The organism is Georgenia yuyongxinii (assembly GCF_006352065.1).
Taxonomy (GTDB): domain Bacteria; phylum Actinomycetota; class Actinomycetes; order Actinomycetales; family Actinomycetaceae; genus Georgenia; species Georgenia yuyongxinii.
The window spans coordinates 3,601,401-3,658,445 of sequence record NZ_CP040915.1; the positions used below are offsets into that span (position 1 = coordinate 3,601,401).

Genomic DNA, 57,045 nt, shown 5'->3' on the forward strand with positions numbered 1-57,045 from the left:
TCCACCAGCACCGACCGGTTGCCCGAGTGCCAGTCCAGAGCGACCAGGCCGTGCGCGCCCACCGGCTGCGCGGCCGCCTTCTCGGTCAACAGCTCGTGCACGGAGATCCCACGCTTCTGGGCCTCGTCCACGTACTGCGGTGGCACCGCATTGTCGACGAACCACCCGAAGATGTCCCCGACACCGGACTGGCCGGCCTCGTACCCCCACACGCCCTCGACGATGCCGCCGTGGACCACCCCGCACATGCCCTGGACCTCCGCCAGGGTCTCGCCGTTCATCACGTGGCAGGTGGACGTGCCCATGATGGCGACCATCTGCCCGGGGTCGACGGCGTCCGCGGCCGGCACGGTCACGTGGGCGTCGACGTTGCCCACCGCCACCGCGATGCCCTCCGGCAGGCCCGTCCATGCCGCGGCCTGGGCGCTCAGCCCGCCCGCGCGCTGCCCCAGCTGGCCGATCTCGTGCTCGAGCTTGTCGCGGACGAACCCGGCGAAGTGCGGGTTGAGCTCGGCCAGGAAGTCCTCGGCCGGGTACGCCCCGTCCTGATAGATCCCCTTGTACCCCGCCGTGCACGCGTTGCGCACGTACGTGCCGGTCAGCTGCCAGACGATCCAGTCCGCCGCCTCGACCCAGTGCGCCATCGCGTCGTAGACCTCGGGGTCCTCCTCGAGCAGCTGCAGGCCCTTGGCGAACTCCCACTCCGAGGAGATCAGGCCGCCATAACGCTTGATCCACGACTCCCCGCGGCGGTGCGCGAGCTCGTTGATACGGTCCGCCTGCGGCTGCGCCGCGTGGTGCTTCCACAGCTTGACGTACGCGTGCGGCCGGTCGGCGAACCGGTCCAGCTCGCACAACGGCGTGCCGTTGGCGTCGACCGGCACCATCGTGCACGCCGTGAAATCCGTGCCGAGACCGACCACGTCGGCCGGGTCCACCCCCGCCGCCGCGAGCGCCGCCGGCACCGCCGTTCGCAGCACCTCGACGTAGTCCGCCGGCGCCTGCAAGGCCCAGTCCGGTGGCAGGGCCCGTCCGTCCGCGGCGGTGAGCCGACGGTCCATGACCGCGTGCGGGTACTCGTGCACCGCGCTGCCCAGCTCCTCGCCGGTCGCCGCACGGACCACCACTGCGCGGCCCGAGAGGGTCCCGTAGTCCACCCCCACCACGCAGGCGGTGCTGAGATCCACCATCGAAGCCCCCTTGCCTCGACCGCACTGCTCCGCGCGGCCATCTGGTGCGCCCTAATGTGAGCGCTAACATCGCTGCCAATGTTAACGCTCACATCTCGCGTGTCAAGCGGGCCCGGCGTACCGATATCGGGTCGAGATACGGGCTAAAGCGGCACAATTCCGCCGAAAGTGGGACGGCAGGGCGGGGTCAGGCGGGCGCGCTCGAGGGCGGCGGGCCGGACGACGCGCGGATCACCAGCTCCGGGGGGATAAGCGTGGTGCTCGGGCGTCCGCCGTCGAGCGCGCCGAGCACCACCTCGAGGCACCGCCGGCCGACTGCGGCGAACGGCTGGCGCACCGTCGTCAGGGGCGGGGTGAAGTACTCGGAGCCGGCGATGTCGTCGAACCCGACCACGGAGACGTCCTCGGGCACGCGGACGCCGGCCTCGTAGAACGCCCGGAGCATGCCGAGCGCCATCTGGTCGTTGGCCGCGAAGACGGCGTGGGGGACGCGACGCTCCCGCACGAACCGGTGCGCGAGGTCGTAGCCCTGGATCCCGTCCCAGCCGCCCGCGACGAGCGGGGAGACCTCCAGGCCGGCCTGCTCCATCTCGCGGCGCCACCCGGCCACGCGGGCACGGGCGTCGAACCAGTCGTTCGGTCCGCTGACGTGCACGATCTCGGTGTGGCCGAGGTCGATGAGGTGGCGCGTGGCCAGGCGAGCCCCGAGCTCCTGGTCGACCGCCACGACGTGGAGCGAGGAGGTCGAGCGCAGCCCGGCAGCGACCATGACCACCGGTAGTTCGCCCGCCAGCCTCTCCGCCGCGGCGGCCACCTGGCTCCGGGCGGCGACGACGACGATGCCGTCGACCCCCAGGCTCAGGAAGTGGTCTAGAGCGGCCTGGATCGTTGCCGCGCGTGCGTCCCGGATGACCGTCACCGTCGTGGCGTAACCGGCCTCGCGGGCGGCCTCCTCGATGGCGACCGTGGTGTTGGTGGGCCCGAACCGCGCCTCGCCGGGATTGACGACGCCGATGAGTCGGGTCCGCCTCGTGACCAGTGCCCGGGCCGCGGTGTTGCGGCGGTAGCCGAGCGCGCCGATCGCCGCGAGCACCCGCTCCCGGGTGTCCGGCCGGACCGTCTCGGGGTTGTTGAGCACGCGGGACACCGTCTGGTGCGACACCCCGGCCCGCACGGCCACGTCCGCCATGGAGGGCGACTGCCGCCTCGCTCGAACGCCCGGGGGCTTGTCCATGTCGCTCCTGCCGGACGTCGGATCGGTCGTGCCAGGGTATCGGCGGCTCGAGGGGCTCTCGTCCGGGTCAGTCCGTTCGCAGCCCGGTCACGACGCCAGGCTCAGTCCGTGCCCGCTGCCGGCACCGGCCCCAGGAGAACGTTCGCCCACGCGCCGTGGACGGACTCGTCGTCGCTGGGGTGGAAGATCCCGGCGAGCACGTCCCGGTACAGGCGCGAGAGCTCCTTGTCGTTGGAGTAGGACGACCCCCCGGAGGCGCGCACGCACTTGGTCACCACGTCGAGCGCCACCTCGCTGGCGCGGGACTTCACCGCGGAGAGCTGCGGCATCCACAGCGCACCGCGGTCCACCTGCTCGTCGACGTCGCGGGCGGCCTGCGCGATCTGGGGGTAGATGCCGTCCAGCTGGATGGCCGCGTCGGCCAGCCGCCACCGGATGTCGGGGTCGTTGGCGTACGGCGCGCCGCCGTTCTTCAGCGAGGTGCGCTTGTGGACGGTCGCGACGGCGACGTCGATTGCCCGCTTCGCCACACCGGTGTAGACCGCGGCGAGAAGGATCTCGAAATTCGCGAAGATCCCGAAGATGAACGGGTCCGTCGTGGGCCCGGGCGGGATGCGCCGCACGATCCGGTCGGCGGCCGCGTGGGCGCCGTCGAGCCGGGTGGAGAAGGACTGGGAGGCGCGCATGCCCATCACGTCCCACTCCCCCACCGTCTCCACGCCGCCGCCGTCGCGGTTGAGGAAGCCCCACACGTTGAGCGGGCCGTCCGGGCCGGTGGAGTCCTCGCCGAAGGTGCCCAGGCGCGTCCACACCGGGGCGAGGGAGGTGAAGATCTTCAGGCCGTGGAAGGAGTAGCCGCCCTCGCCGTCGGGCCGTGCCTCGGTGACCGAGCCGAAGAGGACCAGGTCGTTGCCCGCCTCCGAGACGCCGAAGGCGAAGATCTCCCCGGCGGCCGCCTCGTGGAGGATGAAGTCGCAGGAGTCGTCGCCGCGGTCGTGGACGGACTTGGCGACGCCGACCCACACGTGGTGCATGTTGACCGCGAGCGCGGTCGCGGGCGCCGCGCCGGCCAGGCGCATCTGCTCGCGGGTCATCTCCTCAAGGCTCAGCCCGGCGCCGCCGAGCTCCGCGGGGACCATGGCGGTGAGGTAACCGGCGGCCTGGAGGTCGGCGAGGTCCTCGTGCGGGAAGGCGTTCTCGGCGTCGTAGCGCGCCGCGCGCGCACGGATGCGGTTCAGCAGTTCCTCGGTGAGTATCTGGCGCTCGGTCATGGGTGGTGGGTCCTTCCGGTCGGTTCTGGTTTCGACCTTATGCCCCGGGTCCGCGTCGGGGGCTTGCCGGGTGGCGGCAGCGGGCTGGTCGTGAGCGTCGCCGGCGGTGGGTTCCGGGCGGCACCGGCGGTGGGTTCCGGGCGGCGCCGGCGGCCATGTCACCGGTGCCCCCTACCGTGGGGACCATGAGCCCGACCGCCACGAAGACCGCCCGGCCCCCCAAGCCCGCCTTCCGCTGCAGCGACTGCGGCTGGACGACGGCGAAGTGGGTCGGCCGGTGCGGAGAGTGCCAGGCGTGGGGCACAGTCGAGGAGGGCGCCGGCGCGTCAGCCGGGGCCCGGGTGCCGGCCGCGCTCGCGCCGTCCGCTCCCGCCCGACCGATCTCCGACGTCGACGTGGAGGCTGCCCGGGCCCGCAGCACCGGCGTCAGCGAGCTCGACCGGGTGCTCGGTGGTGGGATCGTGCCGGGCGCCGTCGTCCTGCTCGCCGGCGAGCCGGGCGTGGGCAAGTCGACCCTGCTGCTCGACGTCGCGGCGAAGGCGGCGGCCGTGTCCGCCAGCCCGTCCGACGGGGGCCCGGGCGGGCCCGTGCTGTACGTCACCGGTGAGGAGTCCGCCGGCCAGGTGCGGCTGCGCGCCGAGCGCATCGGGGCCCTCACCCCGCACCTGCTGCTCGCCGCCGAGACCGATCTGGCAACGCTGCTGGGGCACGTGGACAACACTGGTCCCTCGCTGCTCGTGGTGGACTCGGTGCAGACGATCGCCGACTCCACCGTCGACGGTGCCGCAGGCGGCACCAGCCAGGTCCGCGCGGTCGCCTCCGCACTCATCCACGTGGCCAAGGCCCGCGACATCCCCGTGCTGCTGGTCGGGCACGTCACGAAGGACGGCTCCATCGCCGGGCCACGTGTGCTCGAGCACCTGGTGGACGTCGTCTGCCAGTTCGAGGGGGATCGCCACTCCCGGCTGCGGATGGTCAGGGCCGTGAAGAACCGGTACGGACCGACGGACGAGGTGGGCTGCTTCGACCTGTCCGACACCGGGATCACCGGCCTCGCGGACCCCTCGGGGCTGTTCCTGTCCGGGCAGCGCTCGGCCGTGCCCGGCACCTGCGTCACCGTGACACTGGAGGGGCGCCGTCCGATGCCCACGGAGATCCAGGCCCTCGTGGCGCCGTCGCCGCTCGGGTCGCCGCGGCGCACCACCTCGGGGCTGGACTCCTCCCGGGTGTCCATGACGCTCGCGGTCCTGCAGTCCCGGCTGGGGGTCTCGCTGGCCAACGCGGACGTGTACGTCTCCACTGTCGGCGGGGCGCGGGCGGTGGAGCCGGCGGTCGACCTCGCCGTCGCCCTGGCCGTGCTGTCCTCCGGAGAGGGCAAGGTGATCGACCAGGGCGTCGTCGCGATGGGCGAGGTGGGCCTGACGGGAGAGGTCCGCAGCACCGTTGGGGTCCAGCGGCGCCTGGCAGAGGCCGCCCGGCTGGGATTCACGCACGCCCTCGTGCCCGCCCACGGGGCGGCGGACCTCAAGCCCGTGCCCGGCCTCATCGTCCGGCCGGTGAGCAACCTCCACGAGGCTGCCCTGGCGGCGTGGCGCGTCGGCGAGCCCGGCTCACCGGCCGAGCGTGGCAGCGTGTCACAGGTGACCGGCCGGGAGGTGTGACCAGATCGATACCCCCAGACGCTCCTCGAACGCCCGCTCAACCCCCGCGTCGGCCCAGGCGCCCATAAGATGACCGAGTTGGACCGCTTTCCACAGTCAGCATGTGAGGTGCCGTGCCCGAGTTCCCCCCCGACGGCAAGCTCCGCGCCATGCTCCACGCGGTAGCACCAGGCACCGAGCTACGGGACGGGCTCGAGCGCATCCTGCGTGGGCGCACCGGGGCCATCGTGGTGTTGGGCTACGACGAGGTGGTCGAGGCGATGTGCTCAGGCGGGTTCGAGCTCGACGTGGAGTTCTCCGCCACCCGGCTGCGAGAGCTGGCCAAGATGGACGGCGCGGTCGTCGTGGACTTCGCGAACCGCCGGATCCGCCGCGCCAACGCACAGCTCCTGCCGGACGCGTCCATCGAGACGTCCGAGTCGGGCATGCGGCACCGCACCGCCGAGCGGGCGGCGAAACAGGCCGGCTACCCGGTCATCTCGGTGAGCCAGTCGATGCGCACGGTCGCGCTGTACGTGGACCACAACCGGCACGTGATCGAGGATTCCGACGTCATCCTGTCGCGGGCGAACCAGGCCCTGGCCACGCTCGAGCGCTACAAGGCGCGCCTGGACGAGGTCTCCGGCACGCTCTCGGCGCTGGAGATCGAGGACCTCGTCACCGTCCGGGACGTCGTCACGGTGATCCAGCGCCTGGAGATGGTCTCGCGGATCTCCGCCGAGGTGGACGGCTACGTCATCGAGCTCGGCACCGACGGCCGACTGCTGTCCCTCCAGCTCGAGGAGCTCGTGCTGGGGATCGATCCCGACCGCACCCTGGTGGTCCGCGACTACCTCGGCGACCGCGTCCACACCGAACCGCGGGCGGTCCTGGAGTCCCTGTCGCGTCTGAGCTCCGCCGAGCTGATCGACATGCCCACCATCGCTCGTGCGCTCGGCATCGGCGGACCCGACGGCGAGGCGCTCGACTCCGCGCTCGCGCCTCGCGGGTACCGGGTGCTCGCAAAGATTCCCCGACTGCCCGCCAGCACCGCCGAGGCGATCGTGGGCCACTGCGGCAACCTCCAGGCGATGCTGGCCGCGACGACGGAGGACCTGCAGGCCGTGGAGGGCGTCGGGCCGCACCGCGCCCGAGTGGTGCGCGAAGGCCTCTCCCGACTCGCCGAGTCCTCGATCCTCGAACGCTTCGCCTGACGGTCGGCACCTTCGCCGCGCCCGCCAGGTGTCGTCAGCCCCGCGCGAAGGTCGCGGTGACGCCCCCGAGCAGCGCCCCGTCCATCGTGGCCTCGACCCGATAGGTGCCGGCCCCGGACGAACCCTGACCGCCGGCGCAGCCCGGCGCCGAGCGTGCACCGCTCCAGGTCAGCGTGGTCTCGGCGCGGTCCCCGGCGTCGAGCAGCAGGCGCCGCTCCGCCGGCTCGGCCGCGCAGTCCCCTGAGGACCACACCCGGTCCGAGCCCGAGGTCACCGTGAGCACGAGCGCAGCCCGGCCGGCGTCGACGAGGCAGGCCACCTCGCCGTCGTTGACCATTCCGACGGCGAAGGTCACCGGCTGCCCCGAACCGCCCACGCTGGGGGTCAGCTCGACCTCGAGGTCCCGCGGCGCGCACTCCGTGGGGTCCACCGGGCCGGTGCTCGTCTCGGGAGCCGGCTCGACCGGGGCGGCGTTCGCCGCCCCACGCAGCGCGCCGATTCCCGCGACGACGCCCCACACGACGAGCGCGAGCACGGCCAGCACCACGAGCAGGGCGACGATCCTGCGTCGAACGATGGTGGCCCTGCTGGGCCGACGGCGCGGCGCGGGGCGACGCCCGCGCGCGCCGGCCGTCCCAGGTCGCGCCGGGCGGGCACCGGCCGTCCCGGGTCCCGCCGGCCGCTCGGCATCACGTCGCGTCGTTCCCACGAGCCCGACCGTAACGCCGAGTCCCCGCCCCGCCGTGGCACCCACGCCGGGCACACTGGAGTCGATGCGCCCCGACCTGCCCACCATCCGCTCCGCCGTCCTGGCGTGGTTCGAGACGAACGCCCGCGACCTGCCCTGGCGCCGTCCGGGCACCAGCGCCTGGGCCGTCCTCGTCAGCGAGATCATGCTGCAGCAGACCCCGGTGGCCCGGGTGGAGCCGGTGTGGCGAGCGTGGCTGACGCGCTGGCCCGCACCCGCTGATCTCGCCGTCGCACGCCCCGCCGACGTGCTGCGCGCCTGGGACCGGCTGGGGTACCCGCGCCGCGCGCTGCGCCTGCAGGAGTGCGCCCGGGTGATCACGGCCGAGCACGACGGCGTGGTCCCCGACACCGAGGCGGGACTGCTCGCCCTGCCCGGGATCGGCCAGTACACCGCGGCCGCGGTCGCGGCGTTCGCGCACGGGCGCAACGCCGTCGTCCTCGACACCAACGTGCGCCGCGTGCTAACCCGGGCCATGGAAGGCCGCGCCCTGCCGCCGCCCACACTCGGGCGCGCCGAGCGCGAGCGTGCCGCGAGCCATCTGCCGACCGACCCCGCCACCTCGGTGCGCTGGAACGTCGGCCTCATGGAGCTCGGCGCGCTCGTGTGCACGGCCCGCTCGCCGCGGTGCACGGAGTGCCCGCTGCGGGAGCAGTGCGCGTGGCTCCGCGCGGGGCGACCCGCGGACGAGCACGCAGCCCGACGGCGCACACAGGCCTGGCACGGCACCGACCGGCAGGTCCGGGGCCGGATCATGGCCCACCTGCGGGCCCACCCGCCCGAGGAGTGGGCGGCGACGGCGGAGCTGCTCACCGCGGGAGCCGACGGCGCGGACCCGCGTGCGCTGCCGGACCCGGGGCAGCCGGCCCGCGCGCTCGCCTCGCTCGTCGCGGACGGGCTGGTCGCCGCGGGCACGGGGGTGCAGGCCGGCTGGTACCGGCTGCCGTGATCGGGGCCGCGGGCCCCGGCGTTAACCTGCCCAGGTGAGCCTCCCCGACCCCGCCTCGCCCACCGGCCGCGCCGTCCGCGCCCTGCGCACCACGCTCCTGGCCTGCGCCGGGGCGTGCTTCGCGCTGGGCGTCATGGGGGTGGCGGTCGCGCTGCTCACCGAGGACGCGTCGGCGCTGTGGCCGGGGGCCACGCTGCTGGGAGCCGGGCAGCTCGCGATGCTCGTGGCGGCCGCCGTGGCGGGTCTCGGGCTGCGCGCGGTGCTGCGCGGCGCCGAACCGCGCCCGGTCACCATCCGGGTCCGTCGTCACCTCGCCACGGTCCGGACCGTGCTCGCCGTCGTGCTGACGCTGGGCGTCGTCGCGTGGATCTTCGTGCGGCCCAGCGCCGTGGTCGCGGTCGTCGCGAGCGGTCTGGTCAGTGCGCAGGCGGCGGTGCTGCTGCACCTGCTCAAGCGCTGACGCAGCCGGCGCCGTCCGGCGCCGTCCGCCGCCGTCCGCCGCCGGGGCCACCGGCGACGGCGTCAGAGCTCTAGCAGCATCCGTGTGTTGCCGAGAGTGTTGGGCTTCGCCCGAGCCAGGTCGAGGAACTCGGCCACGCCGTCGTCGTGGGAGCGGAGCATCTCGGCGTAGACGTCCATGCCCACGGGGGTGCCGGCGATCCGCTCGAAGCCGTGGCCGGTGAAGAAGTCCACCTCGAAGGTGAGGCAGAAGAGCCGGCGCAGGCCGAGGGCGCGGGCCCGGTCGATGAGCGTGTCCAGCAGGCGGTGCCCCAGCCCGCGTCCCTGGTACACGGGGTCGACGGCGAGGGTGCGGATCTCGGCGATGTCGTCCCACAGCACGTGCAGCGCACCGCAGGCCACGATCTTGCCGGGCGCCTCGGGCAGCTCGGCGACGACGAACTCCTGGACCGCCTCGAAGTAGGTGATGAGCTCCTTGGCGATGAGCACCCGGGTGGCGGTGAACGGCTGGACGAGGTCGTAGATGCCGCGCACGTCGGCCGGCAGTGCCTGCCGCACCACCGGCTCACCGGCGCGGACGGCGGGCGGCTCGGGGCTGGTCACGCGAGGATACTGGCACGCCCCGGCGCACCCAGGCGCGCCCGTTCCATCAGCGCCCGGGCGGTGGCCTCGTCGATCACCAGGTCGGTGACCGCGCCGGCACGCAGGGCGCCCAGCAGCGGCGCGACCTTCGCCGCGCCGGCCGCCACGCACACGCGCCGGGCCATCCGCGCGAGCTCTCGGGGGTTGGGGCCGGTCGCGCGGGCGTTGAGCTCGATGTCCGCCCACGAGCCGTCCTCGCGCAGCAGCACGGTGCACACGTCACCGACGACGCCCTCGGCGCGCAGGCTGGCGAGGTCGTCGGTGCTGAGATACCCCGCGGCGTAGACGTGCGAGGCGAGCGGCCCGGTCATCGCGCCCGCACCGAACAGCGCGATGTCCGCCGTCGCCTGGACCGTGAGCACCCGGCGGATCGACCGCTCGCGCCACATCGCCTGCTTGGTCCCGGCGAAGTCGAAGAACGCCGGCACGGGGAAGTGGTGCACCCGGGCGTCGAACGCCTCGGCCGCGGCGGAGATGATCGAGCCCGCGTACGGGATGCCGGAGGTGACGGGGTTCGCGGCGCCGTTGAGCTGGACGACGGCGCTGCCCGGCACCGGCCGCGGGACCAGGTGCTCGACGACCGCGGAGATGGTGGTCCCCCAGGCCAGGCCGAGGACGACGCCGGGCTGCATCCAGCCCGAGACCAGCCGGCCGGCCACCTGCGCCACCTGCTCGAGGCGCTGGACGTCGGTGGCGCCCTCCCGGACGGGCACCACGTGGGCGCGCACCCCGAACTGCCGGTGCAGGCCGCGGGAGACGGCGTCGGCCGCCGCGGCCCGCGGCTGGATGCTGATGTGCACGAGCCCGGTCTCACGGGCGCGCTTGATCAGCCGAGACACCGTGGAGCGGGAGACGCCCAGGCGCCGGGCGATCGCGTCCATGGTCTCGTCCTGCAGGTAGTACATCGCCGCAGCCACGTAGACCGCGTCCTCACGACCGCTCACCCCACCGCCCCTTGCGTGCACATCCGTTCAACCCCGTTGCGCACTTGTGCGCGCAGCACCAGCATATGGACGAACCACGCCCTCGCCGTCACCGACGACGCACCGGGTGGCGAAGCTGCAGAGAAGAGGATGACGTGAGGAACACCGCACTGACCCGCGACTCCCGCACCCGGGCCCTGGCAGCGATGAGCGACGCCGAGGGCCTGGACGTCCTCGTCGTCGGCGGCGGCGTGACCGGCGCCGGCATCGCCCTCGACGCGGCCACCCGGGGGCTGCGCACCGGCATCGTGGAGGCGCAGGACTGGGCCGGCGGCACGTCGCAGTGGTCGAGCAAGCTCGTCCACGGCGGCCTGCGCTACCTCTACCAGCTCGACTTCAAGCTCGTCCTGGAGGCCCTCACCGAGCGTGGCCGGCTCCTGGGCACCACCGCCCCGCACCTGGTCAAGGCCCAGCCGTTCCTGTGGCCCCTGAAGACGCCCGTGATCGAGCGCGCCTACAGCGCGGTCGGCGTGGGCATGTACGACGCGCTGGCCCTGCTGGGCTCACGCGGGCACGCAGGAGTCCCCGTCCAGCGGCACTACACCAAGAAGGGCGCCAAGGGTCTCTTTCCCGACATCAAGGACGACTACCTCATCGGGGCCATCCGCTTCTACGACGCCCGGGTCGACGACGCCCGGCTCGTGATCGACCTGGTGCGCACCGCCGTCGGCCACGGCGCCCTGGCGGCCTCCCGCACCCAGGTGACCGACCTGACCAAGGACCCCACCGGGCGCGTCACCGGCGCCCAGGTCACGGACCTGGAGACCGGCGAGTCGCGCCACATCAAGGCCCGGCAGGTCATCGCCGCCACCGGGGTGTGGACCGAGGACACCGAGGCGCTCGGCGGCAGCGAGGGCGGGCTGCAGGTGCTGGCCTCCAAGGGCGTGCACATCGTGGTCCCCAAGGACCGCATCCAGGGCGGCACAGGGCTGTTCCTGCGCACCGAGAAGTCGGTGCTGTTCATCATCCCGTGGGACCGGTACTGGGTGATCGGCACCACCGACACCGCCTGGCACGAGGCCCGCCAGCACCCGGTGGCCACCAGCGCGGACATCGACTACATCCTCGAGCACGCCAACGCCGTCCTGGCCAGGCCGCTGACCCGCGAGGACATCATCGGCACCTACGCGGGGCTGCGCCCGCTGCTCCAGCCGGGCACCAAGGGCGCCGACGAGTCGAAGTCCACCAAGGTCTCCCGTGAGCACACGGTCACCGAGGCCGCACCCGGGCTCATCGTCATCGCCGGCGGGAAGCTGACCACCTACCGGGTCATGGCCGAGGACGCCGTCGACTTCGCGCTCGGTGAGGCACGCGCCAAGACGGTCCCCTCCGTCACCGCCGTCACCCCGCTGGTAGGTGCCGAGGGGTACAAGGCCACCGTGCGCCGTCGGGGCCGGATCGCCCGCGAGCGCGGGTGGACCGCCGAGCGGGTGGAGCACCTCCTGAACCGGTACGGCTCGGAGATCGCGCTGCTGCTGGAGATGATCGACGCCGACCCCGCGCTGGGTAGCCCGCTCGAGCACGCCCCCGCCTACGTGGGTGCCGAGGTCGCGTTCGCCGTCACCCACGAGGGTGCCCTGCACGTCGAGGACATCCTCACCCGCCGTGTCCGCCTCGACTACGAGCTGCGCGACCGGGGTGCCTCCGCCGCCGCGGAGGTCGCCGCGATCGCCGCCCCGCTGCTGGGCTGGGACGACGCGACGCGCGACGCCGAGGTGGAGTCCTACCGGCAGCGGTCCGCCGCCGTGCGCGCCGCCGAGGAGGAGAGCAACGACGCCGCCGCGGAGGAGGTGCGACAGCGGGTGCCGGACCTGCGCCCGCTCGTCCCGCTCGGCTCGCACTGACCACAACCCACCCGGACGGCCGCCCCGGCAGCCGTCCGGCCGATCCCCGCCCCTACTAGCCCCGAGCCATCGCAGCAACGACACGCAACACTCTGGGCAAAACCCCAGACGAATCGTCCCGCGGCGAGCATCATGTCCGGTACCCGGACACCCGGCCCGGACGTCCACCCACGCGCCGGCGACGGCGCACGAACTGGCTCGACGACGACGCCAGAAAGTGAGTGCACCTTGGAAGCATCAATGATGGACATCTTCTTCTCGGAGGTCATGGGCACCGCCATGCTGACCCTGCTGGGTTGCGGCGTGGTGGCCAACGTGGTCCTGCCTCGGACGAAGGGGTTCAACAGCGGCTGGATCGTCATCACGTTCGGGTGGGGACTTGCCGTCTTCGCCGGTGTGTACGTCGCCTTCCGCACGGGCGCGCACCTCAACCCGGCCGTGACCCTCGGCCTGTGGGCCAACGGGAGCGACTTCTTCGCGGGCAACGACGACTACGCCGCCATCCCGGCCAACTTCTCCAACGCCGTCGTCTACATCGCCGGTGAGCTCGTCGGCGCGTTCCTCGGCGCGATCCTCGCCTGGGCCGCCCACAGGCAGCACTTCCAGGAGGACGCCGACCCGGGCACCAAGCTCGCAGTCTTCTCCACCGGCCCGGCGATCCGCAGCTACGGCTGGAACTTCATCACCGAGGTCATCGGCACCTTCGTCCTGGTCTTCGTCATCCTCATGTTCGGCCCCACGCCCACGGAGATCGGCCCGCTCGCCGTCGCCCTCCTGGTGGTCGGCATCGGCCTGAGCCTCGGTGGCCCCACCGGGTACGCGATCAACCCCGCGCGTGACCTCGGCCCGCGCATCGCCCACGCCGTCCTGCCCATCCGGGGCAAGGGCTCCAGCGACTGGGGGTACTCCTGGGTCCCGATCCTCGGCCCCATCGTCGGTGGCGTGCTTGCCGGCCTGATGGCCGCCGCCGTCCTGTAAGCCCTCGTGGCCGGTACGCCCGCCGGGACGGGCGTGCCGGCCACCCCTCCACCGGGTCTGCGCCGTCGGCGCCCCGATTCACACTGACGTGAAAGGAACACCATGGCTGACCAGAAATACGTCCTCGCGATCGACCAGGGCACCACGAGCTCCCGCGCGATCGTCTTCGACCACGCCGGCCAGATCGTCCAGACGGGGCAGAAGGAGCACGAGCAGATCTTCCCCCAGGCCGGCTGGGTCGAGCACGACCCGGCGGAGATCTGGACGAACGTGCGCGAGGTCGTCGGGCTGGCGCTGACCCGCGCGAACCTGACGTACCGAGACATCGCCGCCGTCGGCATCACCAACCAGCGCGAGACCACGGTCGTGTGGGACAAGACCACCGGCGAGCCGATCTACAACGCCATCGTCTGGCAGGACACCCGCACCGCGAAGATCGTCGACGAGCTCGGCGGCTCCGAGGGGCAGGACAAGTACAAGGCGAAGGTCGGTCTGCCGCTGGCGACGTACTTCTCCGGGCCGAAGATCAAGTGGGTCCTGGACAACGTCGACGGCGCCCGCGCCAAGGCCGAGGCCGGCGACCTGCTCTTCGGGAACACCGACTCCTGGGTGCTGTGGAACATGACCGGCGGGCCCGACGGCGGGGTGCACGCGACCGACGTCACCAACGCCTCGCGCACCATGCTCATGGACCTGGCCACGCTGAGCTGGGACGAGGACATCGCCAAGGACATGGGCATCCCGATGTCCATGCTGCCCGAGATCCGCTCCTCCTCCGAGGTCTACGGCAAGGGCCGCGAGGGCGGCTTCGTCCCCGGCGTCCCGATCGCCGGCATCCTCGGCGACCAGCAGGCCGCCACGTTCGGACAGGCGTGCTTCGAGGTCGGCATGGCCAAGAACACCTACGGCACGGGCAACTTCATGCTGCTCAACACCGGCACCGAGCCGGTGGCCTCCAAGAGCGGCCTGCTGACCACCGTGTGCTACAAGATCGGCGACGCCCCCGCCCACTACGCCCTTGAAGGCTCCATCGCCGTCACCGGGTCGCTCGTGCAGTGGCTGCGGGACAACCTCGGCCTCATCAAGAGCGCCCCCGAGATCGAGGAGCTGGCCAAGACGGTGGACGACAACGGCGGTGCGTACTTCGTGCCGGCGTTCTCCGGACTCTTCGCGCCGTACTGGAAGTCCGACGCTCGCGGTGCCCTGGTCGGCCTGACCCGGTACGTCAACAAGGGCCACATCGCCCGGGCAGCGCTGGAGGCCACGGCCTTCCAGACCCGCGAGGTCAACGAGGCCATGAAGATCGACTCCGGTGTCGAGCTGACCGAGCTCAAGGTCGACGGCGGCATGATCACCAACGAGGCGCTCATGCAGTTCCAGGCTGACATCCTCGGCGTGGACGTGGTCCGCCCGAAGGTGGCCGAGACGACGGCGCTGGGCGCGGCCTACGCCGCCGGCATCGCCGTCGGCTTCTGGCAGGGCGAGCAGGACGTCATCGACAACTGGGCCGAGGACAAGCGGTGGACGCCGTCGATGGACGACGCCGAGCGCGAGCGGACCTACCGGCTGTGGAAGAAGGCCGTCACCCGCACGTTCGACTGGGTCGACGACGACGTGAAGTAGCCCTCCCCCACCGCCCCACCCGCGAGATGTCATCTTCTCCGTGAGATGTCACCGCGATCCGACCAGGGCCTCCTGCACCCGCAGGGGGCCCTGGCCGTGCAAGGCCTGGCTCGAGCCGCGCCGTGGGCGGCCCTGTGTGCCACCCGCACCACGCCGTGGGCCGGCCCTCTGTACCACCCGCACCACAGCGTCGCGCGGCCCTCCCGGACCCGGCACACTGAGCCCCATGGACACGCCCGAGCAGATCACCGACGCACTGTGCTACCACGGCGAGGGCCCGGTGTGGTCCGAGACCTGGGGCGGGCTGCGGTGGGTCGACATGCTCGCCGGCGACCTGCTCACACTGCGCGGCGACGGCACGGTGGACCGCCTGCACGTCGGCACGGTCGCCGCGTTCGTCCGGCCCCGCACCGGCGGCGGCTACGTCGTCGGCCTCGAGCGCGGCCTCGGCCTCGCCGACGGGCCCGACGACCTCCCCACCCCCCAGCCGGAGATCTGGTCCGACCCCGGTATCCGCCTGAACGAGGGCGGCTGCGACCCTGCCGGCAACCTCTACGCCGGCTCGATGCCCTATGAGAAGATGCCGGGCGCGGCGAAGCTCTACCGCATCGACCCGGCCGGCGCGGTCGCCGTCGTCCTCCCGCACGTGACCACCTCGAACGGCATCGACTTCTCCCCCGACGGCACGCGCGCCTACTACAACGACACCCAGACCGGCGGCACCGACGTCTTCGACGTCATCGACGGCGAGCTCAGCAACCGGCGGCTGTTCCACCACGGCGACGGCGGCCGCCCGGACGGGCTGTGCGTGGACAGCGCCGGCAACGTGTGGGTGGCGATGAACCGCGTGGGCAAGGTCCGCTGCTACTCCCCCGACGGCGAGATCCTCACCGAGGTGGACCTCCCGCTGCGCCTGGTCACCGCCGTCGCCCTGGGCGGGAGCGACGGACGGGACCTGTACATCACCACCTCCCGCGAGAAGCTGGAGGACCCCGAGCCGGCCGCCGGCGCCGTCTTCCGGCTGCGGGTGGACGTGCCCGGCAAGCCGGTGCTCGCCTACGCGGGCTGACCCGCGCGGGTGCGTTGGGCGTGGTGCCCAGGCGTGGCAAACGGCACGCCGGGCGCCCGGACCGGTGCCCCGGCGCATGGGGGCGCACGACCTATCCTGGTCGGGGCCTGAGCCGGTCGGGCCCACGGTGAGAGGACGAGGCATGACCCAGAGCCGGGACGCCGCGGAGATCGGCGACGCCGCCCAGGACGGGCTCTTCGACCTCCCGCCCGGCTCGCGGCGCCCCACCGCACGCGTAGTCCTGCTGACCGGGCCGTCCGGGTCCGGCAAGACCTCGCTGACCCGCCGCCTGGGTGTGCCCGTCGTCGCCCTCGACGACTTCTACCTCGACGGCGACCACCCCGACCTGCCACGCCGCTACGGCATCGTCGACTGGGACAGCCCGCTGTCGTGGGACCGGGCCGGCGCGGTGGCCACACTCGTCGAGCTCGCAAGCACCGGGCACGCCGAGCTGCCCGTCTACGACATCCCCACCAACCGCCGGACCGGCACGACCCAGCTGTCCCTGGACGGCTTCCCGGTGTTCATCGCCGAGGGCATCTTCGCCGCGGAGATCGTCGAGGCGTGCCGGGAGGAGGACATCCTCGCCGACGCCCTGTGCCTGTGGCGGCCGCGCGCGCAGACGTTCTGGTTCCGGCTGATGCGCGACCTCGGTGAGGCTCGCAAGCCGCCGATGACCCTGCTGCGGCGCGGGCTCAACCACTTCCGCAACGAGCCGGCCATGGTCGCGGACCTCACCCGCAAGGGCGCCCGGAAGGTGCGCGTGGACGAGGCGGAGCGGGCGATCACCAGCATGCTCGTCGCGCCGTGAGAGCACCGGTGGCGCGGCTCCGAGGCGATCATCGCACCGCGTAGCGGCGCATTCTCGTCGCGATCGTCGCGATCGTCGCGATCGTCGCGATCATCGCGATCATCGCGATGTCGTCGATGGCGCCGCCTGCGATGCCGAGCACCAGGTCCTCGGCATCGTCGACGTCGAACGCGGGATCAAGAACGGCGACCTCATTGACCTCGAGGACGGTCCACGCCGCGTTCCAGCCGGCTCCCTTGTTGCCGTCGACGAAGGGGCGGTTGAGCCCCAGCGAGTGCATGAGCGCGGCGGCCTTGTCCCAGGCATCCGAGGTAGGCGGGACCGGTCCAACACGTCACGACTTCGCAACGAACCACCCACAGTCACACCAGGGCCCCTACGGTGCGGTCATGAGGCCGATGCGCTGGGTCGCCGTTCTGGTGCTCGTCCTGCTGGCACTCGGCGGGTGCACCGGCAACGGCGCCGATCAGCAGAGCGCCGGCAGTGCGGCCGAGCCCGCACCCGCCGGCGGCTTCGACGCGGCGGAGGACGGCGGTGAGGCCGCCCGCGACCAGTCCGGGAGCGACGCAGCGGCTGACAGCGACGCCGACCGGGACGTCATCACCACCGGCTCGATGCTCCTCGTGGTCGACGACGCCCGCGCGGCGGTCGACGACGTGGTCCGCCTCGTCGAGGGGTCCGGCGGCCGGGTGGACGAGCGGTCCGAGCAGGCCGGCACAGACGACGTCGAGCCCTCAGCCTCTCTCGTGGTCCGCATCCCGGCGGCCGAGCTCACCGCGACGATCGAGGACCTCGAGGCGCTGGGCGAGTCCCGCGACCTCCAGATCGCCTCGCAGGACGTCACCCGCACCACCCGCGACCTCGATGCCCGGATCACCGCACTGGAAGCCTCCACGGAGCGTCTGATCGGGATCATGGGCCAGGCGGAGACCAGTGAGGCGCTGGTGGCGGCGGAGTCCGCGCTGAGCCAGCGGCAGGCGGACCTGGAGTCGCTGAAGTCCGAGCGGGCCCAGCTCGCCGACCAGGTGGCGATGTCCACGCTGCGCATCAACCTGGTCACGGAGAGCTCGCCAACCCTCGCGCCGGGCGGCTTCGTCGGCGGCCTGACCACCGGGTGGGAGGCGCTGGTCTCGTTCGCCAGCGCGGCGCTCGTGGTGCTCGGCACCTTGCTGCCATGGCTGGCCGTGCTGGCCGTGCTCGCGGCCGTCGCGGTCCCGCTGTGGCGCCGACGGCGCGGCGCCGGCGACCCGGCCGGACCAGCCGAACCGCAAGAGGCCGCCGCGGGCTGACCCGGCGGGCGTCACTCCGATCGCGATGCTGCGAACAGCTGGATCCTCGGCAGGGATTGCTCTCGGAGCCGATGACATCTCGCTGAGAAGATGACATCTCACGGGGGGTTGGGTGGGCGGGGGGTGGCCTAGCGGCGCTTGACCAGCGGGAACGTGATCGTCTCGCGGATGCCGTGCCCGGTCAGGGCCATCAGCAGCCGGTCGATGCCCATGCCCATCCCACCGGCCGGCGGCATGCCCTGCTCCATCGCCTCGAGGAAGTCCTCGTCGAGCACCATGGCCTCGGCGTCCCCCGCGGCGGCGGCGAGCGCCTGCGTGGCGAAGCGCTCGCGCTGGACCACCGGGTCGACCAGCTCGGAGTAGGCGGTCGCCAGCTCGAAGCCACGCACGTAGAGGTCCCACTTCTCCACCACGCCTGGCTTGGAGCGGTGCGCGCGGGTCAGCGGAGAGGTGTCGACCGGGAAGTCGCGCACGAAAGTCGGGGCGAACAGGTGGTCCCCCACGAGGTGCTCCCAGAGCACCTCCGCCGTCTTGCCGTGCGTGAAGTGCGGGGCCAAGTCCACGTCGAGCCGCTCGGCGTGGGCCGTGAGGACCGACTCGGGCGTCTCCGGCGAGATCTCCTCCCCGAGCGCCTCGGAGAGGGAGTCGAACAGGCTGAGGTTCGTCCACTCGCCGCCGAGCTCGTACTCGGTGCCGTCGTCCAGGGTCACGGTGGTGGAGCCGAAGGCGTCCAGCGCGGCGCGCTGGATCAGGTCGCGGGTGAGCGCGGCCATGGTGTCGTAGGAGCCGTACGCCTCGTACGCCTCGAGCATCGAGAACTCGGGCGAGTGGGTGGAGTCGGCGCCCTCATTGCGGAAGTTTCGGTTGATCTCGAACACCCGCTCCACCCCGCCGACCACCGCGCGCTTGAGGAAGAGCTCCGGCGCGATGCGCATGTACAGGTCGACGTCGTAGGCGTTCATGTGGGTGACGAACGGCCGCGCCGCCGCACCACCGGGCTGCACCTGCAGCATCGGCGTCTCGATCTCGAGGAAGTCGCGCTCGTCGAGGGCCTGGCGCAGCGACTTCACCACCGCCGCCCGCGTGCGCACCATGTCCCGGGCGCCCTGGCGCATGATCAGGTCGAGGTGCCGACGGCGGACCCGGCCTTCCTCGGACAGCGCCACCTCCTCACCGGCCTCGTTCTCGTACGTCTTGGGCAGCGGGCGCAGCGCCTTGGCGGCCAGGCGCGAGGAGTCGGCGAAGATGCTCAGCTCGCCGCGGCGGGACTTGCCGATGTGGCCGTGGACGAACAGGTGGTCCCCGAGGTCGACGTCGGTCTTGAACGCGGCGAGCGCCTCGTCGCCGACGGCGGCCTTGGACAGCATGGCCTGGAGCCGGTTGCCCTCGCCGTCCTGCAGCGTGACGAAGCACAGCTTGCCGGTGTTGCGCAGGTACATGACGCGACCGGCCACGCCCACCTGCACGTCGGTCTCCTCCCCGGCCTCGAGACCGTCGTGGGCGGCACGGACGGCGGCGATGGTCGTGGTGACGGGCAGGACGACCGGGTAGGGGTCGATCCCCGCGTCGAGAAGCCGTTGCCGCTTCTCGCTGCGCACCCGTACCTGCTCAGGGAGGTGGTCGGTCTCCTCGTGGGCGCCCGCCGCGGGGCCGCCTGGCTGCTCGGTGGTCTGCTCGGTCACCGGACAAGGGTAGCCGCCGGGCCCGACAGGCCCGCCCCGAGCGGCTGTGAGGTGCGCTGCCACGACACTGACGGACCGATGTCGAGGATCCTTGACACCGATGTCAAGGATCGTTAACTTCTGGCCATGGTCCCGCAACGAGAGAGCACCCGGCCGGTGGTGCCCGTCCGGGCACGGCGCAAGGAGCTCGGACTTACCCAGGCAGAGCTGGCCGCCGCCGTCCACATCAGCCGGCAGACCGTCATCTCGATCGAGTCCGGCGGATACGCGCCGTCGGTGTACCTGGCACTACGGATCGCCCGGGCACTCGGGGCACCTGTGGAGGACCTGTTCATCGAGGCCGACGACGACAGCGAGAAAGAGGCAAGGCAATGACCGACAAGGCGACATACCTCGGCAGGGCGGCCGACCGCCTCATGGACCTCGACAACGCCTCCTACGGCGACGAACGCGAGCGGGCGGTGTTCATGGAGGCGAGCACCTTCGGCACCACCATCGGCACGTACCTCCACCTGCTCGGCGCCGTCGTCGCGGCGGCACTGGGCCAGCTGCTGCTGCCGGTGGTGCTCGTCGTGCTCATGGGCGTCCCGGCGTTGGCCACCGGCTGGTACGCCAGCCGCCGCGGCGTCGACATCTCGGAGCTGGCCGCCCGGGCCGGCACCCGCACCAAGGCGCTCCACATCGCGATCGTCTTCGGCGCGCTGCTCCTCGTGCTGGGCGCCATGTTGTTCACGGTCAGCACCGGGCACGGGCTCGTCCCGGTCCCGGAGCCGGACCTGTTGGACCCCGAGACCCGCGAGCTGCTGAGCAGCATGGTGGGCGGCGCGTGCGTCGGCGGGGTCATCGGCGGCGCGGGGGCCGGCGGGTGGTTCCTGTGGAAGTCCCGACGGCGGGCCACGGCCGCGACCGAGGACGACCAGGGCTGAGACCCGTGGCCGGGCTCAGCCGGCGCGACCCGGCTCAGACCGCGCCACCCGGCTCGGCCGGCGCCCCCTGGCTAGACCGTGCGGCCCGCGCCACCGGATACGGCCGACGCCGTCGCCCGGTACTCCGCGACCGTGATCCCGCTCGGTTCGAGGTGGGCGGCGCCGGCGTCGGTCTCCGGCACGCCGCCGGGCTCGCCGCCGACGTCGACGATGCGGTTGGCGCCGTCCACGAACACCACCCGCGGCGAGTAGGTGCGGGCGTCGGCGTCGCTGAGCATGCCGTAGGCGATGAGGATGACCAGGTCGCCCGCGTGGACCAGGTGCGCGGCGGCGCCGTTGATGCACAGCGTGCCGCTGCCCCGCTGGCCAGGGATGACGTACGTGGTGAGCCGGGCCCCGTTGGTGACGTCGACGACGTCGACCTGCTGGCCGGGCAGCAGGTCGGCGGCATCGAGGAGGTCGGCGTCGACGGTGATCGAGCCGACGTAGTGCAGGTCCGCCTCGGTGATCGTGGCGCGGTGGATCTTGCCGATCATCATGGGGCGCACCAGGGAGCTCGGCGGTGCAGAGGGGGTCATGGGTGCCTCGGTCCTAGCTGGACGGTCAGGTTGTCGATCAGCCGGGTGCTGCCCACGCGGGCGGCGACGGCCAGCAGGCCCGGGCCCGTGTGTGCGCCGTCGTCCAGCGGCAGGAACGTCTTGGGGTCGACCAGTGCAACGTAATCGAGCGCGACGCCGTCGGCGGCCTCCAGCACCGCGCGGGCCGCCGTGAGAACGGCCTCACTCCCGCGGTCCGCGGCGTCGGCCCCGGCCCGCAGGGCGCCGACGAGGGCGAGGGCGCTCGCGCGCTCGCCGGGCGAGAGGTAGGCGTTGCGGCTGGACATCGCCAGCCCGTCGGCCTCGCGGCGGATCGGGACGCCGACGATCTCCACACCCAGGTCCAGGTCCCGCACCAGGGTGCGGACCAGCGCGAGCTGCTGGGCGTCCTTCTCACCGAAGACGGTGAGGTCCGGCCGGACCAGGTTGAGCACCTTCGCCACGACCTGCAGGACGCCGGCGAAGTGGCCCGGCCGGGTACGCCCCTCGAGGACGGTCGCGACCGGGCCGGGGTCGATGCGCACGAGCGGCCGGGTCGGGTACATCTCGGCGTCGGAGGGTGCGAAGACGACGTCGACCCCCGCGCGGGCGAGCAGCGCGAGATCGGCCTCGAGATCACGCGGGTAGGCCTCGAAGTCCTCCCCGGGCCCGAACTGCAGCGGGTTGACGTAGATCGAGACCACCACGTGGTCCGCGCGGGCCTGTGCCTCGCGGACCAGCGACAGATGCCCCTCGTGCAGCGAGCCCATCGTCATGACGAGGGCCCGGGTGCCGGTCAGGGAGCCCAGGACGGCGGCGAGCTCCTCACCGGTGTGGGTGAGGACCGGCTCGAGCGGGGTGGGCGCCGTGTGTACCGGGCGGGCTGCGGTGGCCGCGCCGGCGGGGGTGGCCATGCCGGCGAGGGGGGCCGCGCCGGCGGAGGTGGCCAAGCCGGCCGGGGTGCTGGTGCGCGGGCCGTTGAGGTCGGTTCCGCCGTCGGGCCCCGGCTCGGCGAGCGCGTCGAGCAGCTCGGCGGCCATTTGCTCCTTGAGGCGGCCGTTGGCAAGGGCGCGGCGGGTGGTGGCCCGGGCGAGGTGCCGGTACGCGTCCAGCACGTCGAGGTGGCCGACGTCGAGGGCACCGAGGGCAGCCAGGTGGGCCCGGACGGTGCCGACGTCGCCGCGGACCACGGGTCCGGTGAGGCCGTGCTCGCCGCCACGCAGCACGCCTTCGAGGGCCGCGGTGAGCAGCGGGGTGAGCAGCATGCCGGGGTTCTCGATCCCGGCCGTGGCCAGCACGCGCTCGGCCTGGGCGACGAGGGTGACGAGATGGTTGGCCCCGTGGGTGAGGGCGGCGTGGTAGACGGCCCGGTGGGACTCGTCGAGCACCACGGGCTCACCACCGATCTCCACCACGAGCGCCTGCGCGATGGGCAGGACGGGCGCGGCGGCGGTGACGGCGAACGGGCACCCGGTGAGCCTCCCGAGGTCCAGGCTGGTCCCGGTGAACGTCATGGCCGGGTGGATCGCGAGGGGGATGGCGCCGGCCGCTCGGGCCGGTGCGAGCACCTCGGTGCCGTACCGGCCCGAGGCGTGGACCAGGAGCTGGCCCGGCTGCCACCGGCCGAGCTCGGCAAGCCCGCTGACCAGGCCCGGCAGGACGTCGTCGGGGACGGTGAGCAGCACCAGCTCGGCGCGCTCGACGACCTCGTCGACCTCGAGGACGGGCACCCCGGGCAGCAGGGCCTCGACGCGGTCGCGGCTCTCCTCCGAGACGGCGGTGGCCCCGACGACGGCGTGGCCGACGGCGCGCAGCGCGCTCGCCAGGACTGCGCCCACGCGCCCGGCGCCGATCACGCCCACGCCGAGACGGCCGGGGCGAGGGGTGGACGGGGAACGGTCGAGTGGTGCGCTGCTCACCCGCCCATCATCCCAGGGGGCCGACCCCAGGTCGGGCGGCGGCGGGACCGCCGGGCCCGCCGGCCGTGCTCAGCTCGTCCGGTGCGTGCACCGCGTCCACCTGGCGCAGCCACTCCTCGGGGCCGGCGAGGGACCGGGCCGTGCGGGCCCGCTCCGCCTGCTCCATGAGCAGGCCGGACGCCAGGTGCGCGTCGAGGTGCCGGGCGACGGGCGTGACCGGCCCGGACACGGAGTGGGCGTGCAGGTCCGCCAGGCCGAAGTGCCGCTCCAGGGGGCCCTGGGTCAGCGCGAGGGACTGGGTGCGCTCGTGCGGGACCACGTCGAGCTGGCGGGCGAACCGCCCGCTCCGGACGAACAGGGCCGTCCGGGTGATCCGCAGACCGTTGCGCCGCCACACCAGCGGGTCGAGGCGGCGGGCCCGTGCCGGAGTGGTCAGGAAGCCGGCCTGCTCACCGGTGCCCTCCAGGGCGGCGTCGAGCAGCGCCTGGGGGTCGTCGACCCCGAGGTCCGGCAGCACCAGCCACAGCGCCGAGAGCGCCTCACCACGGTCGCCGACGGGCAGGAGGACGGTCTCCACGGCTTGCCCGACACCGGGGGTGTGCTCGCCGTACCCGGCCACGTTCACCTCGACCCGCCACCAGCCGCGACGGCGCCACAGCACACCCTGCTTCAGCACCACGGCCTGGACCCGGCCGGGCGGCAGGGTCTGCGTGCGGGTCTCGAGCAGCCCGTGCCGCAGCCGGATACCGTCGGGTGAGACGGCGGCGCGGAACCCGAACTCGCCGGTGAACCGGCTCCACAAGTACCCGCCCCAACCGAGGACGGCGGGCAGCGCCCCGGCGACCGGGCCGAAGTTCTTGGTCACGATGGCCGCGGTCGCGAGCCCGGCCATCACCAGGACGAAGCAGATCATCGAGCCGGAGCGCAGCAGCGAGCCGACCAGCGTGCCGGGGGCCACCTGCAGGATCTCCTGCTCGGGCGCGGCGGGAACCACCGGACGGACCGCGGCGGGCACGGTCGGCGTTGCCTCGGTGCCACCGAGTGTTCCCGGCGCGTCACCGACGGGGCCGGCGAGACCCGGTCCGGCCGGCGCGGTGCCGGGCGCCGGCGTGACGCCGTCGGCGGCCTGCCCGAAAGCCGGGACGACGGCGGGGGCGACGTCGATCCCGGCCGCGCGGGCCATGATCTCGTTGCGCAGCTCCTGGGCCTCCGGCTCGCGGAGGAAGCCGATGACGACGTTGGAGTCGCCGCCGCCGGCGGTCTCCACCCGTACCTGGGCCAGCCCGAAGAGGCGGCCGAGGAGCGGCTGGACGACGTCGACGGCCTGGACGCGGTTCAGCCGCGCGTGCCGCTCCTGCCGGAAGAGGATGCCGGTGTGCAGGTCGATGGACTCGCTCGTGACGCTGAACCGCATCCGCCGCCAGGCGAGCATGGAGTACACCGTCGCGACCGCCGCGACGACCACGAGGACCCCGACGATGACGAGGAACGCGCGTGTGCGGTAGGCCGTGACCGTGTCCCACACCTCCGAGGGCATGTTGCCGATCTGGTCGGTGGCCTGCCAGGCGAGGAAGGCCAGGACGGCCACGACGGCCTTCCAGGCGTTGAGCACCGGTGTGATCTTGTGGACGCGGCGCCAGAGCGGCCCGGCGGACGTGGTCACAGCCCCGCCAGCCGGGCCTCGCCGCGGGCGGTCAGCCGGTCACGCAGGCGAGCCGCTTCCGCCGGGGGCAGGCCCTCGATCTTGGCGTCGGTCTGGGCGGAGGCGGTGTGCAGCTGCACCTCCGCGACGCCGCAGGCCCGGTCCAGCGGGCCGGCCTTGACGTCCACGAACTGCATGCGCCCGTACGGCACGACGGTCAGCGACCGGTACAGGATGCCCTTGCGGATGAGCAGGTCGTCGGCGGACTCGGCGTACCCCATGGCACGGACCTGCCGCGGGATGAGCCAGAACAGCCACGCCGCCAGCGCGAGGACCACGATTGGCGCCGCCCACACCCATCCGCCGAAGATCACCCCCAGCACGACGCCGGCCACCAGGGGCAGTGCCAGCCAGACGCCGGTGACGATGAGGCGCGCCTTGATCAGGCCGTTCGAGACGGGGTTGAACACCACGTCCCGGGGCTCGAAGGGGCTCGCTGTGCTGCCCGTCCCGGCGGCGGTCGTCCCGGCTGGGATGGTGGTCATCGGTTCGCTCTCCTCGACGTCGTCGGCTCCCGCGCGGGGGCGGGGGTCAGTACGATCCTGACAGACCGCGCCTCGCCCCCCATCCTCCCGCAGTCGGAAGGCCCCGTCATGGCCTCCTCCGTCCGGCGGAGGCCGTCCGGAACGCTACGCCGGGGTGGGCGCGCCGCTCGGCCGGGCGGTCTTGCGGTCGTCGTCCTCCGGCGGCACCCGGCACCACCACTCCACGAGCAGGGCGACGCCGACCAGCACCAGGCACGCCACCAGCGCGAACCCGGCCGCCCACGCCTGCTCCCGGGGCAGCGGCGCGGCGAGGTTGTCCAGCGTGAGGAGGAGCTGGGCGCCGAAGTAGCCCACCAGGGCGGCGCCGACCAGCGCGCTGGCCTTGGCCAGCATCACCACGCGGGCCGCCCCGATCGGTGTCATCGACGTGGGCTGCCGCTTGATCATGCGGCGCACGTTGCGGCCCAGCGCGAGCAGCACGGCGGCGAGCGTGGCGGGGCCCAGCCCGCTCAGGGCGGGCACCGGCACGGGCAGCAGGCCGCGCCCGTCGAGCCCGGAGAGCACGAGGTAGGTGATCAGGCCCGCGCCGGCGGCCAGGGCGAGGAGGAGCTGCCAGGAGGTGCGGCCCATCATGGGCGGCCCCCGGCGGGGCGGGCCGGGGCGGTGCCCTGGACCTCGCCGGTGAGCCAGTCGGTGCCGAGCCAGTGGAGGGAGTCCCAGTCGGCGGCCCGGGCGGCGAGCTCGGCGACGGGCCCGCCGTCCGGGCCGGGGAGCACCGCGCCGGGGTCGGTCCGGGCCCACGGCGCGAGCACGAACGCGCGCAGGTGGGCGCGCGGATGCGGCAGGGTCAGCTCCGGGTCGTCCACCACGAGGTCGCCGACCGTGATGACGTCGACGTCCAGGGTGCGCGCGCCCCACCGCTCGGCGCGGCGGCGGTGGTACGCGGTCTCGAGCCGCCGGCCGAGCTCGAGCAGCGCCAGCGGCGCCAGCGTCGTGGTGCCGAGCACGACGGCGTTGAGGTAGTCGGGCTGCGGAGCCTGCCCGGGCGCCAGCACGGGCGCCGTCCGGGCCAGCGGGGAGACCCGCAGGGAGCCCACGCCCGGTGCGGTCCGCAGGTCGGCGACGGCGCGGCGGAGCGTGGTCAGCGGCTCGCCGAGGTTGGCGCCGAGGGCGAGCACGAACGGCACGTGGGTCCCGGGCGGTCGGGTGAGCAGGTCGCGGTGGCCGGGCTCGGTCACGGGCGCTCCCCCGTCAGGTCGGCGGGCGCCGTCCGGCTTCGTCGGATGTGCAGCTCGACGTCGTCGAACTCCACGCTCAGCGGGGCGTGCGGCTTGTGCACGGTCACGTCCACCACCTGCACGGCCGGGTAGCCCAGCACGGCCGCGGCGATCCGCTCGGCGAGGGTCTCCACCAGGTCCACGGGGTCGCCGGCGAGGACCGCGACGACGTCGTCGGCCACCTCCGCATAGCTCACCGTGGCGGCCAGGTCGTCGGCGCGGGCGGCGGCGCGGGTGTCGAGGTGCATGACGACGTCGGCACCGAAGACCTGCCCCTGCGCCCGCTCGTGGGCGAGGACGCCGTGGTGGCCCGTGGCCCGCAGCCCGCGCAGCCGGATCTGGTCGAGCAGGCCGCCGTCCGGCCCCGTCACCGGCACGCTCATCGGTGGGACCGCCACGCCGCGGCCACCCGGACGGCGTCGATGGTGCCGGCCACCTCGTGGACCCGCACCGCCCAGGCGCCCGCCTCCGCGCTCAGGGCGCTGACGGCGGCGGTGGCCTGGTCGCGGGCCAGCGGCTCGTCCGCGACCGTGGGCGCGACGACGCCGGCGAGGAACCGCTTGCGGGAGGCCCCGACCACCAGCGGGTAGCCGAGGGCGGCGAGGTCGTCGAGGTGGGAGAGCAGGCGCCAGTTGTGCTCGGCGTCCTTCGCGAAGCCGAGGCCGGGGTCGAGCACGATCTGCTCGCGGCGCACGCCCGCCTCGAGGAACGTGGAGACCCGGTCGGTGAGCTCGGTGCCCACCTCGGTGACGACGTCGTCGTACACGGCGAGGGAGGTCATCGTCTCCGGGCTGCCGCGCCAGTGACCGAGCACGTAGACCGCGCCGGTGCGGGCCATCGTCGGTGCCATCGCCGGATCCGCCAGGCCGCCGGAGACGTCGTTGACGATGGCGGCGCCCGCGTCCACGACCGCCTCGGCCGTGGCGGAGTTGGTCGTGTCGACGCTCACCACCGCACCCTCCCGGGCGAGGGCCTCGACCACGGGCAGCACCCGGGCGAGCTCCTCGGCGGCGCTGACCGGTGCGGCGCCGGGCCGGGTGGACTCCCCGCCGACGTCGACGATGTCCGCGCCCTGGGTGAGCAGGTGGCGGCCGTGGGCGATGGCGACGTCGGTCTCGTACCACTGCCCGCCGTCGGAGAAGGAGTCCGGGGTGACGTTGACGATGCCCATGACCAGCGTGCGGTCGACCTGCAGGGCCTGCGGCAGCGGGCTGGGCATGGCGGGCCTTCCGGGTGAGCTCACCGGCTCAGGTTAGCCGCCGAGCCCGGCCGTGCGTGGTCAGCCGCGGTGGCCGAGCAACAGGCTCATGGCCTCGGCACGGGTGGCGGTGTTGCGCATCCGGCCGCGGACGGCCGAGGTGAGGGTCCGCGCGCCCGGCTTGCGCACGCCCCGCATGGACATGCACAGGTGCTCGGCCTCCACCACCACCAGGACGCCCCGGGGCGCCAGCCGGCTCACGAGGGCGTCGGCCACCTGGGAGGTGAGCCGCTCCTGCACCTGGGGGCGCCGGGCGTATCCCTCGACCAGGCGCGCCAGCTTGCTCAGCCCGGTGACCCGGCCGTCCGCGGCGGGGATGTAGCCGACGTGCGCGACGCCGTGGAAGGGCAGGAGGTGGTGCTCGCACATGGAGTACAGGGGGATGTCGCGCACGATGACCATCTCCTCGTGCCCGATGTCGAACACGGCCTCGAGGTGGTCGGCCGGGTCCTCGGAGAGCCCGGCGAACATCTCCGCGTAGGCGCGGGCGACGCGGTCCGGGGTGCCCACGAGCCCGTCCCGGTCGGGGTCCTCCCCGACGGCGACGAGCAGGTCACGCACGGCGCGGCGGACGCCGTCGAGGTCGAAGGGCCCGCCCGCCTGGCCGCCGTCGGCCAGGGGCGCGGAGTCGCTCGCCGCGGCGTCACCGGGTGTGGCTGCCGAGCCGGCGATGGCGCCCGTGGTGGCCACTCAGATTCCCTCGACAGGACCGCCGACCCGGCCACCCCCGGGGACCTGGCCGACGCCGTCGAGCGGGGTCTCCCCCGCGGCGGCCGACTGGTCCTGGGGCAGCATGTGCTCGTCGCGCGACCGCTCGGCGGCCGTGAGCACCGGCGGGATGTCGGAGACCTGGCGCTCCTCGGAGGACAGCCACACCTCGCGCGCCTCGCGCTTGACCACGGGGGCGAAGATCCGGGCCAGCTCGGCCTCGTTGAGCGTCTCCTTCTCCAGCAGCTCCAGCACGAGGTCGTCCAGGACGTGGCGGTACTGGGTGAGGATCTCCCAGGCCTCGTCGTGCGCGTCCTCGATGAGCCGTCGCACCTCCTCGTCCACGATCCGGGCGACGTCCTCGGAGTAGTCCCGCTGGTGGCCGAAGTCGCGGCCGAGGAAGGGCTCGCCCTGGGTCTGACCGAGCTTGATGGCTCCCACCCGCTCGCTCATGCCGTACTCGACGACCATCTTGCGGGCGATCGCGCTGGCCTTCTCGATGTCGTTGGAGGCGCCGGTGGTGGGGTCGTGGAAGACGATCTCCTCCGCCACCCGGCCACCCATCGCGTACGCGAGCTGGTCGAGCAGCTCGTTGCGGGAGGTGGAGTACCGGTCCTCCGTGGGCATGACCATCGTGTAGCCCAGCGCGCGCCCGCGGGGCAGGATCGTCACCTTCGTGACGGGGTCGGTGTAGCGCAGGGCCGTCGCCGCCAGGGCGTGGCCGCCCTCGTGGTAGGCGGTGACCTTCAGCTCCTTCTCGTTCATCACCCGGGTGCGCTTCTGCGGGCCGGCGATCACCCGGTCGATGGCCTCGTCCAGCGCGCGGTCGTCGATGAGCTGGGCGTTGGAGCGGGCGGTGAGCAGCGCGGCCTCGTTGAGCACGTTGGCCAGGTCGGCACCGGTGAACCCGGGCGTGCGCTTGGCGACCATGCGCAGGTCCACCCCCGGCGCCATGGGCTTGCCCTTGGCGTGCACCTGCAGGATGGCGTGGCGCCCGTGCAGGTCGGGGGCCTCGACGGAGACCTGACGGTCGAAGCGGCCCGGGCGCAGCAGCGCGGGGTCGAGCACGTCGGGGCGGTTGGTGGCGGCGATGAGGATGACGTTGGTCTTGACGTCGAAGCCGTCCATCTCGACCAGGAGCTGGTTGAGGGTCTGCTCGCGCTCGTCGTGCCCGCCGCCCATGCCGGCGCCGCGGTGGCGGCCGACGGCGTCGATCTCGTCGACGAAAATGATGGCCGGGGCGTTGGCCTTGGCCTGCTCGAACAGGTCGCGCACGCGCGAGGCACCGACACCGACGAACATCTCGACGAACTCGGAGCCGGAGATGGAGAAGAACGGTACGCCGGCCTCGCCGGCGACGGCGCGGGCCAGCAGGGTCTTGCCGGTGCCGGGCGGGCCGTAGAGCAGCACGCCCTTGGGGATCTTGGCACCCACGGCCTGGAACTTGTCCGGCTCGGCGAGGAACTCCTTGATCTCCTCGAGCTCCTCCACGGCCTCGTTCTCGCCGGCGACGTCGTCGAAGGTGACCTGCGGGGTCTCCTTGCTGACCATCTTCGCCTTGGACTTGCCGAATTTCATCATGCCGCCGGCCGCGCCGCCGGAGCGGGACAGCAGCCACCAGAAGACGCCGAAGATGATGACCATCGGCAGCACGAACAGCAGCAGCGAGCTCAGCCAGGACTGCTGCGGGACGACGGAGTTGTAGCCCTTCTCCGGTGCCGCGCTCTCGACCGCCTGCACGACGTCGTCGCCCTGGGGAGTGACGTAGAAGAACTCGACGGAGGTGCCCTTGTCGACCGTCCCGCCCTCGCCGTCGGGCGCCTTGAAGGGCTCGGAGAGCGTCATGCGCACCCGCTGGGTGCCCTCGGTGATCTCGACCTGCTCCACCGTCTTGCCGGCGAGGAGCTCAAGCCCCTGCGAGGTGTCGATGCGCTGGGTGCCGCCCTGCCCCAGCAGCGAATAGCCCACGGAGATGAGCAGGATCATGATGAGGATCCAGACGAGTGGGCCTCGCAGCAATGTCTTCGGTTTCATCGACTCAAGGGCTGCTCGCCCGGTCCCTCCTGATCGCACGGTTTCCCCGAAGGTATCTGACAAACCTCGCCGACGGTTCGGCGCGTGCGCCGTGTTCGCGCAGGGCTTGCACTGTCAACAACGGCCGCGCCACGCCCGGTGTTCCGGTCACGCTGTTCGCGCCGGGCGCCGGTGGACGCGCGGGCGGCCGGTCGGTCGCTGTTGACGGCTGGCTCAGCCGCCGTAGACGTGCGGCGCGAGGGTGCCCACGAAGGGCAGGTTGCGGTACCGCTCGGCGTAGTCGAGGCCGTAGCCGACGACGAACTCGGTGGGGATGTCGAAGCCGACGTAGCGCACGTCGACCGGCACCTTCGCCGCCTCGGGCTTGCGCAGCAGCGCGGCGATCTCCACCGACGCCGGCCCACGGGAGCGCAGGTTCGACAGCAGCCAGGACAGCGTCAGCCCGGAGTCGATGATGTCCTCGACGATGAGCACGTCGCGCCCGTGCAGGTCGGTGTCGAGGTCCTTGAGGATGCGGACCACGCCGGAGGACTTGGTGCCGGAGCCGTAGGAGGAGACCGCCATCCAGTCCATCTGGACGGGGAGGTGGAGGCGGCGGGAGAGGTCGGCCATGACCATGACGGCCCCACGCAGCACCCCGACGAGCAGCAGGTCCTTGCCGGCGTAGTCGGCGTCGACCTGCGCGGCCATCTCGGTGAGCCGGTCCTCGATCTGCTCCTGTGTTAGGAGGACCTTCTCGAGGTCCTTGCCCATGTCGTGCGCGTCCACCTGCGCTCCTTCGTGTGCGTGCGTGTGCTCGGCCCGGGGACCGGCACCGCGAAGCCACGGCTCAGCGGGGGTCCAGAGACAGCCTGCCACACCGGCGGTGCGCGACCACCCCGCCCGGAAGCTGCACCGGACCCTGCCCGTGGTAGCCGGCGACGACGGCGTCGAGCGCCTCGAGGTGCGCGGCGGTCAGCGCGCCCGGGGTGGCGCCGGCCTGCAGGGCCGCGCCGCGCAGGGCCCGGGTGCGCAGCGCGGGGTGCGCCGCGGCCAGGACGGCCACCTCGAGCACGACGGTCGCGCCGCTCGCTCCGCCGGGCGCAGCCGGTCCCGCCTCGGCGGGCTCCTCACCGAGGCGCGCCTCTGGGCCGCGCTCCGCCTCCGGGTCTCGCGCTGCCTCAGGGTCACGCGCTGCCTCAGGGTCACGCTCGGCATCAGGTTCGCGCTCCGCGGCCGCCCGCGCCGCCGCGAGAAGATCGGCGGCGAGCGTGTCGAGCAGCTCACCGTCCCGCCGCAGCTGGGCGGCCGTGCGCCCCAGCGCGGGCACGACACCGGGGCCCAGGGCATCGGTCAACGCCGGGAGCACCCGGTCCCGGACGGCCGCGCGGCGCAGGGCGGTACCGTCCGCGGCACGCCAGGGCCCCTCAGCCCTGTTGCTCGGATCGGTCACGAACTCCAGCCCCAGCACTCGGCACACCTGCTCCGTCTGGGCCCGGCGCAGCCCGAGCAGCGGGCGCCGCCACAACCCGTTCACCGGCGCCATGCCGGCGAGGGAGCGCGCACCTGAGCCGCGCGCCAGGCCGAGGAGGACCGTCTCGGCCTGGTCGTCCAGGGTGTGCCCGAGAACTACCGCTGCAGCGCCCGCGTCGCGGGCCGCCGCAGCCAGGGCGTCGTAGCGGGCGGTGCGGGCGGCGGCCTCCGGGCCGCCGGCGCCGCGGCCGCTCCGTCCGCCCGGGACGTCGACGCCGCGCACGTCTACGGGGTCGAGGCCGAGGTCGGCGCACTGCTCGGCCGCCTGCGCGGCGTCTGCCGCAGAGCTCTCCTGCAGCCGGTGGTCCACGATGACCGCCCCGGCCAGCCAGCCTGCCCGCGCCGCGACGAACGCGGTGGCAGCCGCGAGCGCGAGCGAGTCGGCCCCGCCAGAGCACGCCACGAGCACCCGGGCGCCGGGCGGCAGGTCCGCGAGGGCGGCGCGCACCGCTGAGCGGGCCGCGGCGACGGCGGGGTGGGGGGCAGACATCAGGCGCGCGTCAGCCGTGGACGCGACGCACCCAGGCCTCGGGGTCGGCGACCTCGGCGGCGGAGGGCAGATGGTCCGGGGCGTCCCACACGGCGTTGAGTCCGCGGTGCCCCACCCGGTTGACGACCCCGTGCACGAACGCCGCCCCGTTGCGGTACTGGGCGACCTTCGCGTCCATGCCGAGAAGCCGGCGCAGCGCGACGTCGGGCAGCGAGGTCCCGTCGCGGCGCTTCTCGAAAGAGGCGCGGATACGGCGCACAGAGGGCAGGCGGGCCGGGCCGACGGCGTCCATCACCACGTCCGCGTGACCCTCGAGCAGGCTCATCACGGCGACCACCTCGGCCATCGCCGACCGCTCGTCCGCGGTCAGGAACGCCTCGACGAGCGGGCCGCCGACGTCGTAGGAGGGCGCGTCAGCCGTGCCGGACAGCACCGAGCGCAGAGTATCGACGACCGCCCCCACCGCCCTGGTGAGCCGGTCCGCGCCGTCCTCGGTGTCCGAGATCCCCTCGACAAGCGCACGCATCCGCGTGGCGAGGTGGTCCGCCAGCCAGGGCGCCGCCGCGAACTGGACCGCGTGCGTCTGCTCGTGGAGGCAGACCCACATGCGGAAGTCCATCGCGTCGAGGTCCAGCTCCCGCTCGACCTTGAGGACGTTGGGGGCGACCAGCAGCAGCCGGCCGACGCTCCCGTTCCACTCGGAGTCGGCGCCGGTCCGCTCGGAGTCGGCACTGGTCCAGTCGGGGTCGGCGCTGTCACCGGCACCAACGCCCGCACCGAGCGGCGTGAAGGGGTCGAACTGACCCAGCACCTTCCCCGCGAGCAGCGCCAGCATCACGCCCATCTCCTCGCCGGCCAGGCGGGCTGAGCCGGGCAGCTTCGAGGTGGGCAGCAGCCCGTCCGTGAGGTGGGCGAACATCTCCACGTTGGCCTCGGCCCACCGGGGCCGGTCCACCACGTAGATGGGGATGCCGGCGACCCGGGCCGCGGCGTCGTGCAGTCCGGTGATCTGGGCGACGTGCCCCGGTGCCTCCGCCGCGGCGCTGTGAAGCACTTGGATGAGGGCGCGCAGCTCGGCGCGCGAGCCGCGCGGTCCGGGCCTGGCGAGACCTCCGGCGCGGCGCACGGCCACCTGCCAGTCGACGGCGCTGCTCATGCGCCTAACGTATCCGCTCGGTCCCGGCCGCACGCTCCCTCAGCGGGAGCCGCGCGGCGAGTCGGGGCCGGCGCGCCCGCTCAGCAGGTGCGCACCCGCTCTGCAGGTGCACACCCGCTCTGCAGGTGCACACGCCTGCTCAGCTGCAGCCGCACGCGGCGAGCTGCTCGGCCCAAGCGTCGGTGGCGAGCCGGCCCTGCAGTGCCGCCCCTGCCGGGATGCCGTCAGTGAGCACGGCGAATGCCAGGAGCCGGCCGTCCTCGGTGACCACGGTGCCGGAGAGGCTGATCGCCTGGATGAGGGTGCCGGTCTTGGCGCGCACGCGACCCGCACCGTCGTCCGTGAGCCGGCCTGCCAAGGTGCCGTCCAGCCCGCCGACTGGCAGCGCGGGGACCAGCCCGTGCAGCGACGTCGTCTCGGGGTCCATCGCGGTCAGCAGCACCTCGACGATGACGGACGGCGGCACCCGGTTCTGCGCGCTCAGCCCCGAGGCGTCGGTGAGGTGTACGCCGGAGACGTCCACCCCCAGCGCACCGAGCTGAGCCAGGACGCTCGCGGTAGCACCGGCGAAGTCCGCCGGGGCGCCACGCTCGACGGCGACGAGCCGGGCCAGCACCTCCGCCAGCGAGTTGTCGGAGACCTTGAGCATCTGGCGCACGACCTCGCCGACCGGCGCGGAGCTGACCGACGCGAGCGGCTCGGCGTCGGCCGGGGCGGGCGTCCGGCGCACCCCGGTGACCTCCACACCCCTCGACGTCAGCGCCGCGGCGAACGCCTGGGCGGCCTCGAGGGCCGGGTCGGCCACGAACCCGCTGCCGGCCCGGCCGGCGAGGACGGCGACCGGCTGGACGGGCATGACGAAGGTCAGGTCGATGCCCGAGACGTCGGCCGCGTACTGCGGGCCGGTGAACAGCGTGTCGTCGAGCCCGACCTCGACGGCGCTGACGCCCTGGTCCGCGAGGGCGGCCGCCGTCTGGGCGGCGAGGTCCGCGAGGCCGGCGCGGCCCTCGACGGTGGCCGGGTTGCCTTCCCCCTCGGCGAGCAGGACGTCCCCGGCGCCGACCAGGACCACCCGGCCCGCGCCGTCGGGCACCACGACGGTCTTCAGGGTGCGCTCGGGCCCCAAGGCGTCCAGGGCGGCAGCGGCGGTGAGGACCTTGAGGGAGGAGGCGGGGAGCCGGGCGGCGCCGCCGTCCCGGTCGAGGAGGGTCTCACCGGTGAGGACGTCGGCCACCACCATGGAGAAGGAGCCGGCCATGCGGTGGTCGGCGGCGACGTCCTCGGCCAGGGCCCGCAGCGCCGCGGTGGTGGGGACTGGGGCGTCGGCGTCCGGCCCGGCCACCACCGGGGCGACGAGGTCGCCGGGCAGCTGGACGTCCGGGTAGGGCATGGGCGCGGCCGGGGCGGGGCTTGTGGTCAGCACGCCCGGAAGGACGTCGGCGGCGTCGGCGACCCCGTACCCACCCAGCAACAAGACGGCGGCGACGACGCCGACCGCGCGTCGTCGTGCCACTGCAGCCCCGCTTCTCAGTCTCGTGAATGGGGTCGCGACAGCACGAACACCCGGACGTGCGACACACTATGCCCAGGAGCACCCGGCCACCGATCGATCGGGTGCACGTCACAGTGCCTCGCGCTCGCACCGGCGCGAAGGGGCGGAGGAAGGGTAACCGTGGAGTTCGACGTCACGATCGAGATCCCCAAGGGGAACCGCAACAAGTACGAGGTGGATCACGAGACGGGCCGGATCCGGCTCGACCGCATGCTGTTCACCTCCACGCGCTACCCCGACGACTACGGCTTCATCGAGATGACCCTGGGCGAGGACGGCGACCCGCTGGACGCCCTCGTCCTCCTCGAGGAGCCGACCTTCCCGGGCTGCCTCATCCGGGCCCGGGCCCTGGGCATGTTCCGCATGCGCGACGAGGCCGGCGGTGACGACAAGGTCCTGTGCGTGCCGGCCGCCGACCAGCGCGCGTCGTGGCGTACCGACATCGACGACGTCTCGGAGTTCCACCGGCTGGAGATCCAGCACTTCTTCGAGGTGTACAAGGACCTTGAGCCGGGCAAGTCGGTCGAGGGCGCGCACTGGGTGGGCCGCGAGGAGGCCGAGGCGGAGATCCGCCGGTCCTACCAGCGCGCCAAGGACGCCGGCTACTACGACAACCACGGCAAGGGCCACGGCGCCGACGAGGCCATCACCCGAGAGGGCGGCAAGGCCCACGCCGACCCCACGGGCCCGGGCGACGCCCGCAGCTGAAGGCCCTGCGTCACGCGCCACGCCCCCGGAAGCCTCGCGGCTTCCGGGGGCGTGATGCGTGCGGCCGCCGGCTCGGGGCCGGGGCGCTTCGACCGATCAGAGCCGCACAGCGCTCGGCATGATGTTGGCGTAGTACATCGGCACCTCCTGCACGGGTGCGCTCGGGTTGGGTGCGTGGACGCGCATCCCGCCGCCGCTGTAGATCGCGACGTGGTAGATCCCCGAGGCGGTGCCGTTGCTGGACCAGAACACGAGGTCGCCGGCCTGGACCTGGCTCAGCGGGATCTGCGTGCCGTTGGTGTACTGCGAGCGGCTGGTGCGCGAGAGCGAGATACCCGCGTGCTGGAAGGCCCGCATGGTCAGGCCCGAGCAGTCGAACGCGTCGGGGCCTGTCGCACCGAGGGCGTAAGGCTTGCCGATCTGGTCGCGCGCCCAGGCGATCGCGGCCTGCGCGGCGCCGGTCTTCACCGGCGGCACGTGGGCCGGGGCCGGGGCCGGCGCGGGCACCGGCTTGGGTGCGGGTGTGGGGGCCGGGGCAGGAGCCGGAGCGGGCGCAGGAACCGGGGCGGGTGTGGGGGCCGACGACGTGGGCGCGGCCGGCGTCGTCTCGGCCCGGCTGGGGGCGGGGGCGGCCGGCGCGGGGGCCGGAGCCGGGGCAGGAGCCGGGGCAGGAGCCGGGGACGCCGGGGTGGGCGCCGCCTCGGCCCGGAACGCGGCCGCGCGGGCGACGGTGTCCTCGCGGTTGCGGCGCTCGGCGTCCAGGCGGTCCTGCCTGGCCCGTTCCTCCTCCACCGTGGTGTCCCGCTGCGCGGCGAGCTCGGTGATGAGCTGGTCGCGACGCTCGGTCGCCAGGCTGACCTCGGTCTGCACGACGGAGACGCTCGCCTCGGCCTCGTCCCGTGCCTGCGCCACCGCCGCGGTGGCCTGCTCCCGGACCTCGACCGCCTGGTCGGCGCGCCGCTGGAGGGTGGCGGCGACCTGCTCGACGGCCTTGAAGCTCTGGACCTCGGTGTCGGCGCGCGCACCGAGCCGGTTCAGCGTGGTCGAGCGGGTCATCGCCTCGTCGAAGCTCCGGGCGGAGACATAGGGGCTGATCTGGGCCAGTCCTGTGGAGCCGTCCCGGTAGTACGCCAGTGCCACCTGGCCGAGCGCGGACCTGGCTGCCTCGAGCTCCCTCGCCGCGGCGGCGGCGCGGTCTCGCGCCTCCTGCGCGGCGGCCTCGGCCGCGGCCAGCTGTTCCTCCGAACGCAGGTACTCCTCGTTCGCCACAGACGCCTGCCGGGTGACCACCTCGGCCTGCGCCGCGACGCGGGCGAGCTCGATCTCGAGGGTGGCGATGGAGGCGCCCGTGGTCCGGTCGCCCGGGGCGGCCGCCGACGGGCCCGCAAACAGGGTGCCGCACAAGGTCAGGGCAGCGACCGACGCCGCGACGCGCCTGGCACGGCGGGGGGAGACCGTCACCATTCCTCCGTGAAAGCTTGAGCCGGTCAACCGTCGACCGGCGTGTCCGGTTGACGTGGGGGGTGCAACCGTCTCAGCGACAGTAACGGAACTCCGCCTCAATTAAAACACCTGCCCCTCTATTCACATCTGTCACACCTGTCTCATCGGCTCCGGGTGTCTCGTGATGAGGAACGGGACACGACACGGTTCTCAGGTTGTGAGACGCCTCTCGCCACCTGGTGAAGACCCGGCCTAGAGTCACCGGCATGTCCCGCCGTCGAATGTGCCGCTGAAGCGCACGTTCGGCATGCCCTGAACCGGCAATGACGGCCACGACGGCCGCCGGTGAGGGCGTGAGCACCTCGAACGTGCATGTCGCTGCCAGCCCCCACGCGGGTTGACGGGACACGGCACCGCCGGACTCGTTGGCCCGCTCCCCTTCCAAGGAGCCCTCTCATGAGCAACGAGACCACCAACCCGCAGGACGCCTGGAGCTTCGAGACCCTCCAGGTTCACGCCGGTCAGACCCCCGACGCCGCCACCGGCGCCCGGGCGCTGCCGATCTACCAGACCACCTCCTTCGTCTTCGAGGACGCCGCGCAGGCCGCGGGTCGCTTCGCCCTGGCCGAGACCGGCCCGATCTATACCCGCATCGGCAACCCCACGGTGGATGTCGTCGAGAGCCGCATCGCCGCGCTCGAGGGGGGTGTGGGCGGGCTGCTCCTGGCCTCCGGCCAGTCGGCGACGACCCTGGCCATCCTCAACATCGCCGAGGGGGGCGACGAGATCGTCGCGAGCCCCAACCTGTACGGCGGCACGGTCAACCTCCTGCAGCACACGCTGGCGAAGTACGGCATCACCACCCGGTGGGTGGAGAACCCGGACGACCCCGAGTCGTGGCGCGCCGCCGCGACCCCGCGGACCAAGCTGTTCTTCGGCGAGACGATCGCCAACCCCAAGTCCGCGATCCTCGACATCGAGGCCGTCGCCGCCGTCGCCCACGAGGTCGGCGTGCCGCTCGTGGTGGACAACACCATCGCGACGCCCTACCTGATCAAGCCGCTCGAGCACGGCGCCGACATCATCATCCACTCGGCCACGAAGTACCTCGGCGGGCACGGCACCTCGATCGCGGGCGTCCTGGTGGACGGCGGAACCTTCGACTGGTCGGCCGACCCCGAGCGCTTCCCCAACTACAACACGCCCGACCCCACCTACAACGGCCTGGTCTACAAGGACCTGGGCGCCCCGGCGTTCATCCTCAAGGCCCGCGTGCAGCTGCTTCGCGACCTCGGCCCCGCGGTCTCCCCGTTCAACGCCTTCCTCATCGGCCAGGGCATCGAGACGCTGTCCCTGCGGGTGGAGCGGCACGTCGACAACGCTCGCAAGGTGGCCGAGTTCCTCCAGGCCCAGGAGCAGGTCACCCGGGTCGCCTACGCCTCACTGCCCTCCTCCCCCTGGTACGAGCGGGCACAGAAGTACGCCCCCAAGGGCGCGGGCGCCGTCCTCGCCTTCGAGCTCGAGGGCGGCTACGCCGCCGGCCTGGCGTTCGTCGACGCCCTGAAGCTGCACTCCAACGTGGCCAACATCGGCGACGTCCGCTCCCTGGTGATCCACCCGGCGTCCACCACGCACTCCCAGCTCAACCCGGCCGAGCTTGAGGCGGCGGGCGTCAACCCCGGCCTGGTCCGCCTGGCCGTCGGCATCGAGAACATCGCCGACATCCTCGCCGACCTCGAGCTCGGCCTGGACGCGGCGGCGGCCTTCACGGCGGACTCGGCCACCCAGCCCGCCACCGCCGGGGCCTGAGCATGACCGACGAGCGCTGTACCACCGAGGGGACGGCCCGACCGGCCGCCCCCTCGGTGGGCGCCCCGCCCTCTCGGCGCCACGCGCGCCGGGAGGTCGACCCCGCGGCCATCCCCGCCTCGGGTGCCTGGCGGGCGGGCGACGACCCCGGTCACCGTCGGTTCGTCGATCTCGGTCCGCTGCCGCTCGAGGCCGGCGGCCGGCTCCCGCAGGTGCGTCTGGCCTACGAGACCTGGGGCGAGCTGAACGCGGCAGGCGACAACGCCGTGCTCGTGCTGCACGCGCTCACCGGCGACGCCCACGTCACCGCCCACGGCCCCGGGGACGACGACGGCTGGTGGGGTCAGGTGGTCGGCCCCGGCCGGGCCATCGACACCAACAAGTACTTCGTGGTCGCACCCAATGTGCTCGGCGGATGCCAGGGCTCGACCGGACCCTCCTCCCCTGCGCCCGATGGCACGCCGTGGGGCTCCCGCTTCCCGCTGCTGACCGTGCGGGACCAGGTGGCGGCCGAGATCGAGCTGGCCGACCGCCTCGGCGTGGGCCGGTGGGCGCTCGTGGTCGGCGCCTCGATGGGCGGGCACCGGGTGCTGGAGTGGGCCGTCATGGCTCCCGAGCGGGTGGCCGCGATCGCCGTCGTCGCCTCCGCGGCACAGTCCAGCGCCGAGCAGGTGGCCTGGGCGCACACCCAGCTTTCCGCGATCCGGCTCGACGCCGGGTGGCGGGGCGGGGACTACTACGACGCCGCCCCCGGCCGAGGCCCGCACGCCGGCCTGGGCCTGGCCCGGCAGATCGCCCACACGACCTACCGCAGCCCGGCCGAGCTCGACGGCCGCTTCGGCCGCCTGCCCCAGCACGCGGAGGAACCGCTGAGCGGCGGGCGCTACGCCGTGCAGTCCTACCTCGACCACCACGCCGGCAAGCTCGCCCTGCGCTTCGACGCGGGCAGCTACGTCACGCTCACGCAGTCGATGGTCACCCACGACCTCGGCCGCGACCGCGGCGGGGTGGAGGCGGCACTGGCGCAGATCCAGGCCGAGACCCTGGTGGTCGCCGTCGACTCCGACCGGCTGTTCTTCCCGGCCGAGTCCGAGCGCATCGCGGCGGCCGTGCCCCGGTCCGGCCCCGTGGCGTACATCCGCTCTGACCACGGCCACGACGGCTTCCTGGTCGAGCACGACCAGGTCACCGCGCTCATTGGACGCTTCCTGCGCAACGTGGCCCCGGTGCGGGTCGCACGCTGACGCCGCACACCGGGCCTCTCCGGCGTCGTCCCCGCGCATGTCGGTGTCGCGCGGCATGATGACCCCATGGCCCGCAAGAGCTCCGACGTCGACGTCTCGTCCCACCGCCCGGACGAGACGGTGCCCGAGGACGCCGTCCCGTTCCCGCCGGCGCCGCCGGCCGACCGCTGGGCCGAGGACGTGCTGGGCCAGGGCTTCCAGGCGCGCACGCTGCCCCTGCTCGACGACGACGAGGGCGAGGTGGTCGCGACGCTGGTGCGACACGTGCCGGCCGACGATCCGGAGGCGCTGCCGGGGACACCGTCGTCCCCCACCTTCGCGGTGCTCTACCTGCACGGCTGGAACGACTACTTCCACCAGCGTGAGCTCGCCCGCGAGTGGTCCGCCCTCGGTGGCGCGTTCTACGCACTCGACCTGCGCAAGTACGGCCGGTCTCTGCGCGAGCACCAGACCCGTGGGTACGTGGAGAAGCTCTCCACCTACGACGAGGACCTGCACGCCGCGCTCGACGTCGTGCGCGCCACCCACGGGGTGGGCACCGACGTCGTCTTGATGGGCCACTCCACCGGCGGGCTCACCGCAGCGGTGTGGGCCCACCGGCACCCCGGCGCGCTGCGCGCGCTCGTGCTGAACTCCCCGTGGCTGGAGCTGCAGGGGTCGGCGATGCTACGTGCCCTGTCCCAACCGATCGTCGGCGGGCTGGCCAGGCTGCATCCCAAGGCGATCATCCCGACGACGGATCTGGGGTTCTACCAGCGCACCCTGCTGGGCTGGACCGACGCCGACGGCCCGGCGCCCGAGGGCGAGGAGGACGACCCGTTCGTCACCGGCTGGATGCCCGAACCGGCGTGGCGGCTCTCCCCCAGCGCCCCCCTGCGGCCCGGCTGGCTGTCCGCGGTCCTGGCCGGGCACGCCCAGGTGGCCGACGGGCTGGAGATCAGCTGCCCGGTGCTGGTCATGTCCTCGGGACGCACCGTGGTCAGCGCGCGGTGGTCACCGCAGATGCGCGAGGCGGACACGGTGCTCGACGTCGAGCAGATCCGTCGGCGCGCGCTTCAGCTCGGCCCGCTCGTCACGGTGGCCCGGTTCGACGGCGCCATCCACGACATCACGCTGTCCGCGCGCCAGGTGCGGCGGCGGATGTACGCGGAGCTGCGGCGCTGGTCCCGGGCGTACGTGGTGCGTGTGCCGGAGCCCGCCGCACGGTAGTCCCCTGCTGGAGTGGGCCCGGATGAGCGGACCCGAACGTGCAGGCCTGCAGGAGCCGGCGTCGGCCTGTCAGGCGCCGTGCCGCCTGCGCCTGCCGCCGGCGGCGCGAGCGGCGGCCGACTCGAGCTCGGTGAGCGCCTCGGCCAGGCTCGGGCCTTCGTCACCGAAGCGCCACACGCGCCAGCCGTCGACGTCGTCACGGCCGGAGGCGGCCGCCGCCGCGAGGTCGGGGTCGTCGAAGGCGGCGCCGCCGGCCAGACGGACCAGCCCGTCGGAGGTCAGGGTGGCCTCGTGCCGGACACCGCGCCGCAGCTGGACCCAGGTGAGTGCGGTGTCCCCGCCCAGGGTCTCGGCGATGAGCGCCAGGTCGGCGGCGTCGTCGCTGACCACGCCGTCGCCGGCGGCGCTGCGGTAGGGCGCGGCCGGCGCGGCCTCCTGCTCGGCCTCGGCACCACCGTGCTCCGCCGGCGCGGCGGCGGGCACGGCAGGAGCCGGGTCAGGCACGGCAGGAGGCGCGGCAGGGCCGGCTGACGCGGCAGGGGTCGCGGTGGTGGGTTCGGCTGGAGCCGCGCCGTTCACTGCCACCGAGTGCACCGGATTCACCGGCTGCGCCGCCGCGGGCCGGCCCACCGGCGCCCAGACGTCACCCTCGGGCGAGGTCGGTGCTGCTGGGGCCTGCGGCACGGGAATGATCGGGACCGGCTCGGTCGGCGGGGCGGCCACGTCCGTGGTGGGTGCGGGCGAGACGGACAGCTCGATGGGGGTCGCCCGGGAGCTGCCGGTGAGGACCGCCGGAACCTGGCCGAGCCGGCGCGGCCGCACCTCGGTCACCTCGAGGAACCGGCGCCCGCTGCTCAGCTGGCGGACGGCGATCTCGAAGACGGAGACCCCCGAGCCCACGAGGGAGTCCAGGGCGGGTCGCACCTCGTCAGCCACGGAGCCCGCAACGATGATCAACCGCGGGCCCGGCGCGGGCCGCGGCGGCATCGACTCGCGGAAGACGTTCCAGTCCCGGCGGAACGTGCCGACCCCGCGCGGGTAGAGCTCACCGAGCTCGGTCCAGCCGAGCTCGGAGTTGCGTGCGCACAGCCCCAGCGCGGCGACGAGGGCGACGGGGTCGAGCCGGTCGACCACCTCCACCGTCACCACCTGGCCAGAGGGATCCATCGCGGTCAGCCGCGGCACGGCCGCCTCGCCGGCCCTCGCTGGGTCACCGTGCCAGGTGACCGGGAACAGGGGCTGCTGGACGAGGTCGAGGACCTGGTCACGGACGGCCTGGAGCAGCTCAGGGTCGATGCTCTCGGCCACGGGTCGCCCGAACTGGGCGGGCACCAGCCGCCCCGCGTCGAACTCGAAGAACGGCATGCGACAAGGAACCTGACTGTGTCACGGGTTGCGGAGAATTGCGGCCCTCATCTTCTCACGCATTTCCGACCGTGGGCAGTCCCGAACTGTGTGGGCATGCGCACCGGCGGGCCGCCTCGTGGGCGGACGTGGTCGGTTCCCCGCCCCGTCCTACCGGTCCCCGGTGAGGAGCTGGGCGAGGTGGACGCCGTGCCTGCCGGCGAGCTGCTCGGCCTGGGTGCGGCAGGAGAACCCGTCGGCCAGGTACACGGTCTGCGGGCCGGCCTCGCGCAGCGCCGGGAGCAGGGCGTTCTCGGCGACGGCGACCGAGGTGTCGTAGTGCCCCTTCTCCATGCCGAAGTTCCCGGCGAGGCCGCAGCAACCGGCCAGGCGGTTGATGGACGCCCCGGCCCGGGTGAGCAGCGCGGCGTCGGCGTCCCAGCCCATGACGGAGTGGTGGTGGCAGTGCGGCTGGGCGACCACCTCGACACCCTCCAGCGAGGTGGGCTGCCAGTGGGGGCCGGGGCCGAGCGGGGCCGGGGCGGTGAGCAGCTCGGCCAGGGTGTACGTGCCAGCAGCGAGCATCGGCGCGCGGGGGTCGTCGGGCAGGAGGTCGACCATGTCCGAGCGGAGCACCGCCGTGCAGGACGGCTCGACGCCGACCACCGGGATCCCGTTCGCGGCATACGGCGCGAGCACCCCGAGCAGGTGGGTCAGCCGCTTCTTCGCGCCGTCGAGCTGGCCGGTGGAGATCCAGGTCAGGCCGCAGCAGGCGGGCTCGTCGGGCACGACCACGGTGTACCCGGCGTCCTCGAGCAGCGTGACGGCGGCCCGGGCGCCGGCGGTGTCGAGGGTCTCGGAGAAGGTGTCGGCCCACAGCACTGCGAACCGGGGCCGGTCGGCCCCGGTGGCGGTGCCGGTGCCGGTGCCGGTGCCGGTGCCGGTGTTGGAGCCGGTGGCGGTGCCGGTGTTGGAGCCGGCGGCGCCGTCGTCCTGTGTCTTCCACCAGGTCGAGAACCGCTCCTCGGCGAAGGTGACCATGTCCCGGCGCGGGTCCATCCCGCCGGCGCGCAGCACCACCTGCGCCAGCGGACGGGCCTTGAGCACCGTGTTGGTCAGCTTGGCCAGGACGGGGACGGCGGTGACCAGCCGGGTCCAGCGCGGCAGCTGACCCAGCAGGTAGTGGTTGAGGGGGCGGACCTTGCCGGCGTAGGTGCGGTGCAGCACCTCGGACTTGTACCGGGCCATGTCCACCCCGGCCGGGCAGTCCGCCGAGCATGCCTTGCACGACAGGCACAGGTCCAGGGACTCCCGCACCGCGTCCGAGCCCCAGTCGGTCACCAGGGCACCGTTGGTCAGCTCCTGCAGCACCCGGGCCCGGCCGCGGGTGACGTCCTTCTCGTCCTTGGTGGCCTGATAGGACGGGCACATGAACCCGCCCGCGCCCGAGTTGTCCGCCCGGCACTTGCCCACCCCGGTGCACCGGTGCACGGCGGTGGCGAAGTCGCCGCCGTCCTCGGCGAACGCGAAGCCCGTGCGGGCCGGGGTGGGCCGGGCATGCGGACGGCGCAGGTCCGCGTCCAGCGGCGCCGGGTCCACCAGCACCCCGGGGTTGAGGTGGTTCTCCGGGTCGAACAGCGCCTTGACCCGCCCGAACAGCTCGAGCACCTCGGGCTCGTACATGCGGGCGAGCAGCTCCGAACGGGCCCGCCCATCGCCGTGCTCGCCCGACAGCGACCCGCCATAAGACGCGACCAGGTCCGCCGAGGCCTCGAGGAACTCCCGCGACGGCCCGATCCCGGCCGGGGTCTCCAGCGGCAGGTCCAGGCGCACGTGCACGCACCCGTCGCCGAAGTGCCCGTAGAGCAGCCCGTCCACCCCGCGATCGGCCATCAGCGCGGTGAAGTCGCGCAGGTAGTCCCCGAGCCGCTCCGGCGGCACCGCCGCGTCCTCCCAGCCCGGCCACGCGGGCGCCCCCGACGGGGTCCGCCCGCCCAGGCCCGCACCGTCGGCGCGGATCCGCCACAGCGCCGCGGCCTGCTCCCCCGCCGGCACCACCCGCACCGCCTTCGTGCCACCGTCGGCCGCGAGCGCCCGGGCGCGGGCCAGCACGTCGGCGTCCGTCTCGCCCGGGTCGGCGCCGACCTCGACCAGCAACCACCCGCCGCCTGCTGGCAGCTCGGGCACCGCGCCGGCGCCCTGGTGCCGGCGCACCACGTCGACCAGGTGGGCGTCCAGGCCTTCGACGGCCAGCGGCCGGTGCATGAGCAGTGCCGGTACGGCGTCCGCCGCGGAGGGCATGTCCGGATAGCCCAGCGCCACCACCACCGGGGCGGTGGGCATCGGCACCAGGCCCACCGTCGCCTGCAAAATGGTCACCAGCGTGCCCTCGGTGCCCACCAACATCTTGGCCAGATCCTGCCCGTGCTCGGGCAGCAGGTGCTCCAGGGAGTAGCCGGAGACCTGCCGGCCGAACCGGCCCAGCGCGGTGCGGATGGTCGCCATGTCGGCGCGCACGAGCCGGTCCAGGCCCGGCACCGCGTCCAGCGCGCCGGTGCCCGCGCCCGCGGTGAACCGCCGGCCCAACCCGTCCACGACGTCCAGGGCCAGGACGTTGTCCGCCGTGCGGCCGTAGGCCACCGCGTGCGGGCCGCAGGCGTTGTTGCCGATCATCCCGCCCAGCGTCGCCCGGTTCTGGGTGGACGGGTCCGGCCCGAACCGCAGCCCGTGCGGGGCGGCCACCGCCTGCAGGCTCGACATGACCACACCTGGCTGGACGACCGCGGTGCGCGCCTCGGGGTCCAGGGCCACGATCTCGTTCATGTGCCGGGAGAAGTCCAGCACCAGGCCCGGCCCGATCGAGTTGCCGGCCACCGAGGTCCCCGCCCCGCGGGCCGTGACCGGCACACCCAGACGGCGCGCCACGTCCAGCGCGGCCAGAGTGTCATCCGTATCCCGCGGGGCGACCACCACCGCCGGCGGCACCCGGTAGTTCGACGCGTCCGTGGAATACTCCGCGCGTCGGCGGACCGAGTCGTCCACCTCGCCGTCCACCACGCCGCGCAGGGCGGCGACGACGTCGTTCTCGGTGACCGTGCTCACGCGCGCCAGTCTGGCACGGGGTCGCGGCCCGGTCGGAGACGGACCGGCGGCTGGACGGCGCGGCGCGCTCAACCGTGGCGCGGCGCGCAGCGGTGGCGCGGCAGCACCGGGGTGACGCCCACCCGGCGGGCGGTGGCGGCGTCGAGGACCACCCGAGCGCCGGCCAGCGCGACGGCGACGCCGCCGAACGCCTCGCGCCCCGTCACCCGTAGCCGCACTCCCGGGCGCAGCCCGAGCGCCCGGAGCGAGGGCGCCATCGCCACCCCGCCCGCCATGCCGACCACACGCACCTCGCCGCACCCACGGCACTGGGAGCCTCATGAAACCGGAGACTAGGTTCGTCCGATTTCGGGTGGCGGGACCAACGTCCCTACCCGCCCGGGGGGGCCGCCGGGGCGGGCTAACCGGCCAGTGGGCACCCGCGGCAGCCGGGCGGCAGGGTCTCGGTCTGAGCCCCGACACAGGGCCCGGAGCAGCCCGGATCCGCCACCAGGCCCAACCGGCGGTAGTGGTCGACCATCACGTCCACCAGCGCCGGGTCGCGCCCGATGCGGGCGGCCGCGGCGGCGGGGCTGGCGCCGTCGCGCAGGGCGGTGAGGACGTCTCCGCGAGCGCCCGGGATGTCACCGCGACGGGTGCGGGCCGGGACGCTCACCACAGCAGCTGTCCGATCTGGAAGGTGGCGACGGCGGCGCACCAGGCCAGCGTGAGCTGGACGGCAATCGCGGCTGCGGTGCGGCGCCGGCCGATGAGGCGGCGCTGCTCGGCGAGGGTGGCCAGGCACGGGGTGTAGGCGAGGACGAACACCATGAAGGCCAGCGCCGCGGCCTCCCCGTGCCCGTCGGAGGAGGTCTCCAGCGCCGCGCGCAGCCGGGTGGTGAGGGGGCCGGCGTCGGCGGGGTCGTCCGGCTCGGTGACGGCGAAGGTCTGCGCGAAGGAGCCCACCACGACTTCCTTGGCTACGAACCCGGTCATGAGGGCGGCGGTCGCGCGCCAGTCGTCGAACCCGGCCGGTGCGAAGACGGGGGTGATGGCCTCGGCGGTGGCGCCGTAAAGGCTGTCGGTCACGGGCACCTCGCCGATCGGGTGCCCGCCGGTGACCGGCACCGCCAGCAGCACCCACACGACGGTCAGCGCGGCGACGATGACCTTGCCGGCCTTGGTGACGAAGCTGCGCAGCCGCCTCCAGGTGTCGGTCAGGAGGGCGCCGAGGCGGGGGCGCTGGTAGGCCGGCAGGACGAGCACGAGCGGGTGCTCGGCGCCGCCGGCGCCGATGAAGCGGCTGAGGAGCCGGCCGGCGACGGCGATGAGGAGGACCGAGAGCAGGTACATCGCGAAGATGACCGTGCCGGCGTAGTCGGGGAAGAATGCGGCGGCGAGCAGGATGTACACGGTCAGCCGGGCGGCGCAGGAGGTGTAGGGCACCAGCAGGGTGGTGATGAGACGCTGGCGGGCGTCGGGAAGGGTCCGGGTGGCCGCGAGGGCTGGCAGGTTGCAGCCGAAGCCGACCACGAGCGGCAGGACCGCGCGCCCGTCCAGGCCCAGGTGGCGCATGGCCCGGTCGGCGACGAAGGCGGCTCGTGCGAGGTAGCCGGAGTCCTCCAGCAGGGCGATGGCCAGGAACATCAGGCTCATCAGCGGGACGAAGGACAGCACGGTGCCCACACCGGCCAGCACGCCGCCGACCACCAGCCCCTCGAGCCAACCCCCACCGGCGCCGACGGCGTCGAGCAGCCCGCCGGTCGCGGCCGTCAACGGACCGGAGACGAGGCGCTCCGCCCAGTCCATCAGCGGCGCGGCCACCGCGGTGGCGAGCTGGAAGAGCGTCCACGCGACCACGAGCAGGATGGGCACGCCCGCCACGGGGTGCAGGAGCACCCGGTCGATGCGGTCCGAGACGGTGGGGCGCGGCTCCGGCTGGGCCGGACCGGCCCGGTCCAGGACGCCCTGCACCCAGTCGAAGAGTCGCTGGGACCTGGCGAGCTGCGTGTCGAGCGGCAGGTGCGTGAGCGGCTCGGCCGGCCCGGGGCCCGCACAGGGATGCGTGCACGCCGTCTCGGTGGGGCACCCGCACGGGGCGAAACCGGGTGCTGCCGGGTCCGGCTCGAGGCCGCGCACGTGCGCGGGGGCGCGCAGCGCGGCGGTGACGGCGGCCGCCAGCGCGGCCAGGCCGTCGCGCCGGCGCGGGTCGGTGGCCACGACCGGCACCCCCAGCACGTTCTGCAGCTGCGCCGGGTCCACCCTGGCGCCGGCCACGGCGGCGACGTCGCACATCGTCAGCGCTGCCACGACAGGGCGGCCGGCCTGGGCCACCTGCCCGAGCAGGTACAGCGAGCGGGGCAGCGCGGCGGCGTCGAGGAGAACGACGACGAGATCGGCCGCGTCTGCGCCCGCACCGGCGAGGACGTCGACGGCCACCTGCTCGTCCGGGGACCGGGCGAGCAGGGAGTAGGTGCCGGGCACGTCGAGCAGGCGCACACCGGGCCCGGCCCACTGGCCCTCGTGCACCTCCACGGTGGTGCCGGGGGCGTTGCGCACCTCCTGGCGAGCGCCGGTGAGGGCGTTGAACAGGGTCGACTTGCCCACGTTGGGATTGCCGAGCAGCAGGACAGTGGCCGTCATGGTGGCGCCGACCAGGCGCGGCGCCGCCGGCCCTTGGCAGCTCATCGGTTCCGCTCCGGCGCCGGCTCGGTGCGTACGCGGCGGGCGGTGGCGGCGTCGAGGCCCACCCGCGCCCCACCGGCGGCGACGACGACGCCGCCGAATGCGGCCAGGTGCGTGACCCGCACGACCGCTCCCGGGCGAAGGCCCATCTCCTCGATGCGCAGCCGAGCGTGCTCGGCGACGTCGACGCCGAGCACCCGGACCGACGCACCACGCCGGCAGTCGGAGAGCTTCACGCCTTCGAGATTAGGTATGCCTCACCTCGTCCGAACCGGACGAACGTCCCTCATCGCCCATCGCTCGCCGCGGCGTAGGTCACGCCGCGGCGGGCGGTGGGCGAGGCAGACCCGGGCGCCGTGCCGCCGTCGCGGGTCAGGCGGTGGCGTCCTCCGCGTGGACGGCGGCCCGGCCGGCCTCCAGCCGGGCGATCGGCACCCGGAACGGGGAGCAGGAGACGTAGTCCAGCCCGGCGTCGTGGAAGAAGTGGATCGACTCCGGGTCCCCGCCGTGCTCGCCGCACACCCCCATGTGCAGGTCAGGCTTGGCGGACCGGCCGCCCTCGACCCCGGCCCGCACCAGCGCGCCGACGCCGTCGCCGTCGAGGGTCTCGAACGGGGAGATGGTCAGCACCCCGTTCTCGAGGTAGTCGGCGAAGAAGGCGCCCTCGACGTCGTCGCGGGAGAAGCCCCACGTGGTCTGGGTCAGGTCGTTGGTACCGAAGGAGAAGAAGTCGGCCTCCTCGGCGATGCGGTGCGCGGTCAGCGCCGCGCGGGGCAGCTCGATCATGCACCCGATCGGCAGGTCCAGCGCCGTGCCGGCCGCCCGGCCGACCTCGGCGAGGACGCCCTCTGCCTCCTCGCGGACGATCTGCAGCTCCCGGACCGAGCCGATGAGGGGCACCATGATCTCCGGGCGCGGGTCCTTGCCGGCCTGGCGCAGCTGCACGGTGGCCTCCGCGATCGCCCGGATCTGCAGGGCGAACAGGCCGGGCACCTTCAGCCCGAGCCGCACGCCGCGCAGGCCGAGCATGGGGTTCTGCTCGTGCATGCGGCGCACCGCGGCCAGCAGCTTCACGTCCCGCTCGTCCGCCTTCCCCGCCGCCTCGGCAAGGGCCACCTTGACGGACAGGTCGGTCAGGTCGGGCAGGAACTCGTGCAGGGGCGGGTCGATGAGCCGGATGGTGGTGGGCAGGCCGTCCATCGCCTCGAGGAGCTCGACGAAGTCCTGCCGCTGCATGGGTAGCAGCTCGGTCAGGGCCTTCGCACGGTCCGCGTCGGTGTCGGCCAGGACCACGTGCTCGATGTACTCACGCCGCTCGCCGAGGAACTGGTGCTCGGTGCGGCACAGACCGATGCCCTCGGCGCCGCGCTGACGGGCCCGGCGGGCGTCGTCGGCGTTGTCGGCGTTGGCGCGCACCCGCATCCGCCGCACGTCGTCGGCGTGGGCGAGGACCCGGTCGACGGCGGTGACCAGCTCACGGGTCTCGTCGTCGGGCGAGGCGGCCAGCCCGGCCTCGAGGCCGTCGGAGATGTACCGCATGACCGGGGAGTCGACCACCGGCACCTCACCGAGGAAGACCTCCCCGGTGGAGCCGTCGATGGCGATGATGTCACCGGCGCGCAGCACGGTGCCGTTGACGCGCACCTCGCCGGCGGCGCGGTCGACGTCGAGCTCCTCCGCGCCGACCACGGCGCACTTGCCCATGCCGCGGGCGACGACGGCGGCGTGGGAGGTCTTGCCGCCGCGGGCCGTCAGGACACCGTCGGCGACGATCATGCCCTGCAGGTCGTCGGGGTTGGTCTCCCGGCGCACGAGGATCACCTTGGCGCCCTCGGCAGTGCGTTCCAGGGCCTGGGCGTTGTCCAGCACGATCTCGCCGACCGCGGCGCCCGGCGAGGCGGCCATCGCCTTGGTGAGCAGGTGACGCGCGGCGCCGCCGTCGAACTGGGGGAAGAGCAGCTGGGACAGCTGCGCCCCGGTGGTGCGCGCGATGGCCTCGTCCATGGTGATGAGGTTCTCGTCGACCAGCTGGGTGGCGATACGGAACGCGGCCCCGGCGGTGCGCTTGCCCACCCGGGTCTGCAGCATCCACAGCTTGCCGCGCTCGATGGTGAACTCGATGTCGCACAGGTCCCGGTAGTGCGTCTCGAGCCGGCGCATCGCCTGCATGAGGTCGCCGTAGGACTTCGCGTCGAGCTTCTCCAGGTCCGCCAGGGACAGGGTGTTGCGGATGCCGGCGACGACGTCCTCGCCCTGGGCGTTGGCCAGGTAGTCCCCGTACACCCCGGAGTGGCCGGTCGACGGGTCCCGGGTGAACGCCACCCCGGTGCCGGAGGTCTTCCCGAGGTTGCCGAAGACCATGGTGACGACGTTGACGGCGGTGCCCAGGTCGTTGGGGATGCGCTCGCGGCGCCGGTAGAGCCGGGCCCGCTCGGTGTTCCAGGACCCGAAGACCGCCTCGATGGCCATGTCGAGCTGCTCGCGGGGGTGCTGGGGAAACTCGTGCCCGCTCTTGTCCTTGACGATGGCCTTGAACTGGGTGACGAGATCCTGGAGGTCCTCGGCGGTCAGGTCGACGTCGGTGGCGGCGCCGGCGGTGCGCTTCTTCTCGTCCAGGGCGTGGGCGAACAGGTCGCCGTCGATGTCGAGCACGGTCTTGCCGAACATCTGGATCAGGCGCCGGTAGGAGTCCCACGCGAAGCGCGCGTCCCCTGAGTACTCGGCCAGGCCCTTCACCGAGGCGTCGTTGAGCCCGACGTTCAGGACCGTCTCCATCATGCCCGGCATGGAGAACTTCGCCCCGGAGCGCACGGAGACGAGCAGCGGCTCGTGGAAGTCGCCGAGACCGCGGCCGAGCTGGTCCTCGATCTCGCGCAGCGCCATGGTGACCTCGACCCGCAGCTCGGCGGGCACCTTCCCGTCGCGCATGTACGCCCGGCAGGCCTCGGTCGTGATCGTGAAGCCCGGTGGCACCGGCAACCCGATCTTGGCCATCTCCGCGAGGTTGGCGCCCTTGCCGCCCAGCAGGTCCTTCTGGTCCTTGCCGCCCTCACTGAACCGGTACACGTACTTCGCCATCAACAGCTCCTTCCGAGCTTCGGCGCACCCCCGTGGCGTCCGTCCTTCACAGTAGACAGTGGCCTGCGTCACTGAGGCCAGGGTAAGGAGTGGGCCCCGTCACAGTGGTGACCTTCGTCCCCTTGGGAGCCGGGCGCTCAGCCCCGCGGGACCGCGGGCGCTCAGCGCTGCGGGACCGCGGGGCGTTCAGCGCTGCGGCAGGTGCCGCTCGGCCGGCCCGGAGTAGGCGCTGAGCGGTCGGATGAGCGCGTTGGCCGCGAGCTGCTCCATGATGTGCGCGGTCCAGCCGGTGATGCGCGCGGCGACGAACAGCGGGGTGAACGTCGCGGTGTCGAAGCCCATGAGGTGGTAGGCGGGACCGGAGGGGTAGTCGAGGTTCGGCTGGATGTTCTTGCGCGCCACCATGGCGCGTTCGAGGTTGTCGTAGAGCGCGGCGAGGTCGGGTCGGTCGTAGTGGGCGACGAGGGTGTCCAGGGCGGCCTTCATGGTGGGCACCCGGGAGTCGCCGCGCTTGTAGACGCGGTGTCCGAAGCCCATGATCTTGCGCTTCTCGGCCAGCGCGGTATCCAGCCAGGCCTCGGCGTCCTCGGCGGTGCCGATCTCGTCGAAGACGTGCATGACAGCCTCGTTCGCCCCGCCGTGCAGCGGGCCCTTCAGCGCCCCGATCGCGCCGACGACGGCGGAGTACAGGTCGGACAGGGTCGAGGTGATGACTCGGGCGGTGAAGGTCGAGGCGTTGAAGGAGTGCTCGGCGTAGAGGATGAGGGAGACGCGGAACGCGTCGACGACCACCGGGTCGGGGACCTCCCCGAACGTCATGTGGAGGAAGTTCTCCACATAGCCCAGGTCGGGGCGCGCCTCGACGAGGTCCTGGCCGCGGCGGCGGCGCTGGTCGTAGGCGACGACGGCGGGGATCTGGGCGAGCAGCCGCACGGACTTGGCCAGGTTGGCCTCGCGGAAGGCGTCGTCCGCGGCCGGGTCCGTGGCCCCGATGACGGAGACGGCGGTGCGCAGCACGTCCATGGGGTGGGCGGTGGTGGGCACCAGGTCGACGGCGGCGCGCACCTCGGGAGCCAGGGCCCGCCGCCCGCGACCGGCGTCCTCGAGCGCGGCGAGCTCGGCCGACGTGGGCAGCTCACCGTGCCAGAGGAGGTAGGCGACCTCCTCGAAGGTGCACCGCGCCGCCAGCTCCTGCACCGGGTAGCCGCGGTAGAGCAGCGAGTTGGTCTCCGGGTTGACCTTGGAGATCGCCGTGGTGTCGGCGACGACGCCGACGAGCCCCTTGCGGATCTCCGGCTCGGTCTGGGTCTGGCTCATGATCGCTCCCTTGCGTCGGTGGGTCAGGACTGCGTCGGTGGCTCAGGACTCGGTGGGGCAGAACTCGGGAGGGCTGCGCGGCCCCCGGGTGCGGGGGCCGTGCGGGTCAGGGCCGAGCGGCGGGCTCGGGCACGTAGGTGAAGATCGCCGTGTCGAAGTGGTTGTAGGACTCGTAGTCGAGCAGCTCGTACAGCCGGGCCCGGTGCTGCATCTGGTCCACCACCGGCGCGAGCGTGCCCGCGTCGATGAGACTGTCCAGCCCCCGCTCGGCCGCCCCCATAGCCAGGCGCAGCAGCGAGACGGGGTAGATGACGATGTTGACGCCGACGTCGGCGAGCTGGCGAGTGGTGAAGAGCTCAGACTTGCCGAACTCGGTCATGTTGGCCAGGACGGGGACGTCGACGGCGGTGCGCACCGCCTCGAACTCGGCCAGGTCGCGCATCGCCTCGGGGAAGATCGCGTCGGCGCCGGCGTCGACGAGGGCCTTGGCGCGGTCGACGGCGGCGGCGAGCCCGTCGACGCCGCGGATGTCGGTGCGGGCCATGATCAGCAGGTCCGGGTCGCGGCGGGCGTCGACCGCGGCGCGGATGCGCTTGAGGGCCGTGCCCTGGTCGACCACCTGCTTGCCGTCCAGGTGCCCACAGCGCTTGGGGTTGACCTGGTCCTCGATGTGCAGCCCGGCGACTCCGGCGTCCTCCAGCGCCTGCACGGTGCGGGCCACGTTCATCGGCTCGCCGAACCCGGTGTCGGCGTCGACGAGGGCCGGCAGGTCGGTGACCCGGGCGATCTGCTGGCTGCGCCCGGCCACCTCGGTCAACGTGGTGAGACCGATGTCGGGCAGGGCGAGGTCGGCGGAGAGCACCGCCCCGGAGACGTAGACGCCCTCGAAGCCCTTGTCCTGGATGAGCTTGGCGGACAGCGGGTTGAACGCGCCGGGGAAGCGCAGCAGCTGCCCGCTCGCGAGGCGCTCGCGCAACGCGGCGCGCTTGGCCGCGGCGGTGGTGCGGGCGTGCAGCATCAGAAGATCCCTTCGGGCGTGGTCAGCGGCGCCAGCAGCGCGGCCGGCGCGGTGACGGTGAGCTCGGCGAGCTCCTCGGCACCCAGTTGTGGCAGACGCTGGGCGACGTCGAGGAACCGCTCGATCTCGCCGTCGTCCAGGACCCCGGCGGCCAGGGTGCGGAACTTCTCCACGTACTGCGCGCGGCCGAAGGGGCGGGCGCCGAGCGGGTGGGCGTCGGCGACGGCGATCTCCTCGGCCACGGTGCGACCGTCCGTCAGGGTGATCTCCACCCGGCCGCCGAAGGCCTTCTCCGCCGGGTCCTCGGCGTGGTAGCGGCGGGTCCACTCCGGGTCCTCGGCCGTGGTGATCTTGTGCCACAGCGCCACGGTGTCGGGGCGGGCGGCCCGCTCGGGGGCGTAGGAGTCGACGTGGTGCCAGGCGCCGTCCTGCAGGGCGACGGCGAAGATGTACGGGATGGAGTGGTCGAGGGTCTCCCGCGAGGCGGTGGGGTCGTACTTCTGCGGGTCGTTCGCACCGGAGCCGATGACGTAGTGGGTGTGGTGGCTGGTGTGGATGACGATCGCGGCGATGTTCGCCGGGTCGGCGAGCTCGGGACGCTCGCGGCGGAGCTTGCGGGCCAGGTCGATGAGCGCCTGGGACTGGTACTCCGCGGAGTGCTCCTTGGTGTAGGTGTCCAGGATCGCCAGCTTCGGCGCCCCCGGGGCGGGCAGCGGCACCTCGTAGGCGGCGTCCGGGCCGTCGAGCAGCCAGGCGATGACGCCGTCCTCGCCCTCGTAGATCGGGGTGGGTGAGGTCTGGCCGCGCATGGCCCGGTCCACCGCCTCGACGGCGACCTTGCCGGCGAAGGCGGGGGCGTGCGCCTTCCAGGTGGAGATCTCGCCCTTGCGGGACTGGCGGGTGGCCGTCGTGGTGTGCAGGGCCTGGCCGACGGCCTGGAAGATGATCTCGGGGTCCAGGCCCAGGAGCGTGCCGATGCCGGCGGCCGCGGAGGGGCCGAGGTGGGCGACGTGGTCGATCTTGTGCTTGTGCAGGCTGATGGCCCGGACCAGGTCCACCTGGATCTCGTACCCGGTGGCGATGCTGCGCACCAGCTGCGCCCCGGTCAGGCCACGGCGGATGGCGAGGTGCTGGGCGACGGCGAGGATCGGGGGGATGTTGTCGCCGGGGTGGGAGTACTCCGCGGCGAGGAAGGTGTCGTGATAGTCCAGCTCGCGCACCGCGACGCCGTTGGCCCACGCGGCCCACTCGGGGCTGACCCGCTGCGCTCGCGGGGCGCCGAAGACGGTGGCGCCGGGGGTGTAGGGGTGGGCGAGGGCCTGCGCCCGGGCCGCGATGGCGGGGGCGCGGGTAAGGGACGCGGTGGCGACTGCGGCGTTGTCGATGACGCGGTTGATGATCATCGCGGTGACGTCGTCGGGGACCGCGACGGGGTCGGCCGCCACCTCGGCGATCTTCCACGCGAGCTGCTCCGTGCGGGGGAGGTTGTCCGCGCTGGGGTGCATGCGGACCTGGTGGGTCACCATCTGGGCGGTCATTCTGCTCCAACGGGTTCGGCGCCGAGCTCGTCGCCGGCGGGGGTGGTCTGGTCGGCGGGGGTGGTCTGGTCGGCGGAGGCGTCGCGGCCTGCGGGTACGGTCTCCAGGCTGGCGAGGATGTTGGCCAGGCTGGCGTGCAGGTGGACGGCGGTGGCCTGGGCGGCGAGCGTGGCGTCGCCGTCGGCGATGGCCTCGGCGATGAGGCGGTGCTCGGCCGCGGCCCGGGCCAGCCGGTCCGGGTTGTCGTGGGCGAGGCGGCGGGCCCGTGCGACGTGCGCGCGAAGACTGCCCAGGGCGCGCAGCAGGTACGGGCTGGCCATGGCCTCGTCCAGTGCGGCATCGAGGTCCTCGACCAGCCGGTAGTAGGCCACACGGTCCGGGTCGGCGGGCTCCAGCAGGGCGGAGGCGGCGCCGAACCGCTGGGCGAGGGCGGCGAAGACGCGGGGGTCCCCGCGCCGCGCGGCCAGCCTGGCGGCCTGGGTCTCCAGCGCCTCGCGCAGCTCGAACAGCTGGCGCAGATCGGTCACCGCCAGGCCGGAGACCACCAGCGTGCGGCCGCGGCCCGGCACCGCCAGGCCCTCGGCGGCCAGCCGGCCCAGCGCCTCGCGCAGCGGGGTCCGGGAAACGCCCAGGCGCTCGGCCTGCTCGACCTCGGCCAGCTCCGTGCCGGGCTCGAGGCGCCAGGAGACGATCTCCTCGCGTAGCTCGGTGTAGACCCGTTCACTCGCTCGCACACGGCGACCGTACCGAGATTCCGCATGTTTGTATACAAGCTCACTAAACCGATGACTGGCGCTGCGTGTGCGCGCCGTTTGTGCATACAACAGACCGCGTTGGCCCGGCGACAGGGCGCGACGGGCGGGGCCGCTGTCCCGGATCCGGACCGACCGGCCGAGGGTCGTCGGACCGAGCGAGGGTGGCCGGCCACCCTCGCTCGGTCCGGAGACGGTCGGTCGATGGGCACCCGCCGGCGACCGATGGGCACGCGGCGGCCGCGAGTGGTGTCCCCATGGCCCGACGCACCCCTCCCCCACCGGGCACCAACGCCATCGGTAAGGACATGGCGCGCGCTTCGTCGCCCGCCTGGCACAGACCGTGCCCACGGTGAGCCGCGCGGCCACCCGGTGCACGCGGGACGGTTCTCGCTGAAAATCATCGGGTTGAGCCCGAACGGGGAGGCGTTGACCAGCCCGACCACCTGACGCACGCGGGCCCCGCGGGATCACTCCCGCGGGGCCCGCTGCGCACCGGTGCGGCTACTTGAAGGCGTCCTTGACGTCCTCACCGGCCTGCTTGAGGTTGGCCTTGGCCTGGTCGGTGTGACCCTCGGCCTCGAGGCGCTCGTTGTCGG

General features: G+C 73.4%; 51 protein-coding genes and 1 pseudogene (2 of these 52 running past the window's edge). 16 read left to right on the forward strand and 36 right to left on the reverse strand.

Going from position 1 to position 57,045, the window contains the following annotated elements:
* The 3 genes from araB to FE374_RS16385 all read right to left on the reverse strand — a co-directional run.
* A protein-coding gene (araB, locus tag FE374_RS16375) for a ribulokinase (RefSeq protein ID WP_139930264.1) crosses the window boundary here: on the reverse strand, nt 1-1,190 show its 5' portion. Its footprint begins 538 nt before the window's first position; the window shows 1,190 of its 1,728 coding nt (coding positions 1-1,190); the start codon lies at nt 1,188-1,190; its stop codon lies off the left edge, out of view.
* A gap of 187 nt (nt 1,191-1,377) precedes the next feature.
* The gene (locus FE374_RS16380) at nt 1,378-2,424 is read right to left on the reverse strand and encodes a LacI family DNA-binding transcriptional regulator (RefSeq protein WP_230978350.1); all 1,047 of its coding nucleotides are present in this window, start codon (nt 2,422-2,424) and stop codon (nt 1,378-1,380) included.
* Between the two features lie 101 nt (nt 2,425-2,525).
* Nucleotides 2,526-3,695: an acyl-CoA dehydrogenase family protein gene (locus FE374_RS16385; protein WP_139930266.1), complete on the reverse strand. Its 1,170-nt coding sequence runs from the start codon at nt 3,693-3,695 to the stop codon at nt 2,526-2,528.
* Nucleotides 3,696-3,880: 185 nt separating this feature from the next.
* Between FE374_RS16385 and radA the strand changes: the two genes are divergently transcribed.
* Both radA and disA read left to right on the forward strand, forming a co-directional pair.
* Entirely contained in the window at nt 3,881-5,356 is a 1,476-nt protein-coding gene (gene radA / locus FE374_RS16390; RefSeq protein ID WP_139930268.1) for a DNA repair protein RadA, read from the forward strand.
* A 149-nt stretch (nt 5,357-5,505) separates the two neighbouring features.
* Nucleotides 5,506-6,549: a DNA integrity scanning diadenylate cyclase DisA gene (gene disA / locus FE374_RS16395; protein WP_139931652.1), complete on the forward strand. Its 1,044-nt coding sequence runs from the start codon at nt 5,506-5,508 to the stop codon at nt 6,547-6,549.
* A 34-nt stretch (nt 6,550-6,583) separates the two neighbouring features.
* Here the strand turns inward: disA and FE374_RS16400 are convergent, their stop codons facing one another.
* Nucleotides 6,584-7,258, reverse strand: coding sequence for a hypothetical protein (locus FE374_RS16400; RefSeq protein WP_139930270.1), 675 nt, complete (start codon nt 7,256-7,258; stop codon nt 6,584-6,586).
* A 64-nt stretch (nt 7,259-7,322) separates the two neighbouring features.
* Here FE374_RS16400 and FE374_RS16405 point away from each other — a divergent pair, with 64 nt between their 5' ends.
* Together FE374_RS16405 and FE374_RS16410 are read left to right on the forward strand one after the other, a co-directional pair.
* On the forward strand, nt 7,323-8,246 hold the full coding sequence (locus FE374_RS16405) for an HhH-GPD family protein (RefSeq protein ID WP_139930272.1): 924 nt from the start codon (nt 7,323-7,325) through the stop codon (nt 8,244-8,246).
* Nucleotides 8,247-8,280: 34 nt separating this feature from the next.
* Nucleotides 8,281-8,706, forward strand: a complete 426-nt coding sequence (locus FE374_RS16410) for a hypothetical protein (RefSeq protein WP_139930275.1) — start codon at nt 8,281-8,283, stop codon at nt 8,704-8,706.
* A 62-nt stretch (nt 8,707-8,768) separates the two neighbouring features.
* Here the strand turns inward: FE374_RS16410 and FE374_RS16415 are convergent, their stop codons facing one another.
* The gene (locus FE374_RS16415; RefSeq protein WP_139930277.1) at nt 8,769-9,308 is read right to left on the reverse strand and encodes an amino-acid N-acetyltransferase; all 540 of its coding nucleotides are present in this window, start codon (nt 9,306-9,308) and stop codon (nt 8,769-8,771) included.
* Nucleotides 9,305-10,291: a sugar-binding transcriptional regulator gene (locus FE374_RS16420; protein ID WP_230978351.1), complete on the reverse strand. Its 987-nt coding sequence runs from the start codon at nt 10,289-10,291 to the stop codon at nt 9,305-9,307. The genes FE374_RS16415 and FE374_RS16420 overlap by 4 nt, the downstream gene beginning before the upstream one ends.
* Nucleotides 10,292-10,476: 185 nt before the next feature.
* On the opposite strand from FE374_RS16420, the gene FE374_RS16425 reads away from it, so the two are divergent.
* From FE374_RS16425 to FE374_RS16445, 5 genes are all read left to right on the forward strand, one after another.
* The gene (locus FE374_RS16425) at nt 10,477-12,174 is read left to right on the forward strand and encodes a glycerol-3-phosphate dehydrogenase/oxidase (RefSeq protein ID WP_230978594.1); all 1,698 of its coding nucleotides are present in this window, start codon (nt 10,477-10,479) and stop codon (nt 12,172-12,174) included.
* A 240-nt stretch (nt 12,175-12,414) separates the two neighbouring features.
* On the forward strand, nt 12,415-13,152 hold the full coding sequence (locus FE374_RS16430; RefSeq protein WP_139931654.1) for an MIP/aquaporin family protein: 738 nt from the start codon (nt 12,415-12,417) through the stop codon (nt 13,150-13,152).
* 102 nt (nt 13,153-13,254) lie between these two features.
* Nucleotides 13,255-14,775 carry a glycerol kinase GlpK gene (gene glpK, locus FE374_RS16435; protein ID WP_139930282.1) on the forward strand — a complete coding sequence of 507 codons (1,521 nt, stop codon included), beginning with the start codon at nt 13,255-13,257 and terminating at the stop codon, nt 14,773-14,775.
* A 226-nt stretch (nt 14,776-15,001) separates the two neighbouring features.
* Nucleotides 15,002-15,844, forward strand: a complete 843-nt coding sequence (locus tag FE374_RS16440) for an SMP-30/gluconolactonase/LRE family protein (RefSeq protein WP_139930285.1) — start codon at nt 15,002-15,004, stop codon at nt 15,842-15,844.
* A 142-nt stretch (nt 15,845-15,986) separates the two neighbouring features.
* Nucleotides 15,987-16,655, forward strand: a complete 669-nt coding sequence (locus FE374_RS16445; RefSeq protein WP_139930287.1) for a uridine kinase family protein — start codon at nt 15,987-15,989, stop codon at nt 16,653-16,655.
* Nucleotides 16,656-16,683: 28 nt separating this feature from the next.
* Here the strand turns inward: FE374_RS16445 and FE374_RS19290 are convergent, their stop codons facing one another.
* Nucleotides 16,684-16,935, reverse strand: a complete 252-nt coding sequence (locus FE374_RS19290; protein WP_168205724.1) for a hypothetical protein — start codon at nt 16,933-16,935, stop codon at nt 16,684-16,686.
* A 109-nt stretch (nt 16,936-17,044) separates the two neighbouring features.
* On the opposite strand from FE374_RS19290, the gene FE374_RS16450 reads away from it, so the two are divergent.
* A complete protein-coding gene (locus FE374_RS16450) occupies nt 17,045-17,944 on the forward strand; it encodes a DUF4349 domain-containing protein (protein WP_168205725.1) in 900 nt (299 codons plus the stop codon).
* 128 nt (nt 17,945-18,072) lie between these two features.
* Here the strand turns inward: FE374_RS16450 and lysS are convergent, their stop codons facing one another.
* Nucleotides 18,073-19,626, reverse strand: coding sequence for a lysine--tRNA ligase (gene lysS, locus FE374_RS16455; protein ID WP_139930291.1), 1,554 nt, complete (start codon nt 19,624-19,626; stop codon nt 18,073-18,075).
* Nucleotides 19,627-19,752: 126 nt separating this feature from the next.
* Between lysS and FE374_RS16460 the strand changes: the two genes are divergently transcribed.
* Together FE374_RS16460 and FE374_RS16465 are read left to right on the forward strand one after the other, a co-directional pair.
* Nucleotides 19,753-20,001 carry a helix-turn-helix transcriptional regulator gene (locus FE374_RS16460; RefSeq protein WP_139930294.1) on the forward strand — a complete coding sequence of 83 codons (249 nt, stop codon included), beginning with the start codon at nt 19,753-19,755 and terminating at the stop codon, nt 19,999-20,001.
* Entirely contained in the window at nt 19,998-20,552 is a 555-nt protein-coding gene (locus tag FE374_RS16465; protein WP_139930295.1) for a hypothetical protein, read from the forward strand. Before FE374_RS16460 ends, FE374_RS16465 begins: the two co-directional genes overlap by 4 nt.
* A 71-nt stretch (nt 20,553-20,623) precedes the next feature.
* On the opposite strand, the gene panD is transcribed toward FE374_RS16465, so the two are convergent.
* The 15 genes and pseudogenes from panD to dacB form a co-directional block, all read right to left on the reverse strand.
* The gene (gene panD, locus FE374_RS16470; RefSeq protein ID WP_230978352.1) at nt 20,624-21,130 is read right to left on the reverse strand and encodes an aspartate 1-decarboxylase; all 507 of its coding nucleotides are present in this window, start codon (nt 21,128-21,130) and stop codon (nt 20,624-20,626) included.
* On the reverse strand, nt 21,127-22,041 hold the full coding sequence (gene panC, locus FE374_RS16475) for a pantoate--beta-alanine ligase (RefSeq protein WP_139931656.1): 915 nt from the start codon (nt 22,039-22,041) through the stop codon (nt 21,127-21,129). Before panC ends, panD begins: the two co-directional genes overlap by 4 nt.
* 84 nt (nt 22,042-22,125) lie before the next feature.
* A pseudogene (locus tag FE374_RS16480) lies at nt 22,126-23,046 on the reverse strand (Rossmann-like and DUF2520 domain-containing protein); the annotation flags it as partial.
* 7 nt (nt 23,047-23,053) lie between these two features.
* Complete coding sequence (locus FE374_RS16485) at nt 23,054-24,709, reverse strand: PH domain-containing protein (RefSeq protein WP_139930297.1); 1,656 nt, start codon at nt 24,707-24,709, stop codon at nt 23,054-23,056.
* Nucleotides 24,706-25,233, reverse strand: coding sequence for a PH domain-containing protein (locus tag FE374_RS16490; RefSeq protein ID WP_139930299.1), 528 nt, complete (start codon nt 25,231-25,233; stop codon nt 24,706-24,708). The genes FE374_RS16485 and FE374_RS16490 overlap by 4 nt, the downstream gene beginning before the upstream one ends.
* 144 nt (nt 25,234-25,377) lie before the next feature.
* On the reverse strand, nt 25,378-25,866 hold the full coding sequence (locus FE374_RS16495; RefSeq protein WP_139930301.1) for a DUF3180 domain-containing protein: 489 nt from the start codon (nt 25,864-25,866) through the stop codon (nt 25,378-25,380).
* Nucleotides 25,863-26,471 carry a 2-amino-4-hydroxy-6-hydroxymethyldihydropteridine diphosphokinase gene (gene folK / locus FE374_RS16500; protein WP_139930303.1) on the reverse strand — a complete coding sequence of 203 codons (609 nt, stop codon included), beginning with the start codon at nt 26,469-26,471 and terminating at the stop codon, nt 25,863-25,865. Before folK ends, FE374_RS16495 begins: the two co-directional genes overlap by 4 nt.
* Complete coding sequence (gene folB, locus FE374_RS16505) at nt 26,468-26,893, reverse strand: dihydroneopterin aldolase (RefSeq protein ID WP_139930305.1); 426 nt, start codon at nt 26,891-26,893, stop codon at nt 26,468-26,470. Before folB ends, folK begins: the two co-directional genes overlap by 4 nt.
* Nucleotides 26,890-27,729 carry a dihydropteroate synthase gene (gene folP, locus FE374_RS16510; protein WP_139931657.1) on the reverse strand — a complete coding sequence of 280 codons (840 nt, stop codon included), beginning with the start codon at nt 27,727-27,729 and terminating at the stop codon, nt 26,890-26,892. Before folP ends, folB begins: the two co-directional genes overlap by 4 nt.
* 60 nt (nt 27,730-27,789) lie before the next feature.
* Nucleotides 27,790-28,386 carry a GTP cyclohydrolase I FolE gene (folE, locus tag FE374_RS16515; RefSeq protein WP_139931658.1) on the reverse strand — a complete coding sequence of 199 codons (597 nt, stop codon included), beginning with the start codon at nt 28,384-28,386 and terminating at the stop codon, nt 27,790-27,792.
* 72 nt (nt 28,387-28,458) lie between these two features.
* Entirely contained in the window at nt 28,459-30,510 is a 2,052-nt protein-coding gene (gene ftsH, locus FE374_RS16520; RefSeq protein ID WP_139930307.1) for an ATP-dependent zinc metalloprotease FtsH, read from the reverse strand.
* Nucleotides 30,511-30,723: 213 nt separating this feature from the next.
* Nucleotides 30,724-31,278, reverse strand: coding sequence for a hypoxanthine phosphoribosyltransferase (gene hpt / locus FE374_RS16525; RefSeq protein ID WP_139930309.1), 555 nt, complete (start codon nt 31,276-31,278; stop codon nt 30,724-30,726).
* A gap of 61 nt (nt 31,279-31,339) precedes the next feature.
* A complete protein-coding gene (gene tilS / locus FE374_RS16530) occupies nt 31,340-32,512 on the reverse strand; it encodes a tRNA lysidine(34) synthetase TilS (RefSeq protein WP_139930311.1) in 1,173 nt (390 codons plus the stop codon).
* A 10-nt stretch (nt 32,513-32,522) separates the two neighbouring features.
* Complete coding sequence (locus FE374_RS16535; RefSeq protein ID WP_139930314.1) at nt 32,523-33,668, reverse strand: zinc-dependent metalloprotease; 1,146 nt, start codon at nt 33,666-33,668, stop codon at nt 32,523-32,525.
* A 139-nt stretch (nt 33,669-33,807) separates the two neighbouring features.
* Nucleotides 33,808-35,181, reverse strand: a complete 1,374-nt coding sequence (dacB, locus tag FE374_RS16540) for a D-alanyl-D-alanine carboxypeptidase/D-alanyl-D-alanine endopeptidase (protein ID WP_139930316.1) — start codon at nt 35,179-35,181, stop codon at nt 33,808-33,810.
* Between the two features lie 159 nt (nt 35,182-35,340).
* On the opposite strand from dacB, the gene FE374_RS16545 reads away from it, so the two are divergent.
* Nucleotides 35,341-35,928 carry an inorganic diphosphatase gene (locus FE374_RS16545; protein WP_456319081.1) on the forward strand — a complete coding sequence of 196 codons (588 nt, stop codon included), beginning with the start codon at nt 35,341-35,343 and terminating at the stop codon, nt 35,926-35,928.
* A 96-nt stretch (nt 35,929-36,024) separates the two neighbouring features.
* On the opposite strand, the gene FE374_RS16550 is transcribed toward FE374_RS16545, so the two are convergent.
* Nucleotides 36,025-37,389 (reverse strand): C40 family peptidase, encoded by a 1,365-nt coding sequence (locus FE374_RS16550; RefSeq protein ID WP_139930318.1) that lies wholly within the window; start codon nt 37,387-37,389, stop codon nt 36,025-36,027.
* A 438-nt stretch (nt 37,390-37,827) separates the two neighbouring features.
* Here FE374_RS16550 and FE374_RS16555 point away from each other — a divergent pair, with 438 nt between their 5' ends.
* From FE374_RS16555 to FE374_RS16565, 3 genes are all read left to right on the forward strand, one after another.
* Nucleotides 37,828-39,180, forward strand: coding sequence for a bifunctional o-acetylhomoserine/o-acetylserine sulfhydrylase (locus FE374_RS16555; protein WP_139930320.1), 1,353 nt, complete (start codon nt 37,828-37,830; stop codon nt 39,178-39,180).
* A gap of 2 nt (nt 39,181-39,182) precedes the next feature.
* Complete coding sequence (gene metX / locus FE374_RS16560; RefSeq protein WP_139930322.1) at nt 39,183-40,424, forward strand: homoserine O-acetyltransferase MetX; 1,242 nt, start codon at nt 39,183-39,185, stop codon at nt 40,422-40,424.
* A gap of 66 nt (nt 40,425-40,490) precedes the next feature.
* Nucleotides 40,491-41,633, forward strand: coding sequence for an alpha/beta hydrolase (locus FE374_RS16565; protein WP_139930324.1), 1,143 nt, complete (start codon nt 40,491-40,493; stop codon nt 41,631-41,633).
* A 69-nt stretch (nt 41,634-41,702) separates the two neighbouring features.
* On the opposite strand, the gene FE374_RS16570 is transcribed toward FE374_RS16565, so the two are convergent.
* From FE374_RS16570 to FE374_RS16625, 12 genes are all read right to left on the reverse strand, one after another.
* Complete coding sequence (locus tag FE374_RS16570; RefSeq protein WP_139930326.1) at nt 41,703-42,998, reverse strand: restriction system modified-DNA reader domain-containing protein; 1,296 nt, start codon at nt 42,996-42,998, stop codon at nt 41,703-41,705.
* A 150-nt stretch (nt 42,999-43,148) separates the two neighbouring features.
* Nucleotides 43,149-46,079 (reverse strand): FAD-binding and (Fe-S)-binding domain-containing protein, encoded by a 2,931-nt coding sequence (locus FE374_RS16575; protein WP_230978353.1) that lies wholly within the window; start codon nt 46,077-46,079, stop codon nt 43,149-43,151.
* 68 nt (nt 46,080-46,147) lie between these two features.
* Nucleotides 46,148-46,369: a FeoA domain-containing protein gene (locus tag FE374_RS16580; RefSeq protein WP_223173564.1), complete on the reverse strand. Its 222-nt coding sequence runs from the start codon at nt 46,367-46,369 to the stop codon at nt 46,148-46,150.
* A gap of 110 nt (nt 46,370-46,479) precedes the next feature.
* Complete coding sequence (locus tag FE374_RS16585; protein WP_139930329.1) at nt 46,480-46,734, reverse strand: hypothetical protein; 255 nt, start codon at nt 46,732-46,734, stop codon at nt 46,480-46,482.
* Nucleotides 46,731-48,701, reverse strand: coding sequence for a ferrous iron transport protein B (gene feoB / locus FE374_RS16590; protein ID WP_230978354.1), 1,971 nt, complete (start codon nt 48,699-48,701; stop codon nt 46,731-46,733). Before feoB ends, FE374_RS16585 begins: the two co-directional genes overlap by 4 nt.
* 41 nt (nt 48,702-48,742) lie before the next feature.
* Nucleotides 48,743-48,979: a FeoA family protein gene (locus tag FE374_RS16595; protein ID WP_139930333.1), complete on the reverse strand. Its 237-nt coding sequence runs from the start codon at nt 48,977-48,979 to the stop codon at nt 48,743-48,745.
* Between the two features lie 136 nt (nt 48,980-49,115).
* A complete protein-coding gene (ppdK, locus tag FE374_RS16600; RefSeq protein ID WP_139930335.1) occupies nt 49,116-51,821 on the reverse strand; it encodes a pyruvate, phosphate dikinase in 2,706 nt (901 codons plus the stop codon).
* Nucleotides 51,822-52,007: 186 nt separating this feature from the next.
* Entirely contained in the window at nt 52,008-53,138 is a 1,131-nt protein-coding gene (locus FE374_RS16605; RefSeq protein WP_139930337.1) for a bifunctional 2-methylcitrate synthase/citrate synthase, read from the reverse strand.
* A gap of 106 nt (nt 53,139-53,244) precedes the next feature.
* Nucleotides 53,245-54,156, reverse strand: coding sequence for a methylisocitrate lyase (prpB, locus tag FE374_RS16610; protein WP_139930340.1), 912 nt, complete (start codon nt 54,154-54,156; stop codon nt 53,245-53,247).
* Complete coding sequence (locus FE374_RS16615) at nt 54,156-55,682, reverse strand: MmgE/PrpD family protein (protein WP_139931661.1); 1,527 nt, start codon at nt 55,680-55,682, stop codon at nt 54,156-54,158. The genes prpB and FE374_RS16615 overlap by 1 nt, the downstream gene beginning before the upstream one ends.
* Before the next feature lie 8 nt (nt 55,683-55,690).
* Complete coding sequence (locus FE374_RS16620) at nt 55,691-56,428, reverse strand: GntR family transcriptional regulator (protein WP_139930342.1); 738 nt, start codon at nt 56,426-56,428, stop codon at nt 55,691-55,693.
* A 522-nt stretch (nt 56,429-56,950) separates the two neighbouring features.
* A protein-coding gene (locus FE374_RS16625; protein WP_139930344.1) for a CsbD family protein crosses the window boundary here: on the reverse strand, nt 56,951-57,045 show its 3' portion. The gene runs 76 nt beyond the window's last position; the window shows 95 of its 171 coding nt (coding positions 77-171); its start codon lies off the right edge, out of view; the stop codon is at nt 56,951-56,953.

Bases quoted from the DNA above. Each gene is read 5' to 3' on its own strand.
- FE374_RS19290 (WP_168205724.1), bottom strand. From the start codon at position 16,935: ATGCACTCGCTGGGGCTCAACCGCCCCTTCGTCGACGGCAACAAGGGA.
- FE374_RS16445 (WP_139930287.1), top strand. From the start codon at position 15,987: ATGACCCAGAGCCGGGACGCCGCGGAGATCGGCGACGCCGCCCAGGAC.
- panD (WP_230978352.1), bottom strand. From the start codon at position 21,130: ATGACCCCCTCTGCACCGCCGAGCTCCCTGGTGCGCCCCATGATGATC.
- FE374_RS16570 (WP_139930326.1), bottom strand. From the start codon at position 42,998: ATGCCGTTCTTCGAGTTCGACGCGGGGCGGCTGGTGCCCGCCCAGTTC.
- FE374_RS16440 (WP_139930285.1), top strand. From the start codon at position 15,002: ATGGACACGCCCGAGCAGATCACCGACGCACTGTGCTACCACGGCGAG.
- folB (WP_139930305.1), bottom strand. From the start codon at position 26,893: ATGAGCGTGCCGGTGACGGGGCCGGACGGCGGCCTGCTCGACCAGATC.
- FE374_RS16405 (WP_139930272.1), top strand. From the start codon at position 7,323: ATGCGCCCCGACCTGCCCACCATCCGCTCCGCCGTCCTGGCGTGGTTC.
- FE374_RS16385 (WP_139930266.1), bottom strand. From the start codon at position 3,695: ATGACCGAGCGCCAGATACTCACCGAGGAACTGCTGAACCGCATCCGT.
- FE374_RS16565 (WP_139930324.1), top strand. From the start codon at position 40,491: ATGGCCCGCAAGAGCTCCGACGTCGACGTCTCGTCCCACCGCCCGGAC.
- FE374_RS16605 (WP_139930337.1), bottom strand. From the start codon at position 53,138: ATGAGCCAGACCCAGACCGAGCCGGAGATCCGCAAGGGGCTCGTCGGC.
- radA (WP_139930268.1), top strand. From the start codon at position 3,881: ATGAGCCCGACCGCCACGAAGACCGCCCGGCCCCCCAAGCCCGCCTTC.
- FE374_RS16615 (WP_139931661.1), bottom strand. From the start codon at position 55,682: ATGGTGACCCACCAGGTCCGCATGCACCCCAGCGCGGACAACCTCCCC.
- disA (WP_139931652.1), top strand. From the start codon at position 5,506: ATGCTCCACGCGGTAGCACCAGGCACCGAGCTACGGGACGGGCTCGAG.
- FE374_RS16430 (WP_139931654.1), top strand. From the start codon at position 12,415: ATGATGGACATCTTCTTCTCGGAGGTCATGGGCACCGCCATGCTGACC.
- FE374_RS16535 (WP_139930314.1), bottom strand. From the start codon at position 33,668: ATGAGCAGCGCCGTCGACTGGCAGGTGGCCGTGCGCCGCGCCGGAGGT.
- ppdK (WP_139930335.1), bottom strand. From the start codon at position 51,821: ATGGCGAAGTACGTGTACCGGTTCAGTGAGGGCGGCAAGGACCAGAAG.
- ftsH (WP_139930307.1), bottom strand. From the start codon at position 30,510: ATGAAACCGAAGACATTGCTGCGAGGCCCACTCGTCTGGATCCTCATC.
- FE374_RS16380 (WP_230978350.1), bottom strand. From the start codon at position 2,424: ATGGACAAGCCCCCGGGCGTTCGAGCGAGGCGGCAGTCGCCCTCCATG.
- prpB (WP_139930340.1), bottom strand. From the start codon at position 54,156: ATGCTGCACGCCCGCACCACCGCCGCGGCCAAGCGCGCCGCGTTGCGC.
- metX (WP_139930322.1), top strand. From the start codon at position 39,183: ATGACCGACGAGCGCTGTACCACCGAGGGGACGGCCCGACCGGCCGCC.
- FE374_RS16465 (WP_139930295.1), top strand. From the start codon at position 19,998: ATGACCGACAAGGCGACATACCTCGGCAGGGCGGCCGACCGCCTCATG.
- FE374_RS16495 (WP_139930301.1), bottom strand. From the start codon at position 25,866: ATGATGGGCCGCACCTCCTGGCAGCTCCTCCTCGCCCTGGCCGCCGGC.
- feoB (WP_230978354.1), bottom strand. From the start codon at position 48,701: ATGACGGCCACTGTCCTGCTGCTCGGCAATCCCAACGTGGGCAAGTCG.
- folP (WP_139931657.1), bottom strand. From the start codon at position 27,729: ATGCCCAGCCCGCTGCCGCAGGCCCTGCAGGTCGACCGCACGCTGGTC.
- tilS (WP_139930311.1), bottom strand. From the start codon at position 32,512: ATGTCTGCCCCCCACCCCGCCGTCGCCGCGGCCCGCTCAGCGGTGCGC.
- FE374_RS16450 (WP_168205725.1), top strand. From the start codon at position 17,045: ATGAGGCCGATGCGCTGGGTCGCCGTTCTGGTGCTCGTCCTGCTGGCA.
- FE374_RS16555 (WP_139930320.1), top strand. From the start codon at position 37,828: ATGAGCAACGAGACCACCAACCCGCAGGACGCCTGGAGCTTCGAGACC.
- FE374_RS16460 (WP_139930294.1), top strand. From the start codon at position 19,753: ATGGTCCCGCAACGAGAGAGCACCCGGCCGGTGGTGCCCGTCCGGGCA.
- glpK (WP_139930282.1), top strand. From the start codon at position 13,255: ATGGCTGACCAGAAATACGTCCTCGCGATCGACCAGGGCACCACGAGC.
- FE374_RS16490 (WP_139930299.1), bottom strand. From the start codon at position 25,233: ATGACCACCATCCCAGCCGGGACGACCGCCGCCGGGACGGGCAGCACA.
- panC (WP_139931656.1), bottom strand. From the start codon at position 22,041: ATGGCCACCCCCGCCGGCGCGGCCACCGCAGCCCGCCCGGTACACACG.
- FE374_RS16425 (WP_230978594.1), top strand. From the start codon at position 10,477: ATGAGCGACGCCGAGGGCCTGGACGTCCTCGTCGTCGGCGGCGGCGTG.